Consider the following 56,327-nt stretch of genomic DNA (forward strand, 5'->3'; position numbering starts at 1 on the left):
ATCTGAACAGCCAAAGGATATTCTGCACGTACATAGATATATCCTTCATCAGATCCTATAGCATAAGCGCCTATCATCATACCTTCAATTACTTTATGTGGATCGCCTTCCATAACACTTCTGTCCATGAAAGCACCAGGATCGCCTTCGTCTCCATTACATATAATATACTTCTTAGGGCTTTGGTTCTTATAAGCTCCAAGCCACTTTTCTCCTGTTGGGAATCCAGCACCACCGCGGCCTCTAAGCCCGGACTTTATAACCTCATCTATTATCTGTTTACGGTCCATTGTTAAAGCCTTAGCTATAGCTGAATAACCACCCTCAGCAATATAGTCATATACAGATGCTGGGTCAACAGTACCACAATGCTTTAAAACAAGACGTGTCTGTTTCGCATAGAAAGGATTTTCATCCCTCTTTACATAGGTTTTACCTGTAGCTGGATCGTGGTATAAAAGCCTTTCTATTATTTCATTTTTCTTAATGCTCTTTTCCACAATCTCTTCCACATCTTCAGGCTTTACACCTACATAAAATACCCCTAAAGGCTCTATTGTCATAAGAGGACCTTGTGCGCAGAAACCTTGACAACCTGTCATTTTAACATGAACTTCACTTGTATTCTCAAGACAGTCACTTGATAAGTTCACATCAACATTTGCAAACCCTTCTCTTTTGAGAACTTTTACAAGTTCATCTCTAACAGCCAGTGAACCTGAAGCTCTACAACCAGTTCCACCGCATATACGTATAACTATTTTCTCTTTTTTCTTTGCTTCTTTTATCTTTTCTCTTAAATTTTCTAACTCTTGTATGGATTTTAACTTCACCATTAAACCACACCTCCCACAATCATACTTAATTTTATTGTGCAGAAGCTGCTGCTTCCACATCACTGTACTCTTTTAATACCTCGCTAACCTTCTCAGGAGTCATTTTACCATAAGTTTTTTCATTTACCATGACAGTTGGTGCCAAACCGCATGCACCAAGACATCCAACTCTCTCCAAAGTGAATTTCAAATCACTTGTGGTCTCTCCAGCTTTAATACCCAACTGCTTCTCGAACTCCGCAAGAATTTTGTTAGCACCTTTAACATGGCAAGCAGTCCCAAGACAAACTCTGATAACATATTTCCCCCTTGGTTTTAGATGGAACTGTGCATAGAAAGTAGCAACACCATAAATCTTGCTGGCAGGAATTCCTGTTTTGCTTGCAATGTAGAAAATTACATCTTCAGGCAAATATCCAAATTCATGTTGAACATGCTGAAGAATAGCGATAAGCGCTCCTCTCTCATTTGCGAGCTTGGATAATATCTCATCGACTTTCTCAAACCTTGGATCTTTACTTCCTTTGCAGCAGCAATTACACATCAGATTTAAACCTCCTTTAAACATTTTTAATTTAATAATATTAGTAAAACTTATAAATTATTAGCACAGCCCAAAATGATAAAATTCACGTTGCGTTTTAGTACTTTAATCCTGTTATTAAACCTTTTCAATTTCCTTCTTACCTCACCTCCAGAATTTAGCTTCCACCACCTTGCAACACCTTTCTTTCAAGCTATGGGCTACTCACAACTCAAAACATCTCTTCTAACTCCTCTTTTTGCCCTTGACTGAGCTTAGGCCTTTTAACACAAGACAACACCTCTCTTCCGCAACTTTTGAATTTTGTTCATGTTATCACCCTCCTGGTTATGGGTTTTTCTGTCACTTATTTTTTTACCATGAGGGTTTTGTTTTTGCAAAGACTATTTTAATTTATTAGGAATTCTCGTATATAAAAATTCCTCTTTACAAATTTTCTCCTGTTGTTGTCATCGCCAATTTCCCATGTTTTACCCCTTTTGTGCTTATTATTTCATCTGCAATTTTTATAATTTCCTTTGAAGTGCCTTTTACCACCATTACTTCAAGACAATTATGCTCATCCAAGTGGACATGCATTGTGGAGATTATATTTTTGTAATGTTTATGCTGTATGTCAGTTAGTTTGTCGCTTATTTCCCTCATTTCATGGTTAAAGACATATGTAATTGTCCCCATAGTCTCTACATCTTCTGCTTCCCACTGATTTTCTACTATGAAATCCCTTATTAAATCTCTTATGGCTTCAGATCGATTGTTGTAATTTTTTTTCTTTATTAGTTCGTCAAATTGATAAAGAAGCTTTGATTCCATTGAAACACCAAAACGAGTTATTTCCTCCAGACCTATCACTCCCGTAAAATAGTGTTATTTCTATACTAAAATAATAACTCCATTTTGTGATAGTGTCAAGAATTTATAGGGAAAGGATGATGTCAAGAGTTTGTAGAAAGATTTTTCCCTTTTATCTGTATTCCAGTAATTCTTTGCTTCTTTTCTTTTGCTTTGCAAAACTTTTTGCTAAAAACAAAACCACCTTCTAAAAATTCCACGGTCTTTTAAAGTATTCACAAGCATTTACCTTCTCTGCAAATTCCCTACTTTCAAAATGAACATTCTCAATTCTCCTTATTGGAAACACTCCCCCTATACTGCTTGTTACAAAACTTTCTTCCATCTCGGCTACATCCTCTAGCTTTAGGTAACATTTTTTTACCTCATACCCTAAAGTCACAGCTTTTTCAATCACTTTTTTTCTTGTAACCCCTGGAAGTATGCCTGATGATAGTCGAGGGGTTAAAATCAAATTCCCTTTTCTAAAAAATATGTTTGCAAAAGCCGCTTCACAAATAAATCCTCTCTGGTTTAAAAATAGGCATGTATCATACCCTTTTTCTTTTGCCCTTTTATCTTCGATATAATTCAAGCCCATATTGAAAGTCTTTATATAGTTCAATATGTTTTTTGAATCTTTAAAAACCTTAGATACTACAATATCAAGTCCTTTTTCGTATAAATTCCTACTGTATGATATTTCTTTCTTTTCAATCAAAAGCTTCTGACCATCAAAAAACGTACTAATACCACCAAACTTGCTTCCATTATTCAAAATATATCTTATAATCTGGCTTCGAAAATCCTCATACTGAAGCTCAAAAGAAGTTTTTAAGACAAAAAAGCCCCTTTTTAGCCTTTTAAAGTGTTCATATAAAAAATATGCATCTCCATCTTCGTAATAAATTGTCTCAAAAGGAACTAATCCAAATTTACTATAATAGAAACTCATTCCTTCAAATCACCTTTAAATCTTCAAATTTTTATTGAATTTTGGTTGTTTGTTAAGATGTCATAAAGAGGCTTTCCTTTGTAGAGGGTCTCTTTATACTCTTCCTCCTCATTTGAATCCCAAACTATTCCGCCTCCAACATTGTAATATGCTTGATTGCCTTCTATTATCATAGTTCTTATTGCAATGTTAAAATCCATGTTGAAGTTGTTCGAAACATAACCTATTGAACCTGTATAAACTCCCCTTGGTGTTTTTTCTAATTCTTCAATTATCTTGATGGAATTCAGTTTTGGTGCACCGGTTATAGATCCACCGGGGAATGTAGCTCTTATTATATCCCCAAAGTCAATCCCTCTATTTAATTCACCCTTTATTGTGGAAACAAGGTGAAAAACGGTAGAATACTCCTCCACCTCAAAAAGCTTTTCCACACAAATAGAATAAGGCTTACAAATCTTAGCAAAATCATTTCTCTCAAGGTCAACAATCATAAGAAGTTCGGACCTGCACTTTTCATCATTATAAAGCAGGTTTTTTAAATACTCATCCTCTTTATGGTCCTTTCCCCTTCTTACCGTCCCCTTTATAGGCCTTGTAATTATGACATCATCCCTTTTTTGCAAAAAAAGCTCAGGGGATGTGGAGACAATATTACTTTTGTCAAGTTTGACAAAGGCATGGTATGCTCCATAGTTCCTTTTTCTTAAAATAGAATAAAGAAACATGGGGTCAAATTTGCCAATAAATTTAAACTGCTGGGACAAGTTTACCTGATAAACATCTCCTTCATATATATATTCTCTAATCTTGCAGATGCTTTGCTTATATTCCTCTTTTTCAAAATTGCAAACAACCTCATTGACAACAGGTGGGACAATTCTGAACCCATCGAAGTTATCTTCGTTTTCTAACTCATATATCTTTTCCAAATCATCCCTTTCTGATAGACAAACATAAGTCTTTTTGTCAAAATGGTCAAATATTATATAGTCTTCATAATAACCAAAAAAGGCTTTATAAGTGGCAGAAAAATCTCTTTTTCTTTCCACACCAAACAGATCAACACCGAAGTTGTAAGAAAGATAGCCTGCAAACCCGCCATTGAATATAAAAGGGGAAGGTGATCTTCTTTCCACCATCCTCCTTGTCAGCACATCCAAAAACTCAAAAACGTCATCTTGGTCGTGGCATAAAAAAATCTCTTTTGGATTTACAAATACGAACGAATAGCGACCAAACCTATCGTCAAGGAGATTGCTTTCAAGCAGCACAGAATAGTCCTTATTAAGATTATAAAAAACTCTAAAAGGCTCTATCAATTTGTCCATTATAACCATTTTGTCAATCATTTTGGTCAATTCTCACCTTCCAAAAAATTTTTGAGCATCAAAAGTCCTTCTTCGGTCGCAATCGACTCGGGATGAAATTGCACTCCTTCAATAGCATACTTTTTATGCCTTATTCCCATTATTTCACCTTTTTTGTTAATAGCGGTTATCTTTAGATTATCATGTGGAAAGCCATCTTGAGAAAGAATAAGTGAGTGATATCTTGTCACTTTAAGAGGATTATTCAAATCACGGTAAATTCCCATACCATCATGCTCAATATCATCAACTATGCCATGCATAGGCTTTAGGGCTTTTACAAGCTTTGCCCCAAAATAAACCCCAATAGCCTGATGTCCCAAGCATACACCAAGTATCTTCTTTTTATCCTTGAAGACCTCAATTATATCCAATAGAATTTTATCATCTGTCGGCCTTCCAGGCCCCGGTGATAAAACAATGTGTGAAGGATTGAGGCTTTTTATAAAATCTATATCCACCTCATCCCTGTTTTTTACAATAGTGTCTTCTTTGAGCCTTAAAAAGTAGTTATACAAATTATAAGTAAATGAGTCGTAATTATCCACAATAAGAATCACTTTTGTATCACCTATGCCAAAAATCTTTCCTTTCAGGAACAATAAGATTTATATATTTAATTGCCCTTTTAGTAATTCTAGTCATTGCCGCAATCTTATCAATCTTAGAATATCTTTTATCCATCAATTATTTTACCTTTGAGAAATATTATAAACTACCTTAACATTTACGTCAAGGTTAACATGCAATATGCTCCATCCTCTTGGCCTTGAATTAATTCCTATAGATGTTAAAATAAAATTATACACAAGCAACTTGTGTGCAAAATTTTCACGTTTTAAAAAATGCTTATATCTCCATAATGTTTTAAAAAACTTTTAAACATCAAGTTATCAACATATTCACACACATTTGTGGATAAGTTGCTTAAACAAAAGTATAAATGGGTAAGAGAAAAGAAAAGGGCCATTGATGAAATATCAAAAATTGAAGAATATCTAAATAAAATTGTTATGGAATGTAAAAGTTTTAATGGTATAATTATAATAGTTACAAATGAAGTTTGTATGAAGTGTACTTGGTTGCATTAGATATTCCGCTAAAACTTAAATAGGGGATGAAATGTGATGAGAGAATTCAAAAGATTGTTGATTTGCATATCATTTTCTACACGATTTCCAGTAAATATTGGATATGTTGAAACAGAGGAGATGTCAGCTTCTTCTTTTTATTACGGGACGGTGGGCCTTATCATTGGTCTTTTTGAGTATACTATCTATTTTATAATGCACTTGCTGTTTCCCAAAGATGTATCAATACTTTCTGCCATGTTTTTTGTGCAACTTTTCACATCTTTTATGAATTTAGATGGCCTTACGGATACCTGTGATGGTATATTAAGTGGGAGATCAAATAGGGAAAAGATATTTGAGATTATGAAGGATAGTAGAATAGGTGTTGTAGGAACCGCTGTTGTAGTGTTTACTATACTTTTTAAATATAAATTTTACAGTGTATTTAGCGAAAATTTTAATGAAAAAGTTATACTCATTGCTTTTATATTAGTGGAAATGCTTTCAAAAGCTTCGGTATATCCAAGTTTTCTGGCTTCTCATCCTGCACATTCAGGTAGTAGATTAGGAAGTCTTTTTTTAGGAAAGATGAGCAAGAAAAGATTTATTTTTGCTTTTTTTATAACAATTATGGTTTCCTTTTTGGTTGGTAAATTTTTAGGTATTGCACTCTGTTTTGCAGCTTTTTTATATGGCTTTATCGCAATGAAATTGTTTGAGAGACAATTAGGCGGCATGACAGGAGATGTATTAGGATTTATTGTTGAAACATCGCAATGCATTTTGCTAAGTTTAATGTATATTTTGATTTTATACAACAGAGTAATTTTGTGAGGTTGAAGAGTATGCCAACATGTGTTATTGCAACAGCGCAAGGTACATGCGGAGAGTTTGTACAAGGAATGGTGAAAGGAAAAGAGCTTCTTGTGTCTTGTCCTATCGACATAAAAAGCTATGCGAAAGTTTTTTTTAAGAAAAATGGAAAGATATTATATGAAAAGGCAAGAAAAACCGTACTAAAAACATTAGAATTTATCAATGAGGATAAGAATTTGATTCACAGCATTGGAGTTGAAATAAGCTCAGAAATTCCTCACGCAAAGGGGATGGGAAGTAGTACAGCAGACATATCAGCAGTGGCAGTAGCAACTGCTATGTTATTCGGTAAGGTTTTGAAAGATGAAGATATAGCGAATATATGCACAGCTGTTGAACCAACAAACAGCACCATATTTGATGTGCTCACACTTTTTGATTCAAATAATGGTAAATATATAGAAAAACTCGGGCCGCCGCCTCATATGAAAGTGCTTGTTCTTGAAGGGAAAGATAGAATAAATACAATTGAATTTAAAAGCAAAAGAAAAGAGGTTTTCTGTGTTGAAAAGGAGGTCATGATTTTAAAAGAGGGTGTGAGAGAAGCGAACGGATTTTTAATAGGTTTGGCCTCGACAAAAAGTGCACACAAGAATCAAAAGATTCTCGAAAAACCCTATTTTGAAGAGATAGTTGAAACTTCAAATTCTTTTGGAGCATATGGAGTATGTGTTTCACATACAGGAAGTGCCATTGGTATACTTATGGATGATGCGAAAGTTGATGTGCAAAAAGTGGAGAGATTTTTTAAAATTAAGTTTTCTTCCAATTATTATAAGGTATATCTTAAAAATGTAGTATGCTTAGCACCAGAAATTTTGCATGTAAAATAAAAAGGGTGGTTCTTACCCACCCCCACCAATATTATAGCACATCTTAAAGTCTTCTACATTTAGGACATACTAAAAGATATGAAGGTATTTTATCCCCTTTTTGAGAAGCTTTTATCGCAAGCAAAGATGGCTTTGGCATCAATTCACCACAAGATTGACATCTTACGAATTCAACTTTTGTTATGTCCAACATATCGCCTTTATTGAAAGTAGACATTATTGGTGTGTTCAGAAATTCAATAGCTTCAAAAGGGCATGCATCTGCACACTGCTTGCATGAAATACATTTGCCCTTATCTATAACATATCTTTTCCCATTTTCATCATCCTCCATTTTTATAGCATTCGCTGGGCAAAAATATATACATATACCGCAACCAATACATCTTTCAGGAACATGCTTAGGAAAACCTCTGTAGTTCTCTCCAAATTCAGGTAAAGAACCTTTCGGAAATCCTTCGGTAATTGGCTTTTTAAAAAGATTTTTAAGAAGTGATTTACCCAGTTTATACATTATATCTTCACCTCATTTTATAATAAGTAACTCAACAATAACACAACAACAGATAACGGAAAGAGCACTTTAAAATAGATAGCAGTAAATTGAGCAAGACGCAATCTTGCAGTTATTGTTTCAAAAAAAGTCATTAAAAATACAAGCAAAAAGGATGATAGAATAATCATCAACAAACTAACTGTTGGAGGAACTAATAAAACAGGCAAATACAGCATAGAAAATAGTAAGGCAACAGCTGTCAATTCCAGATAATGCATTATTTCAAACATAAATAATACCAATCCTGATGCTTCTACTATAGGACCTTCTAAAATCTCGGTTTCGGCATTTGATATAGAAAAAGGATTCAATTTTACTTCTGCCTGCATACACATTAGAAATATGGGTAAGGTTAAAATCTTTATAAGCATATCCGTACCTGACCATGTAGTTTTAGCAATGGTCATTAAATTAAACGATGGTATTGGCTTTGCTAAAAAAGCAATTGCAGTTATAATTATAAGTAATGGTATATTGTAATAAAAGAGCATCTGAACAGCCCTTGAAGAACCTACGAGTCCATATGGGGACCTGGTAGCATACCCAAAAAGTATTTGCGAAATTAAAGGTATTTCTAAAAGATATAATATAATTATCATATCAAAAGAAGTCTTAATAGTATGCATATCTTTCTGATAATGAAAAGGTAAAGGAAAAGACACAAAAGCTAATAATAGGGATATAATACCTATAAATGGAATGAAATAATATAGAAAATTAGAAATCCCCTTTGGCTTTACAATCTGTTTGGATAAAAGCTTCCCAATATCATAAAATGGCTGTAAAAGAGGAGGTCCTTGTCTTAACTGCATCCTCGCCTTTACTTTTCTTCGGAAACCCTCCATACAACCCCCAAGTAAAATCGCAAATAACAAACCAGGGTAAATAAACATTGCTAACAGTCCTCTCATTCCTTTCTCAACTCCTTGAAAATCTTTATCGCCTTCATCAAACCCTCTATAATTGCATTTGGATGTGCTGAACATCCACCTATATAAACATCTACTGGAATAAATTTGTCAGCAGGACCAACTATGCTATATCCACCATTAAAAACCCCTCCGCTTATAGCACAACAGCCAATCGCCACAACCACTTTAGGGTCTGGGATCATCTCATAAACTTTCAAAAGTGGCTCTTTAGACCTTGCTGTCACAGGACCTGTAAGAAGCAATATATCAGCATGTCTTGGACTGCCAACCATTTTTATGCCTAATCTTTCAACATCGTACTTAGAAGAAAATAAAGCCATAATTTCTATATCGCATCCATTGCACGAACCGGTATTCATGTGATAAACCCAAGGAGATTTCTCTCGAAAATGTTCAAGCATATTATAACCTCCCCAAAAGATGAGTTAAACCATCCAAATTGAGAAGCAAAATCGGTAGACTTACAAAAATACCTGCTCCAACTATAAAGATAGCCATGATAATAAGAACAAAATCAGATAAATCTTTTTTAAATTTTTTCACTTCCACCTTACATGTTCCCAAGAATACATTGTGATAAGCTCTAATGTAATAAACAAGGGTGATTATACTTCCCAATATCATACCTAATGAAAGCCATACACTCTCTTTTAAACCTGACAGGTATATCAAGTACTTGCCTGTAAATCCAGGAAAAAAGGGTACCCCTATTAATGTCAGAGCAAAGGTAAGAAAAGAAACTGCTCCAAAAGGAAACCTTTGAGCTTCTCCACCGAGCTTTTCCATATCAAGCGTCCCTGCCAATCTTTCCAGTTTATCGGTAATAAGAAACATACCCAACTTGGCTATAATATGATTTGTAAAAAGGATAATTGAAGCTATTATGCTCATATTTGAAAAGATTCCAATGCCGATCAAAAGATATCCTACATCATCAATAGAAGAATATGCAAGCATCTTTTTTAAATCTTTCTCTGCAAATGCCATTATAGCTCCAATAAATATGGTCAAAATTCCTATCAAAATCAACGCTGCTTTAGTTTTTTCATAAAAGCCACTGTTTGTATTACTGATCTTATTCATAATATCCACGAGCAGAGCAAAATCAACTACCTCAGAAAGACATATAAAAACCGCTGCAGTAATTGAATCCACATCTGCCACAAGCTTCGGAAGCCACCACATTACGGGAAATACTGCAAGTTTTAGTAAAACGGCAATCATCAAAACACCATAAAACCATATCCCGTATTTTAATCCTATTTCAGAGATAAAAGAAAGAAAGATATAAATACTTGCTATAAAAACAAACACTTTAAAAGCATTTATAGACTTTCTAAATTTGAGAATCATCAAAAACATAATTATAGAAAAAACTTCAAGCAGTAATGTAAAGATATTTTTCTCCGATCTTAAAATGTATAATTCTGATAAAAGAATGAAAAACAAGATTAAGATAATCTCTTTTTGCTTATAGTTTTTGTAATAAAAGCATCCTAAAACTATTGCCGTAAAAATAAGCACACCGGATAATATATTCACCATATCAATGCTCACCCTCTTTAGATACAGAATATTATTAAAGCTAACACACAACACCCTATAATTAAAGCAACACTCCAACCTTTTTTCTCTAATGTAGCACACAAGTCATATGATTTATAAAAAGCTTTCGATATCCATTTATTAGCTATATTGAAATATCTATCAGGATCAGAGTATTTGTAAAAGGTTTCCATTCTGTTTTCAATCTCAACCACAAAATCATCTGCAGTAAGATTTAATGATTCTTCGGCTTCCCCTCCTGTAAATACCTCTGCTTCTTTTATGCTACCATATCGTTTTAAGAATAACACATATATTAGAAAACCAATAAACACCGCCACTACTGCCCAAAATGCCATTAATGTTGCAGGATAGTTAGCTTGTTGCTTTAAAAGTATTCCGTAATTATATAACTGAAACTGCGACTCTCCATAGTTCAAATTAACAGCTTTTAAAGCTGGAATTAATAAATACTTTATCACTAATTGAGGAAAAACTCCAATTACAATGCAAGGAACTGATAATAGTCCTGACGAAAAAATCATTACTCTGTAATCTTTTTCATCTATTCTTTCATACTTTTTTGGCAATTTCCCATAAAATGCTGTATTCATAACCTTTAAAAATGAAATAGTAGTAAGCGTGCTGGCAATGAGACCTATAGCCGCTATAACAGGAAAACCTGCCTGAATGGATGCAGTATAAAACATCCATTTGCTCACATATCCATTAAAACCAGGAAGACCAGAAATGGAAGCAGCTCCTATCATAAAAACTGCCGCTGTTTTAGGAAGCCTTTTGGAAAGTCCACCCATTTCAGAAATATCTCTACTTCCTGTAGCATGTTGAAGAATCCCAGCTACAAGAAATAAAAGCGATTTAAAAAGACTATGATTAAGCACATGAAAAAGACCTGCAGCAATTGCAATAGGGGTACCGATGCCTATTCCAGAAACCATATAACCTATTTGACTAACAGTATGAAAAGCAAGAAGTTTTTTAAAATCACTTTGTTTTAGTGCATAAAGCACACCTACAAGAGAAGATAGCATACCTAAATAAGCTATAAAAGTTTTCCAATCAATAGAGTAAGGTCCTGTTACTGAATAGAATCGAATTAAAAGATATACGCCAGCTTTGACAAGACAAGCCGCATGTAAAAGTGCACTTACAGGTGTAGGTGCATTCATAGCATATGGTATCCATGTATATAGAGGCCATTGAACAGATTTTGCTATAACAGCAATCAATAATCCTACCAATATCAAATTTTCATATTTCCCTAGGTTATAATTAATAAGTTCTGATATAATTGTGTTTCCCCTTGTCAAAAAAGACACAAATATTACTACAAAAAGAAAACCATAGCCTGCTATGTGTGTCATAAGATAAGCCTTTTTAGCAGAAAAGCTTGAAATATCCCTTTTATACCAGAATCCAATCAATTGATAAGAACACAAACCTGTCAGCTCAAAGAATATGTACGACCATATTAGATTATCACTTAAAACAAGACCTGTATATGCCCCCACAAAAAGCTGCGTAAAAGCAAAAAACCTAGGTAAACCCTCTTTTTCATGTTCCATGTACTGAGTTGCATATATAATAACACAGAAACTTACGAAAGCCCCAAATAGTGCAAAAAACATATTGAGTCCATCAGCCTTCAATATCAAATCGAAATTTACACTTTCTAAAGCAGGACTTATACTTATCTTTGTAACTGTTTCTTTCCCTTTTAATACATCCAATAGACTATATACTATCCCAACTAAAGATATAAATGATGTTAAAATGCTTAATGTGCCATGAAATCTTGCACTGTTAATTTTATAAAAAATAACTGATAACAAAGCACCTAAAAAAAGTATTCCAACAGAAATGGCTAAAAGCATAACATCCATCCCCTTTATTTTTCGACTTTTATCAGTGCTCCTGGCTTGCATACTTTTACACAGGCTGGTTCAAAACCTCTGTCTTTGCATAAATCACACTTTTGTGCAACCATATCAATGTATCTATCAGCAACATTGACCATTTCGATAACACCAAAGGGACATAAATAATAACACATTTTGCAGCCAACACAAACAGATGGGTCTATAACAAAAGCTTTATCAACCTTGATTATAGCACCTACGGGACAAACTTTTGCACAAATTCCGCATTGTGTGCATATATTTATTTTGTTCTTTTCGTCCTTTTTGGAAATGAAAATCCGAGGAGCATCTGAACCATGTACTTTCATGCACATCTTTTCACATGCTCTACATCCTATGCATTTTGTCGGATCTGCCTTGATTCTCAAATGCAACACCTACCTTTGTGTACAAGAGTAACATGGATCAATACTTGCCACTATAAGCGTAACATCAGAAATGTCTTGGCCTATCAACATATTTTTAACCGCATGCAGGTTTACATAACTTGGAACCCTTATTTTCAACCTAAAAGGTATATCACTACCATCCGTTATACAATAATATAGATTTTCTCCTCTTGGTGCTTCCCATCTACCTATCCCAATTCCTTTTGGTATGGAAGGAAGTTTATCTAAATTGATAGGACCATCTGGCAGTTGATTTAAGACTTGCTCTATTATTTTAATACTTTCTCTTATCTCTAAAAGCCGTACTTTAATCCTTGCTAAAACATCGCCATCTTTCTCTACTATTTTATCAAATTCTAAAAATTCATAAGCACCTCCCGGAATATGAGCATCCTTTCTTAAATCAAAAGAGACACCAGAAGCCCTCGCAACTGGCCCCACTACCGAAAGGTTTATAGCATCTTCATGACCTAAAATACCTATTCCCTTGGTTCTGGTAACAAATGTAGGATTTTCAAGTGATTCATCTATAAGTTTTTTAGTTTCTTCCTTAACCCTTTTTACACATTGTCTTATACTCTCTATATCATTTATGTCTCTTCTTACTCCTCCTATGGTATTAAAAGCGTAATTGCCTCTATGACCAGTAATTGCTTCCATTAAATCTTTTATATTTTCCCTCGTATTGAAAAATTTAATAAATAGAGTCTGAAACCCCATAACTTCGCAAGCTATCCCAACATTCAACAGATGGGAATGAATTCTTTCCAATTCACCCACCAATGTTCTTAAATATCTTGCTCTAATAGGTACCTCAATCTTGGCTATGTCTTCAATAGCCTGAACAAAACAAATCGGATGGGAATGAGAGCATATTCCACACACTCTCTCCACAAGAGGAATTACTTGATAAAAATTCTTTGTACAAGCAAGAAATTCTATACTTCTGTGAACATGACCTATTTCTATACTAACATCTTTAACAATATTACCTTCACTTTCTATTTTAAAATGAACAGGTTCTTCTAATGCTATGTGAAAAGGACCAATTGGTAAAGCAAAATTCCTCTTTATATATGTCAAAAAGATCACCTTCTTTTACTTTTTTGCTCCAAAATTCTTTCTCTTTCAAGCTTTGCAAGAGGAGGTTCAATTGAAGCCTGAGATGTCAATAATAACCCTTTTTCCACGTCTTCGTAATCTGTAAATTTAGTACCATACATCTCCATAATCTCTCTTTCTGCCCATTCTGCTGCTGGATATATGGATCTTATGCTTTCAAAAGTTCCCGGAAACTTGTCTACTAAAGTTATCTCCTTTATTGTACCTTTTACATCAAACAAATGTTTCAAAACTATATTCTCCTCTGACTCTAAATCCAAATGTGCTATGGAACTAATATAACGCGCACCTTCTTTTAACATTTTTCCTATTTCTTCTTTTATATTCACTTTTTGTTATCCCTCGCGTGGTTATAAAAATAAACGCACTCGTTGTGTCGAATCCCACTAGAGACCTTAAACCTTTGACAAATCACGACCTTCGCTCAATTTGTTAACTAAGATGGGCTTAAGGTTAAATATGATTTGTCCCAAACCCTATATCTACATGATTTTCATTAGGTGTTGCATTTAATATTGCAATTTATAATATTTAAGTTTTTTAAGGTAAATCAAGTTATAATATTCAGATTAAATATATATCCTAAACCAAGATTTTGTTCAAAACGCATTTAAAACTTGTTAGAGACCTCTTGAGACAGCAAGAAGTCTCTTGAAAAAACAAAAATAAATGCTTAAATTAATTTTTTTTCTGTGAACGATTTTTTTTCATTTCATAAATCTTTTGTGCAAGTTCACGAGTTTCAGAAAGGCGTAGTTCACTTTGCCATTTGTCAAATTCAGAATTGAGTTCATCTAAAGTTTTATGGTGTAAATCAGCTAACTTTATTGCATCAAAGATAATAGATGACTCTTTTTCATCCCCTTCTCCTGATAAAAGCTTTTCTACTTTCTCATATATTTCTATGGGAAGCTTTACTTTTTGAGCAAGTTCTTGTCGAACATCTTTTTCGGCTATTTTGTGACAATAAGCAGCGACTATTGGAATCAGTGGAGAAACTTGTAGCTTTTCTGCAAGTTTCTCGGCATACTCGCCTGCCTTTAGTGATAATCCCATAAGTTCAGGCTGCTCAAGAAAGTATTTGCGCACATTCGCTTTGAGGCGAGTTTTAATAATATCAGGATGAGATTGTATATCATCTGCTATGCTGCCAAGGCATTTGTCGGCATACTCACACCAAGCAGCACACCCCGGGTCAAATTTGGGATTGACAACAATCTTTTTACAACGAGGACATTTTACTGTAATATCATCCTTCCAAAATTCTATTATTCCTCCACAATGCGGACAATTAGATTCGAAAATATCGGTTATTTTCCAAAAACTTCTGTCTTGTCCAGGACACTTCCATTCACTCATGTCACTCATAAATTTATCCTCCTTTTTTATTCTTGATACTTTTTTAAAAATAACTAATTTAATGAAAACGTTAATCTTTTTCTTGCCATTGAAAAATAAACATCTGCATTCATATTTAATCATTGGTGATATTCAAAACCAATCTGCTGTTTTTTATAGCTATTTCTTTTATTTTTTCATCATCTAAACCTGCTTTTTTTAAGTGCTCGATTTCATTGAAGCAGCCCTGTCCATGCATTACTTTGTGTGAACCTGCATCACTTCCTATTGCAATTTTTACACCAAGTTGTACAGCTTTTCTAATACATTCAAGGTGGTTAAAGTATATCTTTTTTATATTATCCATTTGCTTCTCAAATCTTTTATCATTGTATTTTATTAAATTTCCAAGAGGTGAGAGAGTGGGTATCCATATCACATTTTTTTCGGCCATTAAATATAACTCTTCATTTAATATAAAATATCCATGTTCAATTGTATCTGCTCCTGCCATTATTGCAGCCCGAACAGATTTAGAAGAATTGGCATGTACCATAACTTGAAGATTTTCATCTTTTGCTGATTGGACCATATAATATATCTCATCAAAATCAAATGACATCTCTTCTGTAACATGCCCATAAGAACTGAAATCTACAATTCCTGAAACGATTAATTTTAAGTGATCTGGCTTATATCTTAAAAGTCTTCTGAACTCATTCTTAAAATCATCTATCCCATTTATAGGCTTTCCAAGAAAACTACCATAGCTTCCTACTTTACAAAAAGCATAAATAGGCGTTTTATAGGTTATTCCTTCGTCGCTTGCAAACTCTCTTGCAATATAAGATATTCCGAACCTATCTCCACCATCTCTTAAATAAAGAACGTTCCTTTTTTTATATTCCTTCAAAACATCTTTTATAGGCTGATAGTCTCCCTGTAATATTTTGTTCTGATATTCTTTATAGTTTTGACCATTTAATGCTATATGAATATGGCAATCGACATGCATTTTCATTAACTCCCATTAAAAAATTGTCGCATTTAGCGACAGATTTTTTCTAAATTTCATCTAAAAAATTATACTTGCACATGGTTTAGAAAAAGCATAAAAAAGAATTAAAAACTAATATAATTACAAGTTCAATTTCTCTTTTCAAGTATTATTTTGTGATCTAAAAGTTTTATTTCTTTAATCACAGCATCAATCATCTTCTCTTCTCCCAATAAATCATACATAACAAGCTTACCGTTCTGAGGCTTGATATAAATTACATTGTCCATTATCTCATTTTCTTTGCCATTTTCTAAAAGGACAACCCTGGACTCGCACATGGTCTTCTCACCCCTTTTTTGAAACTAATTAAAATGATTTTTTAGCCTCCACTAAAGCTTCACTTGCCTTTAACAGCAAATCAGCAGCCTTTTCTATCCAGTCAGAGCAAGTATCTTTACCCATCGCTTTTGCCTTCTTTGCCCATTTTCTAAAACTCTCTTCGTGAGATTTGTTGTGCTCTATCCAATGGTCAAAAAGTACTTTCAACGTCTCTACATCTTTTGATATTTCATCTTTGTGAGCAATATCGTGATGCTCATGTCCTTCGTGTATATGCATATTTTCTCACCTCATTTCATAATATATAATAATCAAACTTTTTACTTTTGGTTCAATAATGACATAACACTCGGGAATAAATTCATATCGGTATGGGGCAAAAAGCATGCACTTATAAATTCATCCATATACGATGGATATACGCTGAGCTCAACATAGGTCATAGCATCTGCAATCTCCTTGACCTTATCTCTTGCTTGTTCATATAGCAAACAAAGATAAGCTCCTAATAAAGAACTATTGCCTATATAGGAAAATTTGCTCCTATCAATATCAGGTAAAAGCCCAATCATTATTGCATTTTCAATATGAAGGTTTTGCCCAATACCCCCAGCAATTATTACTTTATCTACATCATCCATCGAAAAGCCAACACTCTTTAAAAGGACATTTGAACCAGAATATACGGCTCCCTTAGCTTTTAAGAAGTTGCTGATGTCTATCTCATTAATCGTAATATCCCTACCATCAGCAGTTTCTTTGCCCCAAACCACTACATATTCCATCACGTACAAATCTTCATCAAATCTTATCCTGTCTGATTCTAATTCTTTTGAAATCTCTCCCTTTGAATTAATTATTCCTGAAAGGAACATCTCTGCCAGAAGGTCTATTAAACCTGAGCCACATATGCCTTTAGGTTTAACATTGCCTATTACCCTAATCTTAGGTTCCAATGTCTTCCTATCAATTGAAATTTCATCAATTGCTCCTGGCATTGCTCTCATTCCACAACTAATCTCTCCACCTTCAAATGCAGGTCCTGCAGAGCAAGCACAGGTTAGCATAAGGTCTTTATTGCCAAAAACAATCTCTCCATTTGTACCCAAATCCATAAACAATACATTTTTTTCTTCTTTCCAAATACCTGTAGCCAAAACACCTGATACAATATCCCCACCAACATAACTTGCAACATTTGGAATAACTATTACTTTAGCTTCGGGATTTATGTCAATTCCTATATCCTTTGCTTTTAATTCAGGGCATTCCCTAAATGCAGGTATATAAGGCTCCACCCTTATATACGCAGGTTCTACACCCAAGAAAAGATGTGTCATTGTGGTATTCCCTGCAAATGTTGAGATAATAATATCTTGCTTTTCAATGTTAGCTTTCTTCACCAGTTCGTCTATCAACCTGTTTATAGTCCCATCCACTACTGCAGACTTTATTTTTTCCAAACCACCCTCTGTGGAGGCATAGATTATTCGGCTTATTACGTCACCACCATACTGCATTTGAAGGTTGCCTGATGAAGCAGCAGCTATGATCTTATTGCTTTCCAAATCAATTAAATTAACTGCTACTGTTGTCGTACCTATATCCACACATATTCCATATGTGCTGGTTTCTTTATTTCGAGCCTTAATCCTTATTAATTCACAACCGTTTTTACCTTTTAAAAATGTAGCTCTTACTTTAAAATTATTTTCCCTCAATATTTTAGGCATATTCTTTAAAACATTCAATGAACAAAAAAAATTTTCTATGTTATACTTTACTTTTAGCTCTCTTTTTAACCTTTCAAAATCTGCCACATTATCATCAATAGAAGGCTCAGGAAGTTCTATATCAATATTGAATACACCACACTCTTTTTTTATGCCCTCTTCCTCTAAAAGCTTGCTTGCTTTAAGAACTCTTTCATTTTTTTCATCTCCAGGCTTTATACCTTCCACTAAGATATTTTGTACTTGCTTAGATTCCTCTACCTCAACAATCATATCGCCTTCTACAAAGGTAAGACACGCAAGTCTAATGCCTTTTTGCCTATCCTCACTGGTTAACAGAGAAGTTATTTCCTCTTTATAATCTCCAGAAATGATTTTTACTCTACATTTTCCACATCGTCCTTTCCCACCACAAGGCGCATCAATAAAAACCCCTGCTTTTCTTGCTGCCTCGAGTAAATTAGTGCCTTTTGTTACACTTATACTTTTATTAGAGGGTTTAAAAATTACTGTACATTTTTCCATTTCGTCACCTACCTCATATGTATGATTATGATTTATAAATCACCCAAAAAGGTCGACCTTTAACAATGATATTGTTAGAACCTTGATAATTAAATATTGCTACCTTTATTTGGTCTTTAATGTTCAGATGAAATTTTTTCTACATAATTTGATTTTTATTTTTGAAAATTTTATTTAGTTTTGCTCATGTCTAATATTACTTTAAAAAAATTTTAGTTCTTTGTCAAGAGTCGAGGTGGGTATCTTCTGAATGCCTGCTCTTCCTTGTTTTATCTTGGGGATAAAATTTGCATAAAAAAACTCACATTGTGCAATTAAACCCTGCAGTTAGGAATGATAACTGCAGGGGTTAAAAATATGTCTCATCTAAAAAATATCTAATTCTATTGTTCTACCATCTTTTCATAGTCAGTATTGCTCATCAAATTATCAGCTTCAGCTGGATCACTAAGCTTTACTTTGATCATCCAGCCTTTTTCATAAGGTGATTGATTTACAAGCTCTGGGCTATCAGCTAATTCTTCATTTACTTCTATTACCTCTCCACTCATTGGTGCATAAAGGTCAGATGCAACTTTACCTGATTCTACTACACCAAATTTTTCTCCTTGAGTAACCTTAGCACCTACTTCTGGCAACTCTACAAACAATACATCTCCCAACCGATCTTGTGCATAATCCGTAATACCAACTAATGCAACGTCACCTTCAATCTTTGCCCATGTGTGTTCTTTGTGATATTTGTAATCTGCTGGAAAATTCATATCTAACCCTCCTAATTCTTTGTATTTTATTTTATGATAAAAGATCCATTATAGTAAAGGATCCATGGTCAACGCTGGATGACCAACATTGTTTAAAAATTCCACTACAGCATCTGGAGCTGTACCCACTGTCTCATCCGCAATCATATCAGCAAAATTGTCAATCCCAAACAACTCTTTAGCTGTTTCATTTATCTTATCCCTTACTGCGTCTTTCAGCTCTTTTGGCATCCAAACAACTCTTTTTAAGCCACCTTCTGCCGCGATGAACTTCTTACTCGATATATACTGTCTACCATGCCCCATAAATCCCGGAGTTTGGTTACCACCACCTGTTGTTGAAGCCAACTCACCAAATGTCATACCAAGAGGCGTCATCCCACCATATTCTCTATTTACTATTATTACACCATTTGCTTCAGGCATTATAGCACATATACATTCAAAACAACCGCAAGAAGTCATTGGATTTTCCATCAATGAATACAAGGTTACTTCTTTTATCGCTCCATGTGACAGCTCTTCCACAGCCTTATTACATGATTCAAATATACCTTTAACAGGGTCTAAGCACTCACCCTTTTCAATAGGCTGACATGGTCCAGTAGGATTGATTTCTTTTGTAGCCTTTGCATCAAGCCAGCTAACTGCACCACAAAGTCCTAATCTTTCTGGTGTTACAATACAAACATGCGCTGGGGCAAATGACTGACACATCAAGCAGGAATAGAAAACATCAACGCTTTCATCGCTAAGACCAGCAAGTCTCTCATCTCTTGCCTGATAACGTGGCTTTGCAATTGTCTTCCCCATCTCTTCTACCTTAGCTGGGTCGGTAATTATTGTAACCTGAACTTTGTCAACAACACTTCCAAATTCATCAAGCATCTTAGCATACAAAACCTCACCAAAATGATGAAGCCTAAGACCAGCTTGATATGCATTTTTACCAATTCTGACCCATATGATATCTCTCTGGCCAAGATGCATTACGCCTTCCATATAGTTCAAGAAGTAGTGTATCCTTCTTTCCAACACAGGCTCAAAATCTTGCTGCATCTTCTTACCTGCAACATCCACTAAAATTCCAAGAGGCATCTTACCGCCTTCAGGTCCTAAAGTATCGATATCCGGCCCAATTACCTCGATTTTGTGGTCTTCTATTTCCGACATATCAAGTGTACGAACAACTTCCCATGCTGGTGTCCTTCCACCACCAAACTCAACAAACATATCGCCTTTTCTTATTCTTTCACCTTCAAATGCAGCTGCAAATCCGACAGGAATTGGTATCTCTGTTATCTTTATTTTGATACCTCTTGCTTCTAATGAAGTAGCACCTATCTTGTCATAATCCTTCTGAGATATCAAAGCACCAGGGATTTCTGGAACATCTTGATCTGTAATTACTGGGAAACCTAATGCAATAGCACCTGCACCAGCAGCAACCACAAGCTCACTCAATGGTCCTAATGCGTTAACAAAAGCTGGAACTCTTTCTTTTGTGTAAGTCAATAAACTTCCTAAATCACCAGGTTGAACACCGCCAAAAATCAAAGCAGCTCTTAGTGCAACAGTTACTACATGAATTACAGAAGTCACATCATATCCCAAAGGAACAACCCTGAGCTCAAGCCCCATTTTTACATTACCTTCAATAGCCTGGTCTATAACTTTACCTACCAAAAATGTAAGCAATCCTTTATTCTGATAATTCTTTATAATCTTAGCTGCTATCTCTGCTGAAGGTGCCTCGCCAATAACAACTGCAACACCAGGAATATCGCCCGTAACCAATGGCACACCCAATGAACGAATGATTGGGTCAGGTACAAAACCTATACATGGTTCAGTGTATGGCTTCTCCTCCGTAGCATATTTGCAAGCCTCTATGACTTCGGCACAAACAGCGGTTGCCAACCCAGCCTTCAGTGCAGTATCAAGATTCCTCTCTTCCGAAATAAGACTCTCTATAATTGGCGCCGCACCTGCCAACTCTTTTAAAGTACCAATTTTTTGACCAGTAGCTGCATAAATAGTAGGCAAACTATATGCGGTATCAGGGAAGACAACTTTTGCATCCTCTCCCTTTTTCTCAATAGCTGCTGTAAGTGTTGCTTTTGCAGCCTCTAAAGCCTGGTTTGCTCCAGTAAAGATAATATCCACTAAATTCATAACTTAAAACTCTCCCTCCTACTTTTTTATGAAAACCTTTGAGTAATTGTCCCCCACCTTCACCAGGTAGGAGACTTTTTGACTTAAAAACACTACAGTTCCAGATAAGAATCACAATATAGATTCCAACCCTTTATAACTTCTGCTGTTTTAATAACATCCATCAACATCTTATTACAAGGATTTATTATCGCAGAAGTCAAACCACATTGTATTGCCATAGCACAAAACACAGCATCCATTAATCCCCTTAATTCCTTTGGCGCACCATTTGAAACATTACTGAGTCCACCTGTCGTCTTAAGACCCATCTCGGAGATCTGTCTTACAGCATCAAGAACCTCTTGCTGCTTTTCCTGCATTCCCTTTATAACTACAAAGAGAGGATCAAATAAGATATCATCTGGACTCAATCCTACTTGTATTGCCCTATCTAAGATTTCAGTGCAATAAGCCATTCTTTCCTCGTTATCTCTTGGAATTCCCTCTTTAGCACAAAGTCCAATAACCATTGCTCCGTAATTAGCAGCTAACTCAAGATTCCCCATTCTTGAACCAGCATCTGCAGAGTTTATTATTGCTTTACCGGGTGTTGGATCATAAACCTTTAAACCAGCCTCTATCGCCTTTGCATTTGCTGTATCCAAACACAATGGAACATTTGGAAACTCTGATTGCAAAAGCTTTACCACCCATGGCATTATCTCTTCCCCATCCCTATCAGCAGGTCCAATATTTACGTCAATGTAATGAGCACCTGCTTCAATCTGTTCCTTTGCTCTTTCCAAAATAGGTTTTGGATCCCTTTCTTGAAGAGCCTTTCTTATTGGTGGCGCAATAACATGAATTCTCTCACCTATAATCAAAAATCTTGCCATTAAAATACCCCTCCACTTTTTAAATTTTTTTAAGCAACTCTATTAGTATAGTCCTTTAAGAACTTAGGTAACATTTCTGCTTCTTCAGGCCCTACTACTACTTTCCAACCTGGTAGTGCATCTTCGATATCAGGCTTCAACACTGCTACTTTACCAGGTATAAGTATCTCTCTTGTTTTTAGTTTTTCTTCTACACCCATTTCCTTTACAGCGTCGGCAATTGTTTTACCTGAGAACTTACCTGCAGCCCACGCTGTCAAAACCGAAAGACCACCTGCATCTGGTATTAAAAGCCATGCTGGAACTTTTGACCTTTCAATTTCACCAGAGACAATAAAGTAAGTAAGTGCAAAGTCAACTGTTACCAAAAGCGGTGCATTTTCCTCTGCTGGACCTATCTTGTACAATCCTTTTTCAACTCTCATAGGTTTCTGTGGATCTGTAAAGATGTTTTGTCTCAAAGCAAATAGTGGCAAAGCCAATGAGTAATCAATCTCATCAAGAACAATGATTGAACCATATTTCTCAACAAAAAGCGTAGCATATGCAAGTTGCATGAATTTATCACTTGACAAATTGTTTACAAATACAACACTTGGATAACCAAAGACTCTATCCTGAGCAACTAAAGCTGTTCTCCTTATATTCACTATATCATCAAAAAGTTGTTTAGCTTTGTCTGCTTTTGTGCTTAGTATAAGTTCGTTATATCCACCTGAACGGATTTTTGATACAACATCATACAATGCTTCTAAATTATCAGCTTCTACACCCAATAAAAGATTGTTCTCTTTTGCTATGTTAACCATTGCTTCATAGTTTTGTGGATTTGCCCCGTACAAGATTGGGCCTAAATCCTTTACTTCTTCTACTGCAGCTTTTGCAATTTCAGGGTCATCAGTAATTATCATAGGAACAGCAAGTTTACATTCATCTTTAACTTTCTTCAAAAGCTTTAGATACTGATCTTTGTTTTTGCTTTCACATTTCACTGCAGCTACTTCAACAAACATATTCTCGCCAATACGCACATAGTTTACCTTGTTCATATTAGCAATCTTTTGATTGATTTCATCATCAGACATAGTATCCTTTAGCATTACAGCAAAGCGGTTTCTGTTTACAAATGTCTTTTCATGTCTGAAAAGAACAGTTTCACCACCAAGTGTATAAGTCTTATCGCCACTTCCAAACTTAACCGTTTTCATCAATGGTGCCGTAGCCTCTGCCAATTTCATCTTAGCCTCTTCGCTCATATAAGGACACTTTTCAGCTTCTACGCCACCTTGAGCTAACTTCATTGCAAAAGCAAGACAAGTTGGAAATCCACATTCCTTACAATTCTTCTTTGGAAGCATTTTATATATATCCATACCTGTTAAAGCCATCTTAAATATCGCCCCTTTCAGAATTAGTAAAATTAGTTCAACATTGAATTGATAAAGTTTTTCAAAACTTCAACAGAACGTGGATGTCTTAAAATTACACCATTCGAACCAGCTGCTAATACACCAACCGCTCCACAAATCTCCATTGCTATTCCTCTATCTTCTAAACTTCCCCACTCAGGAGCGTCTTCTTCTGTTGCAGTTGATTCCTTTACTTTCCAGCTTTCAAAGGAAATAGGTGAAATTATTGGCATCTGAAGAGTCGTATCGTTCTGATCCAAGGCTGCAAGTTTTATTCTGTCCAGGGTGGTTATAACATATTCATAACCATAACCCACCGCAGATATACCTGGATTCATCATGATCTTTTCTGGTTTAACACCAAGCTGCATCACTAAAATATTCATCTGTTTTGCAAGGTTTAGGTCAACTGAGCTTTCAGCCACTACGATGTTACCATAAGCAAGGCCTACAGCCGCACCTACTTCTTTGTAATTAGCTTCTACTGCTGAAAGAAAAGCATAATTTTTATTTGCAAGGACTTCAGAAATTTTTGTAAAAATCTTACCATTCTTTTCGTTAGATTCACAACCAGCTATCACAAGTGGAACTTCAACACTATCAGCCACTTTCTTAGCTATTTCTGCACATTCCTCTGGAGTTCTATCCTTTACATCAGGATTTGCTCCCACAAATCTTAAAACTATAAAATCTGGATTGTAATTTTTTACATAGAACTGTGCCCATGCAGCAGGATCCTCTGCTACATCTTTAATAAGATTCATTAGCCCCTCAGGCCAACCTGTCGGAGCTACGTCCCAGACTTCCATACCAATTCTTGGGGGATTTCCTGTATCGCCGTCAAAAGTGTAAAAAGGAAGTACTGATTCACCTCCAATCTTTAAATCCTTACCCATTACCACTTCTTTTATTTGGCCTTTGAATGTTTGTCGTGGTTTTTGATAAGCCATTTTTTTCGCCTCCATCTACTATTTTTTTGTTGTTATTCTTGGAAGTAAAATTTTATCTAAAATATCTCTATAGGCTTTAACCGCTGCATTATCTTTTGGTAAATTTAGCAGCGGAATGCCAGCATTATCATATTCATAGATGCCATTATCAAGAGGAACAAAGCCTGCAAAAGGAATGTTATAACTTTTTATATATTCTAAAAGCTCTTCACTCATTCCTTCCTTGGGGACTCTGTTGACTATAAGGAAGAGCTCTTTTACATCAAGCTTCAATTCCTCTATCAGTGTCTTTACTCGATATGCAGCATCTATCCCTCTTTTAGAACATTCACTGACAGCAAACATCAAATCAACTTTTTTAGTAGTTCTTCTTGAAAGGTGCTCAAGCCCAGCTTCATTGTCGACTACTAAAAACGAATAAGAATCTGACAGTTTGTCAGTTACTTCTCTTAAAACTCCATTTACAAAACAATAACATCCTAGCCCCTCAGGCCTTCCCATTACAAGCAAGTCATAACCATTGCCTTCGACAATAGCCTGCTGCACCATGAAATTCAAATAATCAGCCTTTGTCATTCCCGCAGGAAGTTTTTCATCATCTCTAACTTCCTCTCTGATTTGACCCAAAGTAAATTCCACATCTAAACCTAAAACATTATTCAAATTTGAATTCGGATCTGCATCAACCGCAAGAACCGGACCCAATTTCTTTTCTACCAAATAATCAATTGTAAAACCAGCAAGAGTAGTCTTACCTGTTCCACCTTTTCCTGCTAATGCAATAACATATACCATTTTTTTCACTCCACTTTATACATTGTGTATCGACTGCCCATGTATATCATGAATTGCTTCCATGACAGCCTCACTAAACGTAGGATGAGAATGTACAACTTCTGCTACTTCAGATACTTTCAAACCACACGTTATAGCCACGGCAATTTCATGCACAAGGTCCGTCGCATTAGGTCCTATAATATGAGCACCTAAGATTTTGTCGTTATCTTGATCCGCAACAATTTTCACAAAACCATCTAATTTCCCTGAGGCCTGTCCTTTACCAAGACCCCTGAAATAAAACCTTCCTATGCTAATATTGTATCCCTTTTGCAAAGCTTGTTCTTCAGTTAAGCCTACAGCACCTATTTCGGGCTCAGTGAAAATTGTATGCGGTACAGCCGTATAATCCATAATGCTTTCTTTGCCCATTATATTCTCTACTGCACAAATACCTTCAAAAGAAGCCACATGAGCTAATTGAATACTTGGGATTACATCACCGATGGCATATATACCATCTACATTTGTTTGCATCTTTTCATTGACTACTATTCTACCTTTTTCGGTATTTACTCCCACTCTTTCTAACCCTATTTCTTCAATATTTGCTTTTCTTCCAACAGCAACAAGCATTACTTCGGCTTTTATGATTTTACCATCTTCTAAAGAGACTTCTACCTCGTTTTCATTAATTTTGACTTCCGTTATCTTTGACTTGGTATAAAGTTTAATTTTCTTCTTCTTAAAAATTTTCTCTATTTCTTTGCTTATCTCAAAATCCTCTGTACTTAATGCTCGATCCAACATCTCAACTAGTGTAACGTCAGTACCAAGCCCCTTATAAAACATCGCAAATTCGCAACCAATAACCCCTGCTCCCACTATTAGTATGCTCTTAGGAATATATCTTAAATCTAAAATCTCATCACTTGTCAACACCCTTTTTTCATCAAAAGGGAAAAGAGGAATCCGCCTTGGTGATGAACCCGTTGCAATAATTATTGCATCAGATTTAATTCTCTCTTCTGCTCCATTTTCTTTTATGACTTTAACTTCTCTATTGTTAAGAATTTCACCTTTTCCTTTTATTATTTTAACACCATTTTTATTAAATAGCAAGTCTATTCCTTTATTTAATCTTTCAATAATCTTATTTTTTCGTTCAATTATTGCGTCAATATCTGCTTTGATTTCTCCTTCTAAAATTATCCCATAAGATTTTGCTTTTTTTATTATTTCCAAAACCTCACTTGAAGAAAGAAGAGCCTTGGTGGGAATGCACCCTTTATTCAGGCATGTCCCACCTAATTTATCCTTTTCTATTACTGTTACATCTGCACCGAGCTTTGCAGCTTTTATACCCGCTACATATCCTCCTGGACCTGCACCTATAATTGTAATTCTCTTTTTAGACATTCATATCGTCCTTCCTTACAAATTGCACATGTCAAGTAGAATTGGAACATTCTCTTCTGCACCAATAGCCATTATATGAACACCATCACACAGTTTTTCTTCTTTCACTTGGTTTATGAACTCTGCTGCAATTTTCAAACCTTCTTTAACCTTATTTTCTGCACCTTTTAATCTCTCTATAAGAGCATCAGGAACATGTATACCAGGAACATTTTTGTTCATGTAATTTGCCATTCCAGGTGACTTTAGTGGTATTACACCTACCAATACCTTTGCATTTAAATCTTTAGTAGCTTCCCTAAATTTTCTTAAAACCTCTATATCATATACCGCCTGAGTCTGAAAGAATTTTGCTCCAGCCTGCATCTTCTTTTTCATCTTTATTATTTGTGCCTCTAAAGGATCAAACAAAGGAGTTACGCTTGCGCCAAGGAAAAATTCAGGTGCTTTATTAAGCTGATTACCTGCCCAATCTTGACCTTCCATTAATTTGCTGGCAATCATTAATATATTAACCGAATCACAATCATAAACTGGCTTTGCCCCTGGCTGATCTCCAAACATAGGATGATCTCCCGTTAATGCAAGAACATTTTTTATTCCTAAAGCACCAGCTGCCAACAACTCACCTTGAATTGCTATTCTATTTCTGTCTCTACCGGTTATTTGCATTATAGGTTCCAAACCTTCTTCTAACAAGATCACTGCTGCACCTAAGGAAGAAACTCTTACAACTGCACTTTGAAAGTCTGTGACGTTAACGCCAGCAACTCTTCCTTTTACTGCCTTTGCGCATTCTTTAAAATGAGTCATATCTATGCCCTTTGGTGGGGCCATTTCAGCAGTTACAACAAATTCACCAGATTTCAACTTTTCTTCAAGAAGTCCCATGATCATTCCTCCTACTTACTTTTTTACAACAATTTTTCTTGGATTATAAGCTTTGCTATGATCTTTGGGTGGTTTTAACTCAAGCATTTTATCTAATTTTCCTAATTTTTCAAGTCTCTCGTAAATCAATACCCAAGCACAATCATTTTCAGGATTTACCTCGCATTTTCCGTTTTTAGAACCTCCACATGGCCCATTCATCAAGCCCTTTGCACATTTTGTTATTGGGCATATACCAGCTGTCCAGCCAAGTTCACATTGCCCACATGCTTTACAAGCCTCAACAAAATGTCCTACTCTTTCTATCTCTCCTATAAACATAGTATTATTGGCTGGAAAGACAGGTTTGTCATCCACTACAGCTGCCACTGTTTGTGCACCATCACCACAAGCCATGCATAAAATCGCATCAGCTGCATCTACAGCTTCCTTTTGCTTTTTTAATGTAGCACGAACCTGTAATTTGTTACATGAAGGATCAAGAATTGCATATCCCGTGACAGTTTTCCCTTCTTTTTCGAGCTTTTCTTTCATTTCTAAAACCTGAGCTTCACCACCAGTGAAACATGATGTAGCACATAGCGAGCAACCAGTAATGAATATACTTTGAGAATCTTTAAGCATTTCAAGTATTTCTTCAAAAGGTTTATGTTCTGTAATGACCATCTTAAAAACCCCCTATAAGCTTTTTTGTTGCTTTAAAGCCTTAATAACATGTTTTGCTAAAACTGTAGTTGTAACCGAACCAACTCCTCCTGGAACAGGAGTAATCATAGCTACTTTATCTTTAACATCATCGAAATCTACATCACCGCATAATTTACCATTTTCATCTACATTTATTCCAACATCGATTACAACTGCACCTTCTCCTACCATATCCTTCTTTACCATCTTTGCTTTCCCTACAGCTGCAATCAGGATTTCTGCTCTCTTTGTTTCTTCAGCAAGATCTTTTGTTTTAGAATGGCAAATTGTAACTGTAGCGTTTCTTTGCAACAGCATCATTGCAAGAGGTCTTCCTACTACCATGCTTCTTCCTACAACTGCTACTTTTTTGCCTGCTGGATCAATTTTGAAATGGTCAAGTATTTCTATAACAGCTTGTGGAGTACATGGAGGAAAACCTTCCTTTTCACCAGCCATAACCTTTGCAACATTGATAGGGCTAAAACAGTCTAAGTCTTTTTCTGGAGAAATTTCATACTTTACTCTGTCCTCAGATATTTGTGAAGGTAATGGCCTCATTATTAACATTCCATTAACACTTTCATCATTATTAAGCTCATGAATCTTTTTGATAAATTCCTGTTCAGAAATATCTCCAGGCAACTCAAGAACACTAGCTTCTATTCCAATTTCACTACATCTCTTTAATGCACCTTTTATATAAGCAACCGAGTCTGGTCTATCCCCAACTATCACGATCTTTAAACATGGGGTATAACCCTTTCCTTTTAACTCAGAAACTTCTTTTATCAAGCTCTCCTTTAGTGCTTCAGCTACTTCTTTACCAGATAATATAACAGACATCAGGTTCCAGCCTCCTTTTAAAAATATTTAAAAGCATATAGATTTAGCCTTTTAATTTTTCCATCACTATCTTATAAGCCTCATCAGCCAACTTCTCAGCTTCTCTACACATTTTCTCTGTATACTCATTTGTTTTCTTAACAAATTCCTCATCTTTAATACCATTAAGATTGATTATTACATTTAAGTACCCACTCAACACAGCCGCTTTCAAAATCAAAGCTCCTACTCCTACATCGCTTATAGCAAGCTTTGAACCTATTTCTGCAAGCCTACGTTGGAGTTTTAAAGCCTCTAAGGACTTTTCCATTATCTTTATTGGTACCTGACAAGCATTTTTTAAAGCATTATTCAAAGCTTCTTCTTTTTTCCTTTTTTCTTCATCAGTATTCTTCGGCAATTTGTACGCTTTAGCAACTTCACTAAAAACCTGAGCATCTTCATCAATAAGAGAAAGCAATTCTTCTTGCAATTTCTTCTCTTCTTCTAATATCTTAATAATTTCTTGTTCAACATCTTTATATTTTTCCTTGCCCACGGTCAAATTACCTACCATACTACCAAGTGCATTACCTATTGCCCCAGCTAATGCAGCAGCACCACCACCACCAGGTACAGGCTCTTTTGAGGCAAGTACCTCAATAAACTCTCTTATGTTTTTTTCAACAAGCATTTTTGACCTCCTCGCTTCAACGTATTTTTAGCAACCTCCAAATTTATACGCGCAGCAAAATGCATAATTGAATCACCAAAATCTTCATCTATATCATGGGAAGCTAAACAAGCATAAGCATGCCACAATTTATTAGCCTCGTCCACTGCCTCTTCTCCTATCTTCTTCCCGATAAGACCATGTGCCACATAATAGGTAGCACCACACGGTGCCGAGCGAATTACATCAACTTTTGTTATATAACCTTCATCATCAACATAAACTTTATATTCAGGTCTTCCCAATTTAAACTCTTTAAGAAAGTTATTAATAAAATCAGAGTCTGTTTTTTTAAGCGAACAAAAAGGTTTTGGGAAAACATAATCTATGCCATACTTTTTACATATGTCTTTAAGAGTTTTCTCTAAATATTTATCAATCCATTTTGGGTCTTCTTTAGGGGCTATGAGCACTTTGCATCCTACCTCGGCTGCCATCTTCAAAAGTTGAGGAAAAATATCAGGATGTATTCCTGCAGCGATTAATATATTATGTTCTGGAAGTTTCTCAGGTAAATAGCAAGCAGGGTTATCAATAATCTCTGGCAAGATCGCTGGAAAAAGTACAACTCCTGCTATATTTTCTGTAAAATCCTTTACCTGTTTCTTTTTAAAGTCTATCCACTTCCATGAGATTTGCCCATTTCCCATTTTATTAAATGTCAAATTGGGCAAAAGCTTTCGCAACACATATTCCCCACTAAACCTCGTATAAAAGAGAGGAGGGCAGCCGGGTGTATCTTCCCCAGCTGCTAAAAGCAATCTATAATCACTCAATCTTATACCCCCAAAACTCATCAGATTAGAACAGTCCAGTAATTCTGCCAGTTTCATCTACATCTATATTCTCAGCAGCTGGCTTCTTTGGCAATCCTGGCATGGTCATAATTTCACCAGTTAATACTACAACAAAACCTGCTCCTGCAGAAATCTTTACATTCCTTACTGTTATCTTGAAATTGGTAGGTCTGCCTAACAAAGATGGATTGTCGCTCAATGAATACTGAGTTTTTGCCATACAGATTGGAAGCTTGCCATATCCTAAGTTTTCAAGATTCTCAATTTCCTTGTTTGCCGCTGGTATGTAGTCAACACCATCAGCTCCATATATCTCTCTCGCAATTGTCTCAATCTTCTCTTTTAGGCTCATCTCCAAAGGATAAAGTGGAGCATACTCATTCTTTCCTTCCTCAATCAATCTTAGAACCTCTTTTGCAAGCTCAATTCCACCTTCTCCACCTTTTGCCCAAACCTCAGAAAGAACAACGTTTACTCCCAAAGCCTTGCATTCTTCGCTCACAAGCTTCAATTCAGCTTCTGTGTCTGTCGGGAATCTATTTAATGCAACTACTGCTGGAAGTTTGAATTTCTGTGTGATATTCTCGACATGCTTTAATAGATTAGAAATACCCTTCTTCAACGCATCTAAGTTCTCTTCATTCAAGTTCGCCTTTGGCACTCCGCCATTGTATTTCAAAGCCCTTACTGTAGCCACAATCACTACTGCATCTGGCTTTAAGCCTGCATATCGGCATTTGATATCTAAGAACTTCTCAGCACCCAAATCTGCACCAAACCCTGCTTCGGTTATCACATAATCAGCAAGCTTCAAAGCAAGTTTGGTTGCTATCACGCTGTTACAACCATGAGCTATATTCGCAAATGGTCCACCATGCACAAATGCAGGCGTATGTTCAAGTGTTTGAACCAAGTTGGGCTTCAATGCCTCTTTCAACAAAGCTGTCATAGCACCCTGAGCTTTCAAATCTCCAGCCGTTACAGGTTTGCCATCATAAGTGTATGCTACAATTATCCTTGCCAATCTTTCTTTTAAATCTTTCAAATCATTTGCAAGACAAAAAACTGCCATTACCTCTGAAGCAACTGTAATATCAAAACCATCCTCTCTTGGAACACCGTTAGCTTTTCCACCTAAACCGTCAACAACAAATCTCAATTGTCTGTCGTTCATATCCACGCAACGTCTCCAGATGATGCGACGTGGATCAATACCAAGCTCATTACCTTGATGGATGTGATTATCAAGCATTGCTGCAAGCAGGTTATTAGCTGCACCAATTGCATGGAAATCTCCTGTGAAATGCAAATTTATATCCTCCATTGGAACAACCTGCGCATATCCGCCACCTGCTGCTCCACCTTTAACACCAAAGACAGGACCTAGGGAAGGCTCTCTTAAACATATCATTGTCTTTTTACCCAACTTTGATAACGCATCGCCTAAACCAACAGTTGTTGTTGTTTTCCCTTCACCTGCCGGGGTAGGATTGATTGCTGTAACCAATATCAATTTGCCATCTTTTTTGTCCTTTAGCTTGCTCATCAAACTGTAATCTACTTTTGCTTTGTACTTTCCGTAATATTCAATGTCATCCTCTGTCAACCCAATTTTCTCTGCGATGTTCTTGATTGGTTCCAACTTTGCCTCTTGAGCAATCTCAATATCGCTCTTAAATGCCATCTTTCTCCACTCCTTTTTGTTTATTTAATTTTTAAAACCATTTTAAAAAAGACAGACAATATTTGTTGGAAAATCACCTCCTTCTCCTTTAACAGAAAAATCCATACATTGGTGGTCTAATCTTAAAAATATCATCTCTTGAGGTTGAATTATCACCCAATCTTTTTATATAATACCACCCCCTCGCATTAAATGGTATCCTAAAGTCAGAAAAACTACATTGAATAGTAAAACCTTTTATATCCTTGAAATGTGACAACCCTTGCACTTCTTCTAAATGTGGTAGGATTTTTCATACTTTAGATTATAGAGCCAATACTATTACGGTCCTTATTGCCATACCTATAGCGTATTTCACCGCCAAGTTACCGCCCATGGTGGGCACACTACAAAAAACGCCTTTCAGAGAAGGCACTACATCGTTTTCACAAAATAAGAATCGACTTCTCTACCGCCTTCTTGCTTTGCATAAGTGCGCATGCATTGTCTCTCCTTCCCAACACGGGAAACAAGATGTTTCCATCAATACCCTATCGGCCTTTATCTCATAATAGGGCTTTTCACCCTTTAGACATAAAGGCTCGAAGAGTTATTGTGTTGTTAATCTTCCTTATTGATAATTTTATGTCAATTAATTGGCTTTGTCAAGTAATTTTAGATACATGCAAAAAAGTAAGATTTTTTAAAAAACAAATATAAAGCTTAAATAGAAATTTAAAATTCCAAATTGAGTATCTCATCTTTAACAGACTTACATTTTTCGATGAGAATGTTGCATTCTTTTAAGGTATAACATGAGTAGACAGATAGTGCTGATAGATTTGTTCCTTTAGCGTTATTTTTATTTTTCAGCCTTCAGATATACCCACCAATAAACCGTCCCAACAAATAAACCAGCACCGACTATATTTCCCAAGGTCACAGGTATTAGGTTATTTACAAGGAAACTTTCCCATGTAGCTTTTAATAAAGGTGCATGTGCTGCAATTCCTTGAGCACTTTTAGCAAAGGCAATATACGCAGGGTCATTTCCAGCATAGATACCTAATGGAATAAAAAACATATTGGCTACAGAGTGCTCAAATCCAATGGCAACAAAGGCCATTATCGGCCACCATATAGCAAAAATCTTGCCCACAATATCTTCGGCAGCAAAGGCCATCCAAACAGCCAAGGCAACCAGCCAGTTACACCCAACTGCTCGCCAAAAAGCAACCCACCAAGGCATAGAGGTTTTTGCATTAGCAATCTTAACTACAAATGCCGCCCATGGCATAGAAGTTACAACATCACCTGTTTTAACAGGTTCTAAAATCAAACCAGTAAAATATGACAAAACATAAGCAACAAAGACAGAACCTATGAAATTCCCAATGTAAACAAAAGTCCAGTTTTTAATAATCCCACCAAAGCCTATCTTTTTATCTAAAAAAGCTATAGGTTGAGTCATCATATTTCCAGTAACAAGCTCTCCCCCAGCAATAAGAACCATCATAAGCCCTACCGGGAACACTGCAGCAAAGATAAATTTTTGTAAACTGCCCAAAACCTCATTAGGTATTGTCCCAGCTACTTTAACAGCAAGAAGTCCTCCCAGCGCAATATATGCCCCTGCAAGAAAACCCAAAACAAGCATTTTGATAATAGGCAGTTCAGCTTTTGCTCTTCCTGTTTGAACCATACCCTGGGCTATTTCTTTTGGTGTCTTAAAAGCCATAAAACTCATCTCCCTTTTTTAACATTTAAATAAATGGATTTTAGAACAGTCCAGTAATTCTGCCAGTTTCATCTACATCTATATTCTCAGCAGCTGGCTTCTTTGGCAATCCTGGCATGGTCATAATTTCACCAGTAGCATCAGCACAAGAGAGCCCTCAGTTTTTTCTTAATTTTCCAATTTTGCTACTCGACATTACACCGTATATCTAAAATAAACTTATAGCTGTTTCACTGAAAATATAACCAAAAATTTATCCCCAAAACAAAAAACGCCTTCCGGAGAAGGCGCTACATCGCTTTCACACGACAAAGATATGCCTAATTTAAAGCATCCTTGCCTTACATAATTGCGAATGCATTACCTCTCCTTTCCAACACGGGAGGCATTGACGTTTCCATCAATACCCTATCGGCCTTTATCTCATAGGGCTCTTCGCCACTTAGACATAAAGGCTCGGAGAGTTATTGTATTGTTAATCTTTCTTATTGAGAATATTATGCCAACTAATTAGCTTTGTTAAATGATATTACTCACCCAATTATCCTTACTAACTTAATTAAAAGTATACCTCGCCAAGTCGTGAACTACCGCCACTTGTAGAAGTGTCCGCGACGTAGAGAAGTTTGGCAGTCTATGCACCCTTATTCTCACAGTGTTGTTCACACACCCACTACTGACTATCTGCCACAGAGCAGACTCGCCAGCTACGTTATCTAATGATATTTTAGCATTTTATAGATTAGTTTTCAAAGCATTGTTTAGCGATTCATCTCCCACTTATAGAAATTGGGAGTCTTCTCTTTTATCCTGGATAAATTTAAAAAACTACCAAACAAATCTTTCAGGGCATGAATAGATATTTAATCTATCGCCTCTTGCAAAACCCGCAATAGTTATGTTTAATTTTCTTCCAACCTCAACGGCTAAAGCAGTAGGAGCTGAAATGGACACCACTACAGGTACCTTCCTTTTAGCTGCTTTTAATAACATTTCGACGGATATCCTTCCGCTTGTGAAAACAGCTTTATCCTGAAGGTCTATACCATCTAAAAGAGCCTGCCCAAACGCTTTATCAAAAGCGTTATGCCTACCTATATCTTCATGAAAAATTATAAAATCCTTGTCATCAGCAATCGCACAGCTGTGTACTCCCCCTGTTATCTTGAACAAGCCCGAGCCATTGTTAAATCTCTCTGATAGATTGATTATATCCTTTAACTTGTATTTAATGTTGCTTGTTATTGGGCCTATGTTTAACTGCTCAGGAAAACAAATGCAGGGATTGCATGTGAAGTTGCAGTGACAACAGGTCTTGCCTATCTTTAACTGATCATGAAAACAAATGTTTTTTTCTCCGCTACTCATTATAAATAGATTCTTCACTGAAGAAGCATCTATACTTTTAAGAATTTCCACATGAGCTTTCCCTTCTCTTTCTTCAATAAAGATTCTCTTTATATCCTCTTTTTTTTCAATAATGCCTTGGGACTGAAGGTATCCTACAACCAAACAATCTAATGCTAAAGGAGTGCAGAAAAAAGATGCAAACTCAATAGCGTTTACATAAAGCTTTAAGATATATTCTACAATCACACTATCTGAAAAGCTTTCAACCAAACCATTTTTGTATTTTAAAATATTAATACTTTTAAATGATTCCATTCACTTCCTCCTTAAGAGATTTCGTGAACTACTCCCACCTTCAAAGGTTGAGACTTCGTGAGAAGTTTGGTAGCTTTACGCCATGCCTTATTCTCACAGGATTGTTTACAACCCACTACCAACAAAATTTTTGATTTTTATACTTTTTTTCTCGGTGTATATTTAGTGTGTAATAAATGATGTGACTGTTTGCCTAAAGGTTCACCCAAAAATTCCTCGTATAATTTCTTTATAGCAGGATTTTCATGTGATTTCCTGAGTTCAAGCTCTGCATCATGTTTATATAGAGCTTCTTTTCTTTTCTTATATGCAACTTCCCTATATTCTTCTAAAAGAAGTTTCGGTTGTCCACCACCGCTTATACATCCTTCTGGACAAGTCATCACTTCAACGAAATGAAGGTCACATTTGTTTTTCTTTATATCTTCAAGTATTGGTATAACATTTTTTAAACCTGAAACCACAGCTATTTTCAATTCTAACTCTCCTACCTGAACGGTTGCAGTCCTTATACCTTCTCCGCCGCGAACAAACTCTATGTCTATATTAGGTATTGGCTTTTTAGTAATTAATTCATAAGCCGTTCTAAGTGCAGCCTCCATTACACCACCCGTATTGCCGAAGATTGTAGCAGCACCGGTATAATTCCCTAAAGGAGAGTCAAATTCTTCATCAGGCAGAGTTGCAAAATCAATTCCCTTATCTTTCATCAAGTGAGCCAATTCTCTTGTTGTTATTACCAAATCTACATCTTTATAACCACTGCTTCTCATTTCAGGTCTGTCGCTTTCATATGACTTACAAGTACAAGGCATAACAGATACACTAAATATCTTAGCAGGGTCTACATTATTTATCTTTGCTCCGTAGGTTTTTATAATTGCACCTGTCATTTGTTGTGGAGATTTGCAAGTTGAAATATGTTTCAAAAGCTCAGGGTATGTTTGTTCAGCAAATTTAACCCATGCAGGACAACAGGAAGTGAACATTGGCAAATCTTTGCCCTCTTTTATCCTTTTTACCAACTCATTTGCTTCTTCTATAATAGTCAAATCGGCTCCGAAATTGGTATCATATACCCTATCAAAATTTAAACGGCGTAGAGCTGCAACCAATTTCCCAGGTGTTAAATCTCCCAAATCCAACCCAAATTCCTCGGCTATAGAAACTCTAATAGCCGGAGCACATTGTACAACCTTAAAAAGTTGAGGATTTTCCAATGCCTCTTTAACCTGCCTTGCATACCCTAAATTATATGCAGCAAACAATGGCTCTTTAACGCTATCCAACATTCCTCTCTCTTGTAATTTTACATTTCTTGGTGTTATGCTTTCATCAAAATAAGAAGCATAAGAACTGCATTTTTGTACACATTGTCCGCACATTACACAGACTTCTGTGTTTATCTTTTGTGGTTTGCCCTTTTCCCCTTCAATTGCATCAACAGGACATACCTCTGCACATCGTCTGCATCCGGTACATAACTCCTGATCTATATTAATTATAGCTTTATTTGCAGACATGTTCACATCCCTTTCTTTTCAATATTATTAATTAATAAATTATCTTACCACTCTTAAAAAACTCAACGCAGCCTCTTTATTACGAGCTTTTTTCATTTCGGTTGGCATAACCAAAGTCAACGCATTTTCGGGACATGCCTTTACACAAGCAGGTTCTCCTAAATCATTACACAAATCACATTTATATGCTATTATTCTTGGTTCTTGCACCAATCCGCTTTCACTTTCTTCTTTAAGATTGATTTGAAACACTTCTCTACCATCTTCATATTGAGGCAATAGTTCAATAGCCCCAAATGGACATGCCAATAAACAACTCTTACAGCCTATGCACAACTTTTCATCTACTACGATAGCATTACCTTCCCGCTTAATTGCTCCTACTGTACAAACATTAGCACAGGGGGCATCCTCGCAATGACGACATTGTATAGGCATTGTGCCATGTTCAGTTTTGATTAGATGTAATCTTGGTATAACTGGAATGGATACAGTACCAACCGTCGCACCTACATGGTTATTTCTATTATGAACCGCAAAACAAGCAACTTCACAAGCTTTACAGCCTATACATTTTGCAGGATTTGCCACAACAAAAGGATTAAGTTGCGTTTTCATCTTATCCACACCTTTCAAAAACAATATTGAGTAACAATTTACTTTCTGATACATGAAAATCTCAAATAGATAGAAATATTAGCAAAAATCATTACTTAGTTCCATAAACAGAAAGCAGACTCTCAACATTAACAGTTCTTTTATTCTTAACCATTTTATTTATCTCATCACCATCAACCAATTTCAAAGCCTTAGTCGGACAAAACTGTACACACGCCGGGCCTTCTTCTCTAAAATTACACAAGTCACACTTCACAGCAACAATCCTCTGTTGAGTTTTCTGGTCTTGCATTAGATTTTCTTTTATATCTTTAAATATTGATTGCTCAAGGCTGTCTTGAACCGAAAAGTCAATAGCCCCAAATGAACAAGCTAATAGACAAGTTTTGCATCCTATACATGCTTTTTCATCTATTATTATGGCATTCCCCTCTTTTTTAATAGCTTCAACAGGACATACTTCAGCACAGGGAGCGTCCTCACAGTGACGACATTGTATGGGCATTATTCCTTCACTTGTATACGTAAGATAAAGTCGAGGAAATGGCTGTAGTCCTTGCTCTTCATGCACAAAAGCACAAGCAGCTATACATGTATAACAGCCCAAACAACGTTTAGGGTCAGCAATTACAAAACGGTTAGGCATTTCATTTTCCTCCCTTTTCCTTTGCTAACATGTTAGCAACATCTTTTTCCAATTCAACTTGATACTTTTCTATTTTCTCTTTCAAAATGGCCTGTGCCTCAACCTGTGATATTTTTTCAACTTTAGCAGCCGCTACTTTAAACTCAGGTATGCAGCAAATGGCATCACTTGCCGTATTAGTCAATTCGTTACAACAAGCTTCCCAATAATGAAAGGTCATAAAAATGGTCCCCTTAGGTACTCTTTCGGTTACCCATGCACGTGTCGCAACATATCCACGTCTTGTGGACACCCTAAGGAAATCTCCATCATTTATTCCTAACCTTGTAGCATCTTGAGGATTGATTTCCACTAACTCTTGAGGAGCAATCTGGTCAATAACCGGTGATTTACGCGTCATTGTAGCTGTATGATAGTGGTACACTCTCCTGCCAGTAGTCAATGTAAATGGATACTCTTCGTCAGGAAGCTCTGCAATACTGCCTACAATTACATGGTTGAAGTCTTGTTTTTCAGCCCCTTCATCACATATGCAGGTATTTGGATAGAATATCACAGGATACATCTGTGCTTTGCCTGAAGGGGTTGCAAATTTACCACCTAGGTAAAGAATAGGCGTTCCTGTATGGTCTTCGGTTGGACAAGGCCATGCAAGACCTTTCTCCTTCTCTAAACGAGCATAGCTAATACCACCAAATTTTTCTGGAACAATTTTTCGAACTTCATCCCAAATCTCTTGGACATTGTTATATTGCATTCCAGTATATCCCATTCTCTCGGCTATTTGGCTGAATATCCACCAGTCAGGTTTAGCCTCACCTGGAGCTTCAACCGCCTTTCGCACCCGCTGCACTCTGCGCTCTGTATTGGTAAACGTTCCGTCTTTTTCTGCCCAGCAGGCAGCTGGCAACACCACATGAGCCAAGCGTGCAGTTTCTGTAAGGAAGATGTCCTGCACTATCAAAAGGTCCAAGTGCTCTAAAGCATGGCGCAGATGATCAGAATCTGGATCGCTCATGATGGGATTTTCACCAAATATATACAGAGCACGAACACGTTTATTTAAAATGGCATCCGGAACTTCTGTCACCCTAAGTCCAATATTTGATGGTAGTTTTACGCCCCATACCTTCTCAAAGCGCTCGCGGTTTTGCTCCTTGGTCACATCTAAATATCCAGGCAGAACATTTGGCAGTGCCCCTACGTCACAAGCCCCTTGAACGTTGTTCTGCCCTCTTAGCGGGCATATTCCTGCGCCCGGGCGACCTAAATTGCCTGTAATTACAGCTAAGTTGGCAAGTGAAACAACATTTCCTGTGCCATGGCTAAATTGTGTAACACCCATTGAATACAAAATAGCCGCTGCTTGTGCCTGCCCGTAAAATCGAGCTGCTTTTATTAAATCTTTTTTTGGAATTCCTGTAAGCTCTTCAACATACTCTGGAGTATACTTTTCTACTGCTTTTGCCATTTCCTCAAAACCAACAGCATGATTCTTTACAAAATCGGTCTTAACAAGCCCTTCTTTTATGATTATATGGATCATTCCATTTATAAGAGGAATGTTATATCCAGAAGGCACCCTTAACCAAATATCAGCTTTATGGACCATTGCGTTCATTCTTGGGTCGGCTACAATAAGTTTAGCCCCACGCTCTTTGGCCTTTATAACATGAGCGGCTATTAAAGGATGGCATTCAGCTGTGTTGGAACCGATTATGAAAATAACATCTGAATAAGTACTTATTTCAGGAATGGAATTCGTCATTGCCCCGCTGCCTAACGTCATCGCCAACCCGGCGACAGTAGGTGCATGGCACAAACGGGCACAGTGGTCTACATTATTAATACCTATTACCGCCCTTGCAAACTTTTGAGCTGCATAATTATCTTCATTGGTGGCTCTGGCAGAACAAAACATAGCAAATGCATCTGAACCATATTCGCTCTTAATTTTCTTAAGGCCATTTGCAATAAAGTTCAGCGCCTCATCCCAAGAAACCGGAACAAATTTCCCATTCTTTTTGATAAGCGGGGAGGTCAAACGCCTGGGGTCATGAACATACTTATACCCATAGTATCCCTTAATGCACAGTTCTCCTTGATTGACAGGATGAAGTTTGTCGGGCTCTACTCCCACAATCTTTTCATTTTCAACCTTCAGATAAAGACCACACCCTGTTCCACAGTAAGGACATGTTGTTAAAACCTTTTCCTGTTTACCATCTTTCATAACAAAACCTCCTCTTATAACAAAGCAGAAAGGCAAATATTAACCATATTTGTGGGGCTTATTGCCTGAATTTGAAGATTCTTTGCAAATTAGATTAAACACATCTTAAGAGGCTATTAAAAGAAATGCATTTTATATTATTTCACTTGCTAAAATAATATTTATCAAGGTATACTTTTTTAACATTTTATCATAAAAATTAGGTCAAGTAAATATCATATTTTGAGTTAATTACACAAAAAAACATGGTATAAAACCTCTTTAGTAGAAAGTTTTAGGAACCAATTTGATTTCAAAAGCCTTTTAAATTTTTTCACATTATGAATTATACTTTTCTGCACTTTTGATTATTGCTTCAAATCTAACAACATCTTCGGGATTATTTAAGTTTATAAATATTTCAAGCTCAGATGAAAATTTTCGCACATTTTCTTCTTTTACTTTTATCACATCTACCTTCTTTAAAAAATCTGCGATCTTCAGTTTGTTTTCTTTATAACACTCTTCAATTTTGTCAATAGTAGCTTTTGAATAAAAGGCATGAAAGGGCTCAATGAAGCCTCTGTTTTCAGAGATAATGACATCTTTTTTAAACTTTTTCAAAAGCTCCATCATATATTCTATGTACGGTATGGAAATAAAAGGCATATCGCAGGCAATAAAAAAGGCATAGTGGCTTAAAGAGGCTTTTAATCCTGCATGAATACCCCCTAAAGGTCCTATCCCTTGAAGTTCATCATGTACCACCCTTACATTGAAATTCTGATAAAATTCCTTATTCCATGTAACCACCACTATGTCATCGAAAACTTTTCTAAGATTTTTGATAATCATTTCACTTAAAAAACAATTTTGAACTTTAAGCATACATTTGTCAAAACCCATTCGTTTGCTCTTACCGCCTGCCAGCATTACAGCCGTTTTAAACAATTCCAAGAGAAAAGTCCACCCTTTCTTCTGCAAAACTACCATTATTTTAGGGGTAATGCACTAAACTTTATCTGATCAGTCTTCCTTAGTTTAGCACTTCAATTGTATCACCTATCTTTATTTTACCGCTTTTTATAACCCTTGTAAAAACTATACGCGATTTTGCCAAGCATTTATCTATGTCTATTTTCAACGAACAGTTTTCAGGTTTTTCGCACTCCTTACCTATCATTGTAATCTCGAAAAGCACCTCTCCAACTTTGAGTTTTGTGCCGATGGGAAATCGGTAAAGTTCTATGCCTTTAGTGGTAATATTCTCGGCAATCATGCCAGGTTTTAACACCTCGATCCCTAAGGCCTTCATTTCCTCAATAGTCTCTATATCCAAAAATGTTACCTGACGGTGTGTATTCCCGCCTGCATGTCCATCACCCTCAAGCCCAAAATCCTTTCTAAAAAAACCTTCTGATATAGGGGTTTTAGGCTCACCCTTTTTTTTGCTTATATTTACCGACAAAACCATTCCGTTCATAATTTATCTGCCCCCTTCATGTTCATGTGTACACCAAAATTTTAAACCTACCATAATAATCAATATACTCAATTATATCATCGCTTTGACATGGCTTGAAGATATGATTTTTAAAATATCTTACCTCTTATAAACTCAAAGGCTTCAGATGCCGAACCAATATGAATAAGCTCTCCATCAGTCATAACCGCAAATCTATCCCCTATTAACTCTGCCTCATGAACATCGTGTGTAACATACAACACCGGTATATTCCTGCTTTTTAGCACCTCATAAAACTTGGGCAAAAGCTTTTCTTTGCTCGCAACATCAATTTCACTAAAAGGCTCGTCCAAAAGCATAACCGAAGGCTCAGATACCAAAGCTCGCGCTAACGAGGCCCTACTTTTATATCCACCACTGAGTTGTCGTGGCTTGAAGTGCAAATAGTCTTTTAAGCCCAACATTTCAATCATTCTTTCAGCTGTTTTTTCACAGCCCCGCCCATTTTTCAATGGATACATGATATTATCTTTTACTGTCAGATGATCAAAAAGGGCTGTGCGCTGCGGCACATATCCTACCTCTCTGTGTTCGGGCGGCAGCATGGTTACATCTTGGCCGTTAATAATTATTTGCCCTTTATCAGGTTTTATTATACCAGCTATGATTCTAAGCAATGTAGATTTACCACTTCCATTCAATCCTATTATTACCTTAATCTCAGAAGCTATCTTGAGTGTTACATCTTTTAACACTTTTCGTTCTTTAAAACTTTTGATTATACTAATAATTTCAAGCATCTTTAATGCTCCTTTTATTTATTAAGTTTAACAATCCAACGATAATCAAAGACATTACGACACAAAAAGCGCTAGCTGTCACAGCCATATCAAGTTCGCCCTCCTCAATTTTAGTAAATACATAAGAAGCTAAAACTTGAGTAACACCTGGAATATTTCCACCAAACATAATTACAGCAGCAAACTCACTTAAAGAACGAGCAAAGGTAAGTACTAGTCCTGAAAATATAGCCTCTTTCAAAAGAGGAAGGATAATTCGCAAGTAAACTTTGAAGGGTGTATCCCCTAAGGTGCGCGCTACGTCTACTATTTCTGGTTCTATTTGATCTACTCCACTTGTTATTGCTCTTGCAGCTAATGGATATGATACAAAAAACATAGCTAATACAACCGAAATCATCATGAAAGCAAGACCAGTATTGCTGATAAATCCCAAAACATTGCGTCCAAATGCCAAAAGCAGAGCAGCTCCGGCTACTGTATGGGGCACAGCAACAGGCAAATCATTCATAAGATTGGCAAGGCGATATATAAAAGAATTCTTAGAAAAAAGATGGTAATATCCAAATCCCAAAGCCAAAAAAAGTGCTAAAATTGAAGCAAAAAAGGCAGCTACAAAAGTGTTCTTAACGCTTTTCCAGAATAGCCAATCGTGAAATGTTTTAACTATTCCATTTATGCTAACATGTCCTAACAAAGTAGCTACGGGATAAACTATCAAAATAAAGAACATGGGTAGAAATATTACCTCAATAATATTCCTCCTCATTTTTTAGCAACCTTCCATCCATATTTAGTAAATTTCTCTATATTTTTGTTAACAAAATTTAAGAATTCTTGAGCAAGTTTTTCATTACCACCTTTGATAATAGCAGCGCCATATACAATTTCTCCTGTATATTCTTTTGGTATTATTTGTACATATTCCAAACCAAAAGCCTTAGCTACACTTGAGTAAACAAAACCGGCATCAAGCTCATCATTTTTAACCATCATCGCAACCTGATTAACAGTTACAGGTCGAGCTTTAAGATTTCCCGACAAAATTAATTTTTCCCACAATTTCATTTTTTTAAGTGCTGTTTCGGTATAAACACCGATAGGAGCTTTAGGATCAGCCACTCCCACTGCTACATTCGGTTTTAACAAATCATCCACCTTTTGGACCTTGCTCTTGCCTTTTTCTGAAACTACAAGCACTACAACATCTTCCAAGAATTTCTGAGAAGTTTTTAGCATACCATCATTTTTTAGTTTATCAACATAAAGCCAATCAGCAGGAAAATAAATATCACAAGGCTGTCCACTTTTTATCTGAGAGTAAAGTTCACCGGAAGCTCCATAATTTGGTATTACTTTGGCTCCTGTTTTCTTTTCAAAGCTGAAAATAACTTCATCCATAGGTTTTTTAAGTGATGCCGCTGCATAAAGATAAAGTTTTTGTCCTGTGTAATTTGCTCTTTCGATTTTTGAAGTCTCGTTTGAAGTCTTGCCAGCATTAACGCATCCACTGATAAGGAACATTAACATTGTAAAAATCGTCAACAACCAAATTTTCCTTTTCATTTAAGAAACCTCCTTATCACAATATTTTATTAAGCTTTGTAAAACTCTAAACTTTTCATAATTTAGGGATTCCTAATATATATTTTTTAAAAGAATTCCTCCGTTTTTGTCGAACTTTTATATATGTCAAACACAAAAACGGTCGGAATCCTATGAAAAACAAAGCTAAACAATTATCCCTTTTCGACATTTATGACCATGTTCAATCCTTTCTTAAAGAAGACAAATCTAAGTTTATCAAACTCTTCGAGTTTTTCGTCGACTTGTCTGAAATTATTTTACTCACCTCCAATCCAACCTCATATGCGTATCTTGTCCATAAAACCAAAAGTTCGCCACTGGCTTCCTTCAAATCCCACCCTACAATAGACACTTTTGTCTTTGTCTGATTTTTCACTACCTGCCCATAGCGGCCTTTCAGCCTTTTAAATTAGTCCCTTCCAGAGGCACAAAAAAAATGCCTTCCGGAGAAGGCACTACATCGTTTTCACAAAGCAAGGATGCAACTTCTCTACCGCATTCTTGCTTTGCATAAGTACGAATGCATTACCTCTCCTTTCCAACACGGGAGGCATTGACGTTTCCATCAATACCCTATCGGCCTTTATCTCATAGGGCTCTTCGCCACTTAGACATAAAGGCTCGGAGAGTTATTGTATTGTCAATCTTCTTTATTGATAATTTTATGTCAATTAATTGGCTTTGTCAAGTAATTTTAGATACATGTAAAAAAGTAAGATTTTGTAAAAAAAAACAAATATAAAGCTTAAATAGAAATTTAAAATTCCAAATTGAGTATCTCATCTTTAACAGACTTACATTTTTCGATGAGAATGTTGCATTCTTTTAAGGTATTCTCAATGATTTCTTTATCTTCTATATATGATAGATTTGCTTTGACAATTATGACTGCACTTTGCAGGGCTGCATAGAGCAAAATGGCACCAACAACAGCATCTGCCCGAGCATTTGGATTTCCGTATTTTGTAATAATTAAAATCGGTAAAAAGCCTTGGTCACAAAGTCTCGCAATTTTCATTGGAACATTTATTGCATCGATGTAAGCCTTTTTTATCGCTTCTTGCCTCAATTTCCCCTGCCTTTCATCTTCTTTTGCTATCTTCATAGCTTTTAATACGTTCATATATGCTTGAACATCTTCATCTATTAACTTTACATATTCCTCAAATAATTCATTGCTAATTTTAAGCCATTTTCCCATTTCTTCTTTTATACTGATGTCATATTCATTATAAAAATCTTTACTCATTGTGAGATTGTAAACCATGATTGATAGAGCCATACCGAGCCCTGCTACCAATGCCGAAACACTCCCACATCCAGGAAGTGGCGAACCTGATTTCACTTTTGCAAGATATTCTTTTACCTTATCATCCACCAACATAATATTTGCTCCTTTTCACGATAATCATTTTTTGTTCTCTAATATTCCATAAAAACATCTCCTTTTTTTAATATTTAAATAAATGGATTTTAGAACAGTCCAGTAATTCTGTCAGTTTCATCTACATCTATATTCTCAGCAGCTGGCTTCTTTGGCAATCCTGGCATGGTCATAATTTCACCAGTTAATACTACAACAAAACCTGCTCCTTAAGAAATCTTTACATTCCTTACTGTTATCTTGAAATTGGTAGGTCTGCCTAACAAAGATGGATTGTCGCTCAATGAATACTGAGTTTTTGCCATACAGATTGGAAGCTTGCCATATCCTAAGTTTTCAAGATTCTCAATTTCCTTGTTTGCCGCTGGTGTGTAGTCAACACCATCAGCTCCATATATCTCTCTCGCAATTGTCTCAATCTTCTCTTTTAGGCTCATCTCCAAAGGATAAAGTGGAGCATACTCATTCTTTCCTTCCTCAATCAATCTTAGAACCTCTTTTGCAAGCTCAATTCCACCTTCTCCACCTTTTGCCCAAACCTCAGAAAGAACAACGTTTTTATAGATATTACTAAGATATTGTTAATATACTAGAATTTTTTGCTTTTTTATTTTTCATTCTAATCCGCAAAATTGCTTTTTTTGGAAAATTGATTTATTCATCAAAATTTTTATCTTATATTTTGATTTTAAAGAACCCTATTTAGTCGTTAATTTTCGAAACTGTTTATTATACCCTCAGCATTATAGGAGCTGCGGACAAGTGGAGCTGAGGCTACATACTTAAATCCCAATTCATAACCAACCTTTCTGTACTTTTCAAACTGTTCAGGTGCAACATATTCCTTAACTTCTAAGTGCTGCCTCGAAGGACTTAGGTATTGACCGATTGTTATAATATCACAGTTAATTTTCCTCAAATCTTTCATTACATCTATTACTTCTTCTTCGCTCTCTCCCAAACCAACAATAATACCTGATTTTGTATAAATAGATGGATCCAATTCCTTAACTCTCTTAAGAAGATATAAAGACCTCTCATAATTTGCCATTGGTCTTACTTCAGGATAAAGACGCGGTACCGTTTCTACATTATGATTAATTATTTCTGGTTTTGCCATTACGACAGTTTGTATTGACTCATCTTTGCCTTGAAAATCAGAAACCAAAACTTCTACGGTAACACCCGGTATCTTTTTCAGTTCAGAGATTGTTTTAGCAAAATGTTCTGCCCCTCCGTCTTCCAAATCATCCCTTGTTACACATGTTACAACTACATGACGAAGGTTTAATCTCCTCGCCGCTTCAGCCACCCTTTTAGGTTCCTCTTCATCTAAAGGAAGTGGCTTACCTTTTTCTACAGCACAGAATCGACAGTTTCTTGTACATATATTCCCCATTATCATAAAAGTAGCTGTGCCTTTACCAAAACACTCCGCAATATTTGGACAATGAGCACTTTGACAAACGGTGTGAAGCCTATGGTCACCTAAAAATTTTGACATCTTCTCTATTGTCTCTCTTTGAGGATTATTTACTCTAACATCCAACCATTCAGGTTTCTTCAATTTTGCCCACTCCATTCTAAAAATTCACTTTTTGTCATTTCTCTTAAATCTGCATCAAATATCTCTTCAAATTTTTCTATCAACCTCTCTTCAACTTCTCTTAAATCCACATCTACACCTAATTTTTTTAAAGAAGTGACACCATATTCTTTAATTCCACATGGGGTAATTTTTGAAAAATAAGACAGGTCAGTACTAACATTAAAAGCAATTCCATGCCACGTAACCCATCTTTTTAAAGCAACTCCCAATGCACAAATCTTCTCATCTTTTACCCAAACACCAGGATATTTTTCCTTTCGTGATCCTTCTATACCATAATCCTTCAAAAGTCTTATAATGCACTCTTCCAAAGAATAAACAAACTTATGAACATTTTTACTCCACTTATTAAGGTTTATAATAGGATATGCCACTATCTGCCCCGGTCCATGAAAGGTAATATTACCTCCCCTTTCCACTTCATAAACCTCGGCAATTTTCTTTAATTCTTCAAGTGAGACCAATATGTTTTCAAAACCACCGGCCTTCCCGATAGTATAGACTGGAGGATGTTGAAGTGTAATCAAAACCATTTCAGTTTTGCTATTCTTTACTAAATCTAAAGCTTTTAATTGTATTTCTTTTGCTTCTTGATAGGGAATAAGACCAAGTCTTAGTAAAATTCCATCCATTATCATCACCACAAAAATAATATTGATAGTTTCAATCGTAAATATTATATCATATTATTTCAAAATGAGTAATAAAATTAATTCCTTTGGCAAATAGTTATTTATAATTAAATAAAATCCTTAGATTAAGAAGTTAATACTTGTTCTAATGAATCTCTGATAGCTTTTACTTCTTCAACAGTCTTTGGACTAATATCAAAGGGTGAAACTCCCTCTAAATCAGCTTTTATAATATCCTGATTATAAGACATATAGCCAAGAAGCTTATCATCAATGTTCGATTTAATAAATTCAATATCTTGTTCATTTCTAACTTTGTTTAAAACCACAAATATATTTTTAATCTTCAGATCAGATGCAAGTTCTTTTATCTTATGATAGGTTTGAAGACTTCTTGCACCAGGTTCCACAACAACAATAAGAGCATCAACAGCTTCTGCGGTTCCTCTTCCTAAATGTTCTATTCCAGCTTCCATATCCATAATAACCACTTCATCTCGGAATATAAGAAGATGCTTCATGAGACTTCTAATCAAAGCATGTTCAGGACAAACACAGCCACTTCCGCCTTTTTCCACAGTTCCCATTATTAAAAGTTTTACTCCTTTGTGTTCCTTTGCATATCTATCAGGGATATCATCAACCCGGGGATTTAACTTGAACATTTGCCCAAAAACACCAGGCTTTGCGTTGGTCCTTTCTGCCACAAGTTGTTTTAACTCTGCTATTGGAGTAATCCCTGCAGCTTCTTGAGGTGAAAAACCTATAGCCAAAGCTAAATTCGCATCAGGATCAGCATCAATAGCCAAAACCTTTTTACCTTCTGATGCATAAAGCCTTGCTAAAACCCCTGCAAGAGTAGTTTTTCCAACTCCTCCCTTTCCAGTTATTGCTATTTTCATGTTTTATGCTCCCCTTTTTCTATATCCTTTTTCACAAAAATCGCGATATTAAAACAGGGCACTTAAGTGCCCTGTTTTAATATGTTGTTAAACACCCAAAGCCTTTCTCTTGGTTTCAATATGATCCATAATTAGCTGGGCAGCTTTATGTGGATCAGTTTCTACAGCAAATTTTCCACCGTAAATCTTTTCTACATCTTCTGTAAGAAGTTTTGTTACATTCTTAGAGCCCAGTACAGGTGGGCACACACCAAGAATAGTATATACGCCAGATGCCACAAAGTAAGTTCCAATGGAAACCGCTTTTTCAGACATCCACTCTGGTGCAGCACCTGCAACAGGAAGATCACTTATATCAGTTTTAAGATATTTTGCAAGTTCATTCAACAATATTAAAATTCGGCTACAGTCAACACAAGAACCCATATGAAGCACCGGTGGAATCTTCAAAAGCTCACATACCTTTTTAAGTCCAGGACCACAAAGTTCCTTTGCCTCAAGAGTCAAAAGTCCTTCCGCTCCACAAGCATAAGCTGCACATCCTGTTAAAACAACAAGAACATCATTTTTAATGAGCTCTTTTGCCAATTCTACATGATAATAATTATGCTTTGTTTTAGGATTGTTACAACCAACAAGACCAGCTGCACCTTTTATATCGCCTGCAACTATAGCATCAACAAGTGGCTTTACACTTCCACCCAGTGCATTTAAGATGGTTTCAACACTGAAGCCTACAACTGCTTTGCTCTTTTCTTCAGGGATATTCACTTTTTCTGGTATCCTGTTCTTGTAATTTTCAATTCCTACCATAATTATCTTCTTTGCAATCTCATAAGCATGTTCTTCATCAAACTCAATATGAATAGCACCTGGTACCTTTGCTTTTGGAGATGTTGTTATAAGCTTTGTATGATAGCAGGAAGCAACATAGCTAAGCGATGGCATAATACACTGCACATCCACGATCATAGCATCGACTGCACCTGTTACTATTGCAGCTTCCTGTTGTAAAAAGTTACCTACCATTTTTGTACCATGTCTCATAACAACTTCATTACCTGTGCAGCACATTCCTACAAGATTAATGCCTTTTGCCCCAACTTCTTTAGCTTTTTCAAGTAGTTCTTTATCTTGAGATGCCTGTACAATCATATCTGAGAGAGTAGGCTCATGTCCATGCACAACTATATTGACCATATCCTTTTCAAGAACACCCAAATTAACCTCTGTCTCTATAGGCTTTGGCACACCAAAGAGCACATCGCTTATATCAGTTGCTATCATTGAGCCACCCCAACCATCTCCAAGAGCAGCTCTTACACCTTGCTGTATTAAGTTTATATAATCAGCATCAACACCCATATGAGTTTGATGCATTATCTGAACAATCTCTCTATCTATGGAACGAGGCCAAACATTGTTCTCTTTCCATATCTTTTGTCTTTGTTCAACAGCTCTTTTAGGATATGCCACTAAACCTTTGTATCTACCAAAATCTTCTAATGCTTTCTCTGCTACCTTTTTCGCAATTTCTTTTATATCTTTACCCTCTGTTTTAACGCCAAAATATTTAGCTATCTCCTTTAATTTTTCGGGTTCTTTAACATCATAGTCTGAACCTTCTGCTGCCATATGAAGAGTGTGAGCAATATCCCTTCCGTGATCAGAGTGAGCAGCAGCACCTGCAGCAATCATTCTAATAAGATTCCTTGCAACTATTACATCAGCATCAGCACCACATATACCTTTTTTCGGTCCGTCACCTACAAGGTCAATTCTACAAGGTCCCATATTACAAATACGGCAACATACACCTGTTTCACCAAAACCACACTGAGGTCTCATTTTTTCAGCTCTATCCCAAGCTGTCTCCACATTATCCTTTTTTGCTTTTTCCAACATTTTTGCAGTTGCAATGTCAATAGTTCTCTTCTCTTCCATTTTATCTCCCTCCTTAATTCTATTTCATTAAATTAAGCCTCTTTATATGTTAAAGCACCAGTGGGACAATACATAACACACGCAGGAACATCCGAAACATCTTTACAAAGATCACATTTTATACACTTTGCAGTAACTCTAATTGCATGGAATGGGCACGCTTCTTCGCAAGCCCCACACCCTGTGCACTTATCCCAATCAAGAAGTACCATCCCTCTTTTGTCTTGATAAAGTGCACCTTCAGGACATGCCTCAATACATTTTGCCTTCTTGCAATGCTTACACTGTTCTGCGGCAACAACATTTTTCTTTTCATTGAAGATAATGTGAATTCTTGGCATAACATTCTCTTCAATAGCTGAAATCAGATTCTTACCTGAAGAATGGACAGTGGCACATCCAAGTTCACAGTTATGACAGGTCATACAACGCTCTTTCTCAAAACTTATCTTTTTCATCCTTCTATTCCCCCTCCTTTCACCGTTACATTGTAGGTTTTTGCAGAATCCCCAAATCCTCATAAATCAAAGGGTTCTGCTATATATTTTCAAAGGAATTCCCCCGCTTTTGTCGAAATTTTATATATTACATAGAAATACAAAATCCACAAAACGGAGGAAATCCTCTGAAAAACAAAGCTAAACAATTATTTTTTTCCGATATTTATGACCATGTTTAATCCTTTTTTGAAGAAGACAAACCTTTATCAAACTCTTCGAGTCTTTCGTCGATTTGTCTGAAATCATTCCGCCTTCTTTCTACGACCATTATACTCCCACACCCATCGCCATAGGGATTTTAGCCTTGAATCTATGCTCTTTCTCTTTATAATTTAAGAAAACCTTTACACCTCTACTATTCAACTCTTCCCTCTCTCATAGGTTTTTATACTTCCCTTCATAACGATTATAGAGCCCTGCCACTATCCCTCTCATTCTAAAAAGTGGTCTAAGCTTTACAAAAAGCGTACAGTTATTGAGAAAACTATTGCTATTTTAAAAGAGCCCGTGTCTGTAAATAATTTTAAGCTTAGAAATACCAACTCAATCAAAGCTGATGTTTTGCTTGCATGTATAACACAGCACATTGGGTTAATTATTACAGCAAAGCTTGGAGCTCTTGAACATCCTTTATCTTTAAAGCAACTTTTAGCTTAGCAGCTTACTTTTCGCTTTAACATGCTTGACACTTTTTTACAATCAAGCAGGTGTGTTAAGTTTTACCTTTCTGCTTTTGTCTCTTTTTACCATCTAATTTACTGTATGTATAGACTCATATAAACACATAGTTTGTTATTTAGTTTCTAATAATGGTGTTTTTTTACTTTTATATTTGCTTCATTTTGCAATCAACTAAACTTTTCTGTAATTTGATTATATAACAATGTTATTTTATTGTCAATGTGATATTTGTATAAGACAGTGTAAAATTTCTGTAGGAAAGTGACGTTAAAATCCTTTAATGAGAAGTTTATTTAAACTGCTTCCTACAAAAACTTTATACCATCATCGTTAAAATATAACTATTCATAATCTTTTTTATCCTTGGAGCTGCAACGTCTTGGACACTCAGATGTAAAAATCATCCTCAATACATATCCGCATGTACTTCCCGAAAGGCAAAGAGAAGCAGCAGAAAAATTAAATAAGTTATTTATAAACGGTAAAAATTAGATGTTGTCATTTGGTTGTCATTACAGGTGAAACAAAAAAATCAAGGTTTCTACAACCCTTGATTTTTAAGCATTTTATGGAGCTGGCAGTGGGATTCGAACCCACGACCTGTTGATTACGAATCAACTGCTCTGCCCCTGAGCTACGCCAGCACCTGAATAAAATCTATATAAAAAATTATGGTGCCTCGAAGTGGAATCGAACCACTGACACAGGGATTTTCAGTCCCTTGCTCTACCTACTGAGCTATCGAGGCATAACGTAATGGCGACCCAAAAGGGACTTGAACCCTCGACCTCCAGCGTGACAGGCTGGCGCTCTAACCAACTGAGCTATTGGGCCGCAAAATTATTAAAATTTTAATTTTTTATTTAAAATGGTGGGCCTTCAGGGATTTGAACCCCGGACCAATCGGTTATGAGCCGACCGCTCTGCCAGCTGAGCTAAAGGCCCGCATTTGGTGACCCCGACGGGATTCGAACCCATGTTGCCGCCGTGAAAGGGCGGTGTCTTAACCACTTGACCACGGGGCCATGTTAATGGCTCCTCAGGTAGGACTCGAACCTACAGCCTACCGGTTAACAGCCGGTTGCTCCACCATTGAGCTACTGAGGAATATTTTTAATTCCGGCAGCGACCTACTCTCCCGCGAAAGCAGTACCATCGGCGCTGGAGGGCTTAACTAGCACCCCAGTCGGTCTTGCGACCGTCTGGGGGCCCCTTGTGGACCGTGTTCGGAATGGGAACGGGTGTTTCCCCTCCGCTATCGCCACCGGAAATCTAGACCCTCAAAACTGCACAAAGCCAAAGGTCAAGTCCTCGACTGATTAGTACCGGTCAGCTAAGAGTGTTTCCACTCTTACACCCCCGGCCTATCTACCTCGTGGTCTTCGAGGTGTCTTACCCCTTACGGGTGGGAAACCTTATCTTGAGGCGGGCTTCACGCTTAGATGCTTTCAGCGTTTATCCCCTCCGAACTTGGCTACCCAGCTGTGCACCTGGCGGTGCAACTGGTACACCATCGGTTCGTCCACCCCGGTCCTCTCGTACTAGGGGCAGTGCCTCTCAAGTTTCCTTCGCCCGCGACGGATAGGGACCGAACTGTCTCACGACGTTCTGAACCCAGCTCGCGTACCGCTTTAATGGGCGAACAGCCCAACCCTTGGGACCTACTTCAGCCCCAGGATGCGATGAGCCGACATCGAGGTGCCAAACCTCCCCGTCGATGTGGACTCTTGGGGGAGATCAGCCTGTTATCCCCGGGGTAGCTTTTATCCGTTGAGCGACGGCGTTCCCACTCACTGCCGCCGGATCACTAAGCCCGACTTTCGTCCCTGCTCGAGATGTCTCTCTCGCAGTCAGGCTACCTTCTGCCTTTGCACTCTCTCGCGCGATTCCCGTCCGCGCTGAGGTAACCTTTGGGCGCCTCCGTTACTCTTTAGGAGGCGACCGCCCCAGTCAAACTGCCCACCTGCCAGTGTCCCTACACCGGTTTACGGTGCTAGGTTAGAATTTCGGTAATCTCAGGGTGGTATCCCAACGCCGACTCCAGTGATGCTGGCGCACCACCTTCCCTGTCTCCCACCTATCCTGTACAGAAATTACCAAAATCCAGTGGCAAGCTGCAGTAAAGCTCCACGGGGTCTTTCTGTCCAATCGCGGGTAACTCGCATCTTCACGAGTACTACAATTTCACCGGGCCCCTCATCAAGACAGCGCCCAAGTCGTTACGCCTTTCGTGCGGGTCGGAACTTACCCGACAAGGAATTTCGCTACCTTAGGACCGTTATAGTTACGGCCGCCGTTCACTGGGGCTTCGGTTCAGTGCTTTCACACTTCCCCTTAACCTTCCAGCACCGGGCAGGCGTCAGCTCCTATACTTCGTCTTTCGACTTAGCAGAAACCTGTGTTTTTGGTAAACAGTCGCTTGGGCCTCTTCTCTGCGGCCTTTCGGCACTCCTTCTCCCGAAGTTACGGAGTCTTTTTGCCGAGTTCCTTAATGAGGGTTCTCCCGCTCGTCTGTGGATTCTCTCCTCGCCTACCTGTGTCGGTTTGCAGTACGGGCACCTCAGACCTCGATAGCGGCTTTTCTTGGCAGCTGCTTCGGTGGCTTCGCTTATCAAGCTCCCCTTCTCAGACCCCTGCCAGTACGCGGATTTGCCTACGTACCCTTCGGTGTCTGATTGGACGTGCTCTACCAACCGCACGCTCCACCTATCTCGCTGCGTCCCCGCTTCTCTTAACGGCCCTCGGTGGTACCGGATTCTCTACCGGTTCCCCATCGCCTACGCTTTAAGCCTCGGCTTAGGCCCCGACTTACCCTGGGCGGATTACCCTTCCCCAGGAAACCTTAGGCTTCCGACGGTAAGGTTTCTCACCTTACTCGCGTTACTCATGCCGGCATTCTCTCTACTGTACCGTCCAGCCTCGCTTTCGCTTGACCTTCTCCCGGTACAGTACGCTCCCCTACCCCACCGCTTCCGCGGTAGCCCCAGCTTCGGTGGCATGTTTTAGCCCCGTTCATTTTCGGCGCAGGACCTCTCGACCAGTGAGCTGTTACGCACTCTTTAAATGTATGGCTGCTTCTAAGCCAACATCCTGGTTGTCTTCGAAGTCCCACTTCCTTTCCCACTTAACATGCCCTTTGGGACCTTAGCTGGAGGTCTGGGCTGTTCCCCTCTCGACTACGGATCTTATCACTCGTAGTCTGACTCCCAGGTATTAGCCTATGGCATTCGGAGTTTGATAGGGTTCGGTAACCTCCTTGGCCCCTAGCCCATTCAGTGCTCTACCTCCATAGGCCTTACCCTAAGGCTAGCCCTAAAGCTATTTCGGGGAGAACCAGCTATCTCCGTGCTCGATTGGCATTTCACCTCTACCCACAGTTCATCCCATGGCTTTTCAACGCCAACGTGGTTCGGGCCTCCACCAGATCTTACTCCGGCTTCACCCTGACCATGGGTAGGTCGCACGGTTTCGGGTCTATGGCATGCAACTTACGCCCTTTTCGGACTCGCTTTCGCTTCGGCTCCGCTTCCGCTTAACCTCGCTGCATGCCCATAACTCGCCGGCCCGTTCTACAAAAAGTACGCCATCATCCGGCACTCAACTTAGTGCTTACTCTTCTCTTAACTACTTCTACCTCTTTCTATCCCTCTTACTCTATTCACCCAGTAAACACTAGGTTGAGTGCCGGACTCTGACTGCTTGTGGGCATATGGTTT

At 37.0% G+C, this 56,327-nt stretch carries 54 protein-coding genes, 6 tRNA genes, 2 rRNA genes, 2 pseudogenes and 3 riboswitches (2 of these 67 running past the window's edge); of the genes and pseudogenes, 4 read left to right on the top strand and 60 right to left on the bottom strand.

Annotated features, from left to right (window positions below; translation table 11 throughout):
- The 6 genes from nuoF to TKV_RS09565 all read right to left on the bottom strand — a co-directional run.
- Positions 1 to 836: the beginning of an NADH-quinone oxidoreductase subunit NuoF gene (nuoF, locus tag TKV_RS09540; RefSeq protein ID WP_173402339.1), read on the bottom strand. It extends 1,057 nt beyond the left edge of the window; only the first 836 of its 1,893 coding nucleotides appear in the window; it begins with the start codon at positions 834 to 836; its stop codon lies beyond the left edge, outside the window.
- A gap of 31 nt (positions 837 to 867) precedes the next feature.
- The gene (gene nuoE, locus TKV_RS09545) at positions 868 to 1,380 is read right to left on the bottom strand and encodes an NADH-quinone oxidoreductase subunit NuoE (protein WP_049685740.1); all 513 of its coding nucleotides are present in this window, start codon (positions 1,378 to 1,380) and stop codon (positions 868 to 870) included.
- Positions 1,381 to 1,806: 426 nt separating this feature from the next.
- A complete protein-coding gene (nikR, locus tag TKV_RS09550) occupies positions 1,807 to 2,232 on the bottom strand; it encodes a nickel-responsive transcriptional regulator NikR (protein ID WP_084574241.1) in 426 nt (141 codons plus the stop codon).
- Between the two features lie 187 nt (positions 2,233 to 2,419).
- Positions 2,420 to 3,166 (bottom strand): aminotransferase class IV, encoded by a 747-nt coding sequence (locus TKV_RS09555; protein WP_049685741.1) that lies wholly within the window; start codon positions 3,164 to 3,166, stop codon positions 2,420 to 2,422.
- Positions 3,167 to 3,189: 23 nt separating this feature from the next.
- Complete coding sequence (pabB, locus tag TKV_RS09560; protein WP_049686273.1) at positions 3,190 to 4,518, bottom strand: aminodeoxychorismate synthase component I; 1,329 nt, start codon at positions 4,516 to 4,518, stop codon at positions 3,190 to 3,192.
- A gap of 5 nt (positions 4,519 to 4,523) precedes the next feature.
- Positions 4,524 to 5,096, bottom strand: a complete 573-nt coding sequence (locus TKV_RS09565) for an anthranilate synthase component II (RefSeq protein ID WP_049685742.1) — start codon at positions 5,094 to 5,096, stop codon at positions 4,524 to 4,526.
- Positions 5,097 to 5,450: 354 nt separating this feature from the next.
- On the opposite strand from TKV_RS09565, the gene TKV_RS13025 reads away from it, so the two are divergent.
- From TKV_RS13025 to TKV_RS09575, 3 genes are read left to right on the top strand one after another with little or no spacing between them, the layout of a single operon-like run.
- Positions 5,451 to 5,627 (top strand): hypothetical protein, encoded by a 177-nt coding sequence (locus tag TKV_RS13025; protein WP_158506606.1) that lies wholly within the window; start codon positions 5,451 to 5,453, stop codon positions 5,625 to 5,627.
- 36 nt (positions 5,628 to 5,663) lie between these two features.
- Positions 5,664 to 6,443: an adenosylcobinamide-GDP ribazoletransferase gene (cobS, locus tag TKV_RS09570; RefSeq protein WP_049685743.1), complete on the top strand. Its 780-nt coding sequence runs from the start codon at positions 5,664 to 5,666 to the stop codon at positions 6,441 to 6,443.
- An 11-nt stretch (positions 6,444 to 6,454) separates the two neighbouring features.
- Positions 6,455 to 7,318, top strand: a complete 864-nt coding sequence (locus TKV_RS09575) for a GHMP family kinase ATP-binding protein (RefSeq protein WP_158506607.1) — start codon at positions 6,455 to 6,457, stop codon at positions 7,316 to 7,318.
- Between the two features lie 43 nt (positions 7,319 to 7,361).
- Here the strand turns inward: TKV_RS09575 and TKV_RS09580 are convergent, their stop codons facing one another.
- From TKV_RS09580 to TKV_RS09800, 46 genes and pseudogenes are all read right to left on the bottom strand, one after another.
- A complete protein-coding gene (locus TKV_RS09580; protein WP_049685745.1) occupies positions 7,362 to 7,832 on the bottom strand; it encodes a 4Fe-4S dicluster domain-containing protein in 471 nt (156 codons plus the stop codon).
- A 17-nt stretch (positions 7,833 to 7,849) separates the two neighbouring features.
- Entirely contained in the window at positions 7,850 to 8,785 is a 936-nt protein-coding gene (locus TKV_RS09585) for a respiratory chain complex I subunit 1 family protein (RefSeq protein WP_049685746.1), read from the bottom strand.
- Positions 8,782 to 9,207, bottom strand: a complete 426-nt coding sequence (locus TKV_RS09590; RefSeq protein ID WP_049685747.1) for an NADH-quinone oxidoreductase subunit B family protein — start codon at positions 9,205 to 9,207, stop codon at positions 8,782 to 8,784. Before TKV_RS09590 ends, TKV_RS09585 begins: the two co-directional genes overlap by 4 nt.
- 1 nt (position 9,208) lies before the next feature.
- Positions 9,209 to 10,351, bottom strand: coding sequence for a proton-conducting transporter transmembrane domain-containing protein (locus TKV_RS09595; protein ID WP_049685748.1), 1,143 nt, complete (start codon positions 10,349 to 10,351; stop codon positions 9,209 to 9,211).
- A gap of 17 nt (positions 10,352 to 10,368) precedes the next feature.
- Entirely contained in the window at positions 10,369 to 12,297 is a 1,929-nt protein-coding gene (locus tag TKV_RS09600; protein ID WP_084574245.1) for an NADH-quinone oxidoreductase subunit 5 family protein, read from the bottom strand.
- On the bottom strand, positions 12,261 to 12,668 hold the full coding sequence (locus TKV_RS09605) for a 4Fe-4S dicluster domain-containing protein (protein ID WP_148307265.1): 408 nt from the start codon (positions 12,666 to 12,668) through the stop codon (positions 12,261 to 12,263). Before TKV_RS09605 ends, TKV_RS09600 begins: the two co-directional genes overlap by 37 nt.
- Positions 12,669 to 13,763 (bottom strand): hydrogenase large subunit, encoded by a 1,095-nt coding sequence (locus tag TKV_RS09610; RefSeq protein ID WP_201769473.1) that lies wholly within the window; start codon positions 13,761 to 13,763, stop codon positions 12,669 to 12,671.
- Between the two features lie 5 nt (positions 13,764 to 13,768).
- Complete coding sequence (locus TKV_RS09615) at positions 13,769 to 14,131, bottom strand: NADH-quinone oxidoreductase subunit C (protein WP_049685751.1); 363 nt, start codon at positions 14,129 to 14,131, stop codon at positions 13,769 to 13,771.
- Between the two features lie 349 nt (positions 14,132 to 14,480).
- The gene (locus TKV_RS12155) at positions 14,481 to 15,170 is read right to left on the bottom strand and encodes a hypothetical protein (RefSeq protein ID WP_052392252.1); all 690 of its coding nucleotides are present in this window, start codon (positions 15,168 to 15,170) and stop codon (positions 14,481 to 14,483) included.
- Positions 15,171 to 15,276: 106 nt separating this feature from the next.
- Positions 15,277 to 16,161, bottom strand: coding sequence for an amidohydrolase family protein (locus TKV_RS09625; RefSeq protein WP_236617249.1), 885 nt, complete (start codon positions 16,159 to 16,161; stop codon positions 15,277 to 15,279).
- 125 nt (positions 16,162 to 16,286) lie between these two features.
- Positions 16,287 to 16,478 carry a CooT family nickel-binding protein gene (locus tag TKV_RS09630; RefSeq protein WP_049685753.1) on the bottom strand — a complete coding sequence of 64 codons (192 nt, stop codon included), beginning with the start codon at positions 16,476 to 16,478 and terminating at the stop codon, positions 16,287 to 16,289.
- A gap of 28 nt (positions 16,479 to 16,506) precedes the next feature.
- Positions 16,507 to 16,758, bottom strand: a complete 252-nt coding sequence (locus TKV_RS09635; RefSeq protein WP_049685754.1) for a hypothetical protein — start codon at positions 16,756 to 16,758, stop codon at positions 16,507 to 16,509.
- Between the two features lie 41 nt (positions 16,759 to 16,799).
- Positions 16,800 to 18,737, bottom strand: a complete 1,938-nt coding sequence (gene acsV / locus TKV_RS09640; protein ID WP_049685755.1) for a corrinoid activation/regeneration protein AcsV — start codon at positions 18,735 to 18,737, stop codon at positions 16,800 to 16,802.
- Positions 18,738 to 19,120: 383 nt separating this feature from the next.
- The gene (gcvH, locus tag TKV_RS09645) at positions 19,121 to 19,501 is read right to left on the bottom strand and encodes a glycine cleavage system protein GcvH (RefSeq protein ID WP_049685756.1); all 381 of its coding nucleotides are present in this window, start codon (positions 19,499 to 19,501) and stop codon (positions 19,121 to 19,123) included.
- Positions 19,502 to 19,549: 48 nt separating this feature from the next.
- The gene (acsB, locus tag TKV_RS09650; protein WP_049685757.1) at positions 19,550 to 21,676 is read right to left on the bottom strand and encodes an acetyl-CoA decarbonylase/synthase complex subunit alpha/beta; all 2,127 of its coding nucleotides are present in this window, start codon (positions 21,674 to 21,676) and stop codon (positions 19,550 to 19,552) included.
- A gap of 92 nt (positions 21,677 to 21,768) precedes the next feature.
- A complete protein-coding gene (gene acsE, locus TKV_RS09655) occupies positions 21,769 to 22,554 on the bottom strand; it encodes a carbon monoxide dehydrogenase/acetyl-CoA synthase methytransferase subunit (RefSeq protein ID WP_049685758.1) in 786 nt (261 codons plus the stop codon).
- Between the two features lie 29 nt (positions 22,555 to 22,583).
- Positions 22,584 to 23,942 (bottom strand): acetyl-CoA decarbonylase/synthase complex subunit gamma, encoded by a 1,359-nt coding sequence (acsC, locus tag TKV_RS09660; protein ID WP_049685759.1) that lies wholly within the window; start codon positions 23,940 to 23,942, stop codon positions 22,584 to 22,586.
- Positions 23,943 to 23,974: 32 nt separating this feature from the next.
- Complete coding sequence (acsD, locus tag TKV_RS09665) at positions 23,975 to 24,913, bottom strand: acetyl-CoA decarbonylase/synthase complex subunit delta (protein ID WP_049685760.1); 939 nt, start codon at positions 24,911 to 24,913, stop codon at positions 23,975 to 23,977.
- An 18-nt stretch (positions 24,914 to 24,931) separates the two neighbouring features.
- Positions 24,932 to 25,708 (bottom strand): ATP-binding protein, encoded by a 777-nt coding sequence (locus TKV_RS09670; RefSeq protein ID WP_049685761.1) that lies wholly within the window; start codon positions 25,706 to 25,708, stop codon positions 24,932 to 24,934.
- Between the two features lie 15 nt (positions 25,709 to 25,723).
- Positions 25,724 to 27,109 (bottom strand): dihydrolipoyl dehydrogenase, encoded by a 1,386-nt coding sequence (gene lpdA / locus TKV_RS09675; RefSeq protein WP_049685762.1) that lies wholly within the window; start codon positions 27,107 to 27,109, stop codon positions 25,724 to 25,726.
- 15 nt (positions 27,110 to 27,124) lie between these two features.
- Positions 27,125 to 28,000 carry a methylenetetrahydrofolate reductase gene (locus TKV_RS09680; RefSeq protein WP_049685763.1) on the bottom strand — a complete coding sequence of 292 codons (876 nt, stop codon included), beginning with the start codon at positions 27,998 to 28,000 and terminating at the stop codon, positions 27,125 to 27,127.
- A 15-nt stretch (positions 28,001 to 28,015) separates the two neighbouring features.
- Positions 28,016 to 28,666, bottom strand: a complete 651-nt coding sequence (locus tag TKV_RS09685) for a methylenetetrahydrofolate reductase C-terminal domain-containing protein (RefSeq protein WP_049685764.1) — start codon at positions 28,664 to 28,666, stop codon at positions 28,016 to 28,018.
- Between the two features lie 12 nt (positions 28,667 to 28,678).
- Entirely contained in the window at positions 28,679 to 29,533 is an 855-nt protein-coding gene (locus TKV_RS09690) for a bifunctional 5,10-methylenetetrahydrofolate dehydrogenase/5,10-methenyltetrahydrofolate cyclohydrolase (protein WP_049685765.1), read from the bottom strand.
- Between the two features lie 43 nt (positions 29,534 to 29,576).
- Complete coding sequence (locus tag TKV_RS09695) at positions 29,577 to 30,206, bottom strand: cyclodeaminase/cyclohydrolase family protein (protein ID WP_049685766.1); 630 nt, start codon at positions 30,204 to 30,206, stop codon at positions 29,577 to 29,579.
- Positions 30,185 to 31,021 carry a DUF166 domain-containing protein gene (locus TKV_RS09700; protein WP_049685767.1) on the bottom strand — a complete coding sequence of 279 codons (837 nt, stop codon included), beginning with the start codon at positions 31,019 to 31,021 and terminating at the stop codon, positions 30,185 to 30,187. The genes TKV_RS09695 and TKV_RS09700 overlap by 22 nt, the downstream gene beginning before the upstream one ends.
- A 25-nt stretch (positions 31,022 to 31,046) precedes the next feature.
- The gene (locus tag TKV_RS09705; RefSeq protein WP_049685768.1) at positions 31,047 to 32,726 is read right to left on the bottom strand and encodes a formate--tetrahydrofolate ligase; all 1,680 of its coding nucleotides are present in this window, start codon (positions 32,724 to 32,726) and stop codon (positions 31,047 to 31,049) included.
- Between the two features lie 473 nt (positions 32,727 to 33,199).
- Positions 33,200 to 33,325: riboswitch (molybdenum cofactor riboswitch) on the bottom strand.
- A gap of 242 nt (positions 33,326 to 33,567) precedes the next feature.
- The gene (locus tag TKV_RS09710) at positions 33,568 to 34,443 is read right to left on the bottom strand and encodes a formate/nitrite transporter family protein (RefSeq protein WP_049685769.1); all 876 of its coding nucleotides are present in this window, start codon (positions 34,441 to 34,443) and stop codon (positions 33,568 to 33,570) included.
- Positions 34,444 to 34,483: 40 nt separating this feature from the next.
- Positions 34,484 to 34,579 (bottom strand): annotated as a pseudogene (locus TKV_RS13870) (formate--tetrahydrofolate ligase); the annotation flags it as partial.
- 214 nt (positions 34,580 to 34,793) lie between these two features.
- A riboswitch (molybdenum cofactor riboswitch) is annotated at positions 34,794 to 34,917 on the bottom strand.
- 354 nt (positions 34,918 to 35,271) lie between these two features.
- Positions 35,272 to 36,108, bottom strand: a complete 837-nt coding sequence (gene fdhD, locus TKV_RS09715) for a formate dehydrogenase accessory sulfurtransferase FdhD (protein WP_049685770.1) — start codon at positions 36,106 to 36,108, stop codon at positions 35,272 to 35,274.
- Positions 36,109 to 36,245: 137 nt separating this feature from the next.
- A complete protein-coding gene (locus TKV_RS09720; RefSeq protein ID WP_049685771.1) occupies positions 36,246 to 37,631 on the bottom strand; it encodes a [FeFe] hydrogenase, group A in 1,386 nt (461 codons plus the stop codon).
- Positions 37,632 to 37,670: 39 nt separating this feature from the next.
- On the bottom strand, positions 37,671 to 38,249 hold the full coding sequence (locus TKV_RS09725; protein ID WP_049685772.1) for a 4Fe-4S dicluster domain-containing protein: 579 nt from the start codon (positions 38,247 to 38,249) through the stop codon (positions 37,671 to 37,673).
- Between the two features lie 91 nt (positions 38,250 to 38,340).
- Positions 38,341 to 38,895 (bottom strand): 4Fe-4S dicluster domain-containing protein, encoded by a 555-nt coding sequence (locus tag TKV_RS09730; RefSeq protein WP_049685773.1) that lies wholly within the window; start codon positions 38,893 to 38,895, stop codon positions 38,341 to 38,343.
- A gap of 1 nt (position 38,896) precedes the next feature.
- Positions 38,897 to 41,128 carry a formate dehydrogenase subunit alpha gene (fdhF, locus tag TKV_RS09735; protein WP_049685774.1) on the bottom strand — a complete coding sequence of 744 codons (2,232 nt, stop codon included), beginning with the start codon at positions 41,126 to 41,128 and terminating at the stop codon, positions 38,897 to 38,899.
- A 318-nt stretch (positions 41,129 to 41,446) separates the two neighbouring features.
- The gene (gene mobA / locus TKV_RS09740; protein WP_049685775.1) at positions 41,447 to 42,064 is read right to left on the bottom strand and encodes a molybdenum cofactor guanylyltransferase; all 618 of its coding nucleotides are present in this window, start codon (positions 42,062 to 42,064) and stop codon (positions 41,447 to 41,449) included.
- 79 nt (positions 42,065 to 42,143) lie between these two features.
- Complete coding sequence (locus TKV_RS09745) at positions 42,144 to 42,590, bottom strand: MOSC domain-containing protein (RefSeq protein WP_049685776.1); 447 nt, start codon at positions 42,588 to 42,590, stop codon at positions 42,144 to 42,146.
- A 110-nt stretch (positions 42,591 to 42,700) separates the two neighbouring features.
- Entirely contained in the window at positions 42,701 to 43,372 is a 672-nt protein-coding gene (locus TKV_RS09750; protein ID WP_049685777.1) for an ABC transporter ATP-binding protein, read from the bottom strand.
- Positions 43,365 to 44,141: an ABC transporter permease gene (locus TKV_RS09755; protein WP_049685778.1), complete on the bottom strand. Its 777-nt coding sequence runs from the start codon at positions 44,139 to 44,141 to the stop codon at positions 43,365 to 43,367. Before TKV_RS09755 ends, TKV_RS09750 begins: the two co-directional genes overlap by 8 nt.
- Positions 44,138 to 44,938, bottom strand: coding sequence for a molybdate ABC transporter substrate-binding protein (gene modA, locus TKV_RS09760; RefSeq protein WP_049685779.1), 801 nt, complete (start codon positions 44,936 to 44,938; stop codon positions 44,138 to 44,140). Before modA ends, TKV_RS09755 begins: the two co-directional genes overlap by 4 nt.
- A gap of 202 nt (positions 44,939 to 45,140) precedes the next feature.
- Positions 45,141 to 45,335, bottom strand: a complete 195-nt coding sequence (locus TKV_RS13030; protein ID WP_049685780.1) for a hypothetical protein — start codon at positions 45,333 to 45,335, stop codon at positions 45,141 to 45,143.
- Between the two features lie 139 nt (positions 45,336 to 45,474).
- A riboswitch (molybdenum cofactor riboswitch) is annotated at positions 45,475 to 45,598 on the bottom strand.
- 118 nt (positions 45,599 to 45,716) lie between these two features.
- A complete protein-coding gene (locus TKV_RS09770; RefSeq protein ID WP_049685781.1) occupies positions 45,717 to 46,343 on the bottom strand; it encodes a cyclodeaminase/cyclohydrolase family protein in 627 nt (208 codons plus the stop codon).
- Positions 46,344 to 46,432: 89 nt separating this feature from the next.
- Positions 46,433 to 46,900, bottom strand: a pseudogene (locus TKV_RS12515) (formate--tetrahydrofolate ligase); the annotation flags it as partial.
- A 152-nt stretch (positions 46,901 to 47,052) separates the two neighbouring features.
- Complete coding sequence (lipA, locus tag TKV_RS09780; protein ID WP_049685783.1) at positions 47,053 to 47,910, bottom strand: lipoyl synthase; 858 nt, start codon at positions 47,908 to 47,910, stop codon at positions 47,053 to 47,055.
- A complete protein-coding gene (gene lipB, locus TKV_RS09785; protein WP_148307285.1) occupies positions 47,907 to 48,587 on the bottom strand; it encodes a lipoyl(octanoyl) transferase LipB in 681 nt (226 codons plus the stop codon). The genes lipA and lipB overlap by 4 nt, the downstream gene beginning before the upstream one ends.
- A gap of 122 nt (positions 48,588 to 48,709) precedes the next feature.
- On the bottom strand, positions 48,710 to 49,486 hold the full coding sequence (locus TKV_RS09790; RefSeq protein WP_049685785.1) for an ATP-binding protein: 777 nt from the start codon (positions 49,484 to 49,486) through the stop codon (positions 48,710 to 48,712).
- Between the two features lie 87 nt (positions 49,487 to 49,573).
- Complete coding sequence (gene cooS, locus TKV_RS09795) at positions 49,574 to 51,430, bottom strand: anaerobic carbon-monoxide dehydrogenase catalytic subunit (RefSeq protein ID WP_049685786.1); 1,857 nt, start codon at positions 51,428 to 51,430, stop codon at positions 49,574 to 49,576.
- A gap of 32 nt (positions 51,431 to 51,462) precedes the next feature.
- Entirely contained in the window at positions 51,463 to 51,888 is a 426-nt protein-coding gene (locus TKV_RS09800; protein WP_049685787.1) for a 4Fe-4S binding protein, read from the bottom strand.
- Positions 51,889 to 52,422: 534 nt separating this feature from the next.
- On the opposite strand from TKV_RS09800, the gene TKV_RS12525 reads away from it, so the two are divergent.
- Positions 52,423 to 52,587: a hypothetical protein gene (locus TKV_RS12525; protein ID WP_236617478.1), complete on the top strand. Its 165-nt coding sequence runs from the start codon at positions 52,423 to 52,425 to the stop codon at positions 52,585 to 52,587.
- Positions 52,588 to 53,180: 593 nt separating this feature from the next.
- On the opposite strand, the gene TKV_RS09805 is transcribed toward TKV_RS12525, so the two are convergent.
- The 8 genes from TKV_RS09805 to TKV_RS09840 form a co-directional block, all read right to left on the bottom strand.
- Positions 53,181 to 53,255: transfer RNA gene (locus TKV_RS09805), tRNA-Thr, on the bottom strand.
- A 28-nt stretch (positions 53,256 to 53,283) separates the two neighbouring features.
- A tRNA-Phe gene (locus tag TKV_RS09810) sits at positions 53,284 to 53,359 on the bottom strand.
- A gap of 9 nt (positions 53,360 to 53,368) precedes the next feature.
- Positions 53,369 to 53,445, bottom strand: a tRNA-Asp gene (locus TKV_RS09815).
- 35 nt (positions 53,446 to 53,480) lie between these two features.
- Positions 53,481 to 53,556: transfer RNA gene (locus TKV_RS09820), tRNA-Ile, on the bottom strand.
- Positions 53,557 to 53,561: 5 nt separating this feature from the next.
- Positions 53,562 to 53,636 (bottom strand) — tRNA-Glu (locus TKV_RS09825).
- Between the two features lie 7 nt (positions 53,637 to 53,643).
- Positions 53,644 to 53,718, bottom strand: a tRNA-Asn gene (locus tag TKV_RS09830).
- Positions 53,719 to 53,728: 10 nt separating this feature from the next.
- Positions 53,729 to 53,880, bottom strand: a 5S ribosomal RNA gene (gene rrf, locus TKV_RS09835).
- Between the two features lie 30 nt (positions 53,881 to 53,910).
- Positions 53,911 to 56,327 (bottom strand): 23S ribosomal RNA (locus TKV_RS09840); it runs 597 nt beyond the window's last position.

The organism is Thermoanaerobacter kivui (genome assembly GCF_000763575.1).
Lineage (GTDB): Bacteria > Bacillota > Thermoanaerobacteria > Thermoanaerobacterales > Thermoanaerobacteraceae > Thermoanaerobacter > Thermoanaerobacter kivui.

What these genes read in the sequence shown, in the direction of transcription:
- nuoE (WP_049685740.1), bottom strand. Translation starts at nt 1,380, where the DNA reads ATGTGTAATTGCTGCTGCAAAGGAAGTAAAGATCCAAGGTTTGAGAAA.
- TKV_RS09555 (WP_049685741.1), bottom strand. Translation starts at nt 3,166, where the DNA reads ATGAGTTTCTATTATAGTAAATTTGGATTAGTTCCTTTTGAGACAATT.
- pabB (WP_049686273.1), bottom strand. Translation starts at nt 4,518, where the DNA reads ATGATTGACAAAATGGTTATAATGGACAAATTGATAGAGCCTTTTAGA.
- cobS (WP_049685743.1), top strand. Translation starts at nt 5,664, where the DNA reads ATGAGAGAATTCAAAAGATTGTTGATTTGCATATCATTTTCTACACGA.
- TKV_RS09575 (WP_158506607.1), top strand. Translation starts at nt 6,455, where the DNA reads ATGCCAACATGTGTTATTGCAACAGCGCAAGGTACATGCGGAGAGTTT.
- TKV_RS09580 (WP_049685745.1), bottom strand. Translation starts at nt 7,832, where the DNA reads ATGTATAAACTGGGTAAATCACTTCTTAAAAATCTTTTTAAAAAGCCA.
- TKV_RS09585 (WP_049685746.1), bottom strand. Translation starts at nt 8,785, where the DNA reads ATGAGAGGACTGTTAGCAATGTTTATTTACCCTGGTTTGTTATTTGCG.
- TKV_RS09590 (WP_049685747.1), bottom strand. Translation starts at nt 9,207, where the DNA reads ATGCTTGAACATTTTCGAGAGAAATCTCCTTGGGTTTATCACATGAAT.
- TKV_RS09595 (WP_049685748.1), bottom strand. Translation starts at nt 10,351, where the DNA reads ATGGTGAATATATTATCCGGTGTGCTTATTTTTACGGCAATAGTTTTA.
- TKV_RS09600 (WP_084574245.1), bottom strand. Translation starts at nt 12,297, where the DNA reads ATGCAAGCCAGGAGCACTGATAAAAGTCGAAAAATAAAGGGGATGGAT.
- TKV_RS12155 (WP_052392252.1), bottom strand. Translation starts at nt 15,170, where the DNA reads ATGAGTGACATGAGTGAATGGAAGTGTCCTGGACAAGACAGAAGTTTT.
- TKV_RS09625 (WP_236617249.1), bottom strand. Translation starts at nt 16,161, where the DNA reads ATGAAAATGCATGTCGATTGCCATATTCATATAGCATTAAATGGTCAA.
- TKV_RS09630 (WP_049685753.1), bottom strand. Translation starts at nt 16,478, where the DNA reads ATGTGCGAGTCCAGGGTTGTCCTTTTAGAAAATGGCAAAGAAAATGAG.
- TKV_RS09635 (WP_049685754.1), bottom strand. Translation starts at nt 16,758, where the DNA reads ATGCATATACACGAAGGACATGAGCATCACGATATTGCTCACAAAGAT.
- acsV (WP_049685755.1), bottom strand. Translation starts at nt 18,737, where the DNA reads ATGGAAAAATGTACAGTAATTTTTAAACCCTCTAATAAAAGTATAAGT.
- gcvH (WP_049685756.1), bottom strand. Translation starts at nt 19,501, where the DNA reads ATGAATTTTCCAGCAGATTACAAATATCACAAAGAACACACATGGGCA.
- acsB (WP_049685757.1), bottom strand. Translation starts at nt 21,676, where the DNA reads ATGAATTTAGTGGATATTATCTTTACTGGAGCAAACCAGGCTTTAGAG.
- acsE (WP_049685758.1), bottom strand. Translation starts at nt 22,554, where the DNA reads ATGGCAAGATTTTTGATTATAGGTGAGAGAATTCATGTTATTGCGCCA.
- acsC (WP_049685759.1), bottom strand. Translation starts at nt 23,942, where the DNA reads ATGGCTTTAACAGGTATGGATATATATAAAATGCTTCCAAAGAAGAAT.
- acsD (WP_049685760.1), bottom strand. Translation starts at nt 24,913, where the DNA reads ATGGCTTATCAAAAACCACGACAAACATTCAAAGGCCAAATAAAAGAA.
- TKV_RS09670 (WP_049685761.1), bottom strand. Translation starts at nt 25,708, where the DNA reads ATGGTATATGTTATTGCATTAGCAGGAAAAGGTGGAACAGGTAAGACT.
- lpdA (WP_049685762.1), bottom strand. Translation starts at nt 27,109, where the DNA reads ATGTCTAAAAAGAGAATTACAATTATAGGTGCAGGTCCAGGAGGATAT.
- TKV_RS09680 (WP_049685763.1), bottom strand. Translation starts at nt 28,000, where the DNA reads ATGGGACTTCTTGAAGAAAAGTTGAAATCTGGTGAATTTGTTGTAACT.
- TKV_RS09685 (WP_049685764.1), bottom strand. Translation starts at nt 28,666, where the DNA reads ATGGTCATTACAGAACATAAACCTTTTGAAGAAATACTTGAAATGCTT.
- TKV_RS09690 (WP_049685765.1), bottom strand. Translation starts at nt 29,533, where the DNA reads ATGTCTGTTATATTATCTGGTAAAGAAGTAGCTGAAGCACTAAAGGAG.
- TKV_RS09695 (WP_049685766.1), bottom strand. Translation starts at nt 30,206, where the DNA reads ATGCTTGTTGAAAAAAACATAAGAGAGTTTATTGAGGTACTTGCCTCA.
- TKV_RS09705 (WP_049685768.1), bottom strand. Translation starts at nt 32,726, where the DNA reads ATGGCATTTAAGAGCGATATTGAGATTGCTCAAGAGGCAAAGTTGGAA.
- TKV_RS09710 (WP_049685769.1), bottom strand. Translation starts at nt 34,443, where the DNA reads ATGGCTTTTAAGACACCAAAAGAAATAGCCCAGGGTATGGTTCAAACA.
- fdhD (WP_049685770.1), bottom strand. Translation starts at nt 36,108, where the DNA reads ATGGAATCATTTAAAAGTATTAATATTTTAAAATACAAAAATGGTTTG.
- TKV_RS09720 (WP_049685771.1), bottom strand. Translation starts at nt 37,631, where the DNA reads ATGTCTGCAAATAAAGCTATAATTAATATAGATCAGGAGTTATGTACC.
- TKV_RS09725 (WP_049685772.1), bottom strand. Translation starts at nt 38,249, where the DNA reads ATGAAAACGCAACTTAATCCTTTTGTTGTGGCAAATCCTGCAAAATGT.
- TKV_RS09730 (WP_049685773.1), bottom strand. Translation starts at nt 38,895, where the DNA reads ATGCCTAACCGTTTTGTAATTGCTGACCCTAAACGTTGTTTGGGCTGT.
- fdhF (WP_049685774.1), bottom strand. Translation starts at nt 41,128, where the DNA reads ATGAAAGATGGTAAACAGGAAAAGGTTTTAACAACATGTCCTTACTGT.
- TKV_RS09745 (WP_049685776.1), bottom strand. Translation starts at nt 42,590, where the DNA reads ATGAACGGAATGGTTTTGTCGGTAAATATAAGCAAAAAAAAGGGTGAG.
- TKV_RS09750 (WP_049685777.1), bottom strand. Translation starts at nt 43,372, where the DNA reads ATGCTTGAAATTATTAGTATAATCAAAAGTTTTAAAGAACGAAAAGTG.
- TKV_RS09755 (WP_049685778.1), bottom strand. Translation starts at nt 44,141, where the DNA reads ATGAGGAGGAATATTATTGAGGTAATATTTCTACCCATGTTCTTTATT.
- modA (WP_049685779.1), bottom strand. Translation starts at nt 44,938, where the DNA reads ATGAAAAGGAAAATTTGGTTGTTGACGATTTTTACAATGTTAATGTTC.
- TKV_RS09770 (WP_049685781.1), bottom strand. Translation starts at nt 46,343, where the DNA reads ATGTTGGTGGATGATAAGGTAAAAGAATATCTTGCAAAAGTGAAATCA.
- TKV_RS09790 (WP_049685785.1), bottom strand. Translation starts at nt 49,486, where the DNA reads ATGAAAATAGCAATAACTGGAAAGGGAGGAGTTGGAAAAACTACTCTT.
- cooS (WP_049685786.1), bottom strand. Translation starts at nt 51,430, where the DNA reads ATGGAAGAGAAGAGAACTATTGACATTGCAACTGCAAAAATGTTGGAA.
- TKV_RS09800 (WP_049685787.1), bottom strand. Translation starts at nt 51,888, where the DNA reads ATGAAAAAGATAAGTTTTGAGAAAGAGCGTTGTATGACCTGTCATAAC.